47 protein-coding genes and 2 pseudogenes (2 of these 49 running past the window's edge) are annotated in these 57,671 nt (G+C 70.3%); 16 read left to right on the forward strand and 33 right to left on the reverse strand.

Going from position 1 to position 57,671, the window contains the following annotated elements; translation table 11 throughout:
* The 4 genes from GCE86_RS09480 to GCE86_RS09495 all read right to left on the reverse strand — a co-directional run.
* Window positions 1–93: the 5' portion of a hypothetical protein gene (locus GCE86_RS09480; RefSeq protein WP_154226595.1), read on the reverse strand. The gene continues 63 nt to the left of window position 1, outside the view; 93 of the gene's 156 nt are visible here — the first part of the coding sequence; it begins with the start codon at window positions 91–93; its stop codon lies beyond the left edge, outside the window.
* Window positions 94–853: 760 nt separating this feature from the next.
* Window positions 854–1,645, reverse strand: coding sequence for a carbohydrate ABC transporter permease (locus tag GCE86_RS09485; protein WP_204342163.1), 792 nt, complete (start codon window positions 1,643–1,645; stop codon window positions 854–856).
* Window positions 1,646–1,698: 53 nt separating this feature from the next.
* The gene (locus tag GCE86_RS09490) at window positions 1,699–2,676 is read right to left on the reverse strand and encodes a carbohydrate ABC transporter permease (protein ID WP_154226597.1); all 978 of its coding nucleotides are present in this window, start codon (window positions 2,674–2,676) and stop codon (window positions 1,699–1,701) included.
* Window positions 2,673–3,986 (reverse strand): extracellular solute-binding protein, encoded by a 1,314-nt coding sequence (locus GCE86_RS09495; RefSeq protein WP_204342162.1) that lies wholly within the window; start codon window positions 3,984–3,986, stop codon window positions 2,673–2,675. Before GCE86_RS09495 ends, GCE86_RS09490 begins: the two co-directional genes overlap by 4 nt.
* Before the next feature lie 118 nt (window positions 3,987–4,104).
* On the opposite strand from GCE86_RS09495, the gene GCE86_RS09500 reads away from it, so the two are divergent.
* The 3 genes from GCE86_RS09500 (at window position 4,105) to GCE86_RS09505 (ending at window position 6,055) form a co-directional block, all read left to right on the forward strand.
* On the forward strand, window positions 4,105–5,277 hold the full coding sequence (locus GCE86_RS09500; protein WP_154226598.1) for an ROK family transcriptional regulator: 1,173 nt from the start codon (window positions 4,105–4,107) through the stop codon (window positions 5,275–5,277).
* 219 nt (window positions 5,278–5,496) lie between these two features.
* Window positions 5,497–5,622, forward strand: coding sequence for a hypothetical protein (locus GCE86_RS32330; protein WP_275587140.1), 126 nt, complete (start codon window positions 5,497–5,499; stop codon window positions 5,620–5,622).
* A 109-nt stretch (window positions 5,623–5,731) separates the two neighbouring features.
* Entirely contained in the window at window positions 5,732–6,055 is a 324-nt protein-coding gene (locus GCE86_RS09505; protein WP_154226599.1) for a hypothetical protein, read from the forward strand.
* Here the strand turns inward: GCE86_RS09505 and GCE86_RS09510 are convergent.
* A complete protein-coding gene (locus GCE86_RS09510) occupies window positions 6,052–6,600 on the reverse strand; it encodes a hypothetical protein (protein WP_154226600.1) in 549 nt (182 codons plus the stop codon). The genes GCE86_RS09505 and GCE86_RS09510 overlap by 4 nt on opposite strands.
* Window positions 6,601–6,728: 128 nt before the next feature.
* Here GCE86_RS09510 and GCE86_RS09515 point away from each other — a divergent pair, with 128 nt between their 5' ends.
* Window positions 6,729–7,904, forward strand: a complete 1,176-nt coding sequence (locus tag GCE86_RS09515) for a metallophosphoesterase (RefSeq protein WP_154226601.1) — start codon at window positions 6,729–6,731, stop codon at window positions 7,902–7,904.
* Between the two features lie 122 nt (window positions 7,905–8,026).
* On the opposite strand, the gene GCE86_RS09520 is transcribed toward GCE86_RS09515, so the two are convergent.
* A complete protein-coding gene (locus GCE86_RS09520) occupies window positions 8,027–8,494 on the reverse strand; it encodes a NifU family protein (RefSeq protein ID WP_244317245.1) in 468 nt (155 codons plus the stop codon).
* Between the two features lie 72 nt (window positions 8,495–8,566).
* Window positions 8,567–8,782: pseudogene (locus tag GCE86_RS09525) on the reverse strand (ferrous iron transporter B); the annotation flags it as partial.
* Between the two features lie 67 nt (window positions 8,783–8,849).
* Here GCE86_RS09525 and GCE86_RS09530 point away from each other — a divergent pair.
* From GCE86_RS09530 to GCE86_RS09540, 3 genes are all read left to right on the forward strand, one after another.
* Window positions 8,850–9,278 (forward strand): NUDIX hydrolase, encoded by a 429-nt coding sequence (locus GCE86_RS09530; RefSeq protein WP_244317246.1) that lies wholly within the window; start codon window positions 8,850–8,852, stop codon window positions 9,276–9,278.
* Between the two features lie 866 nt (window positions 9,279–10,144).
* On the forward strand, window positions 10,145–17,791 hold the full coding sequence (locus GCE86_RS09535) for an Ig-like domain-containing protein (RefSeq protein WP_154226604.1): 7,647 nt from the start codon (window positions 10,145–10,147) through the stop codon (window positions 17,789–17,791).
* Window positions 17,788–18,213, forward strand: a complete 426-nt coding sequence (locus GCE86_RS09540; RefSeq protein WP_154226605.1) for a DUF7919 family protein — start codon at window positions 17,788–17,790, stop codon at window positions 18,211–18,213. The genes GCE86_RS09535 and GCE86_RS09540 overlap by 4 nt, the downstream gene beginning before the upstream one ends.
* A 240-nt stretch (window positions 18,214–18,453) precedes the next feature.
* Here GCE86_RS09540 and GCE86_RS09545 read toward each other — a convergent pair whose 3' ends face one another.
* A complete protein-coding gene (locus GCE86_RS09545) occupies window positions 18,454–18,828 on the reverse strand; it encodes an ArsR/SmtB family transcription factor (protein ID WP_154226606.1) in 375 nt (124 codons plus the stop codon).
* Window positions 18,829–19,479: 651 nt separating this feature from the next.
* Between GCE86_RS09545 and GCE86_RS09550 the strand changes: the two genes are divergently transcribed.
* The 4 genes from GCE86_RS09550 to GCE86_RS09565 all read left to right on the forward strand — a co-directional run bounded on the left by GCE86_RS09550 (window position 19,480) and on the right by GCE86_RS09565 (window position 25,656).
* Entirely contained in the window at window positions 19,480–21,483 is a 2,004-nt protein-coding gene (locus GCE86_RS09550; protein WP_154226607.1) for a sulfatase, read from the forward strand.
* Between the two features lie 342 nt (window positions 21,484–21,825).
* A complete protein-coding gene (locus tag GCE86_RS09555) occupies window positions 21,826–22,647 on the forward strand; it encodes a formylglycine-generating enzyme family protein (RefSeq protein WP_244317247.1) in 822 nt (273 codons plus the stop codon).
* Between the two features lie 43 nt (window positions 22,648–22,690).
* Complete coding sequence (locus tag GCE86_RS09560; RefSeq protein WP_154226609.1) at window positions 22,691–24,898, forward strand: sulfatase family protein; 2,208 nt, start codon at window positions 22,691–22,693, stop codon at window positions 24,896–24,898.
* 260 nt (window positions 24,899–25,158) lie between these two features.
* Complete coding sequence (locus GCE86_RS09565; protein ID WP_154226610.1) at window positions 25,159–25,656, forward strand: hypothetical protein; 498 nt, start codon at window positions 25,159–25,161, stop codon at window positions 25,654–25,656.
* Window positions 25,657–25,972: 316 nt separating this feature from the next.
* Here GCE86_RS09565 and GCE86_RS09570 read toward each other — a convergent pair whose 3' ends face one another.
* The 5 genes from GCE86_RS09570 to GCE86_RS09590 all read right to left on the reverse strand — a co-directional run bounded on the left by GCE86_RS09570 (window position 25,973) and on the right by GCE86_RS09590 (window position 33,140).
* Window positions 25,973–26,305, reverse strand: a complete 333-nt coding sequence (locus tag GCE86_RS09570) for a hypothetical protein (protein WP_154226611.1) — start codon at window positions 26,303–26,305, stop codon at window positions 25,973–25,975.
* A gap of 611 nt (window positions 26,306–26,916) precedes the next feature.
* A complete protein-coding gene (locus tag GCE86_RS09575; RefSeq protein WP_154226612.1) occupies window positions 26,917–27,951 on the reverse strand; it encodes an ABC transporter ATP-binding protein in 1,035 nt (344 codons plus the stop codon).
* Window positions 27,948–29,549 carry an ABC transporter permease gene (locus GCE86_RS09580; protein WP_154226613.1) on the reverse strand — a complete coding sequence of 534 codons (1,602 nt, stop codon included), beginning with the start codon at window positions 29,547–29,549 and terminating at the stop codon, window positions 27,948–27,950. Before GCE86_RS09580 ends, GCE86_RS09575 begins: the two co-directional genes overlap by 4 nt.
* Entirely contained in the window at window positions 29,533–30,558 is a 1,026-nt protein-coding gene (locus GCE86_RS09585; RefSeq protein ID WP_154226614.1) for an iron ABC transporter substrate-binding protein, read from the reverse strand. Before GCE86_RS09585 ends, GCE86_RS09580 begins: the two co-directional genes overlap by 17 nt.
* Window positions 30,537–33,140, reverse strand: coding sequence for an AMP-binding protein (locus GCE86_RS09590; RefSeq protein ID WP_163636762.1), 2,604 nt, complete (start codon window positions 33,138–33,140; stop codon window positions 30,537–30,539). The genes GCE86_RS09585 and GCE86_RS09590 overlap by 22 nt, the downstream gene beginning before the upstream one ends.
* A gap of 26 nt (window positions 33,141–33,166) precedes the next feature.
* Between GCE86_RS09590 and GCE86_RS09595 the strand changes: the two genes are divergently transcribed.
* A complete protein-coding gene (locus GCE86_RS09595; protein WP_154226616.1) occupies window positions 33,167–33,733 on the forward strand; it encodes a 4'-phosphopantetheinyl transferase family protein in 567 nt (188 codons plus the stop codon).
* Window positions 33,734–33,897: 164 nt separating this feature from the next.
* Here the strand turns inward: GCE86_RS09595 and GCE86_RS09600 are convergent, their stop codons facing one another.
* Complete coding sequence (locus tag GCE86_RS09600; RefSeq protein ID WP_154226617.1) at window positions 33,898–34,416, reverse strand: hypothetical protein; 519 nt, start codon at window positions 34,414–34,416, stop codon at window positions 33,898–33,900.
* Between the two features lie 560 nt (window positions 34,417–34,976).
* Between GCE86_RS09600 and GCE86_RS09605 the strand changes: the two genes are divergently transcribed.
* Both GCE86_RS09605 and GCE86_RS32000 read left to right on the forward strand, forming a co-directional pair.
* The gene (locus GCE86_RS09605) at window positions 34,977–35,885 is read left to right on the forward strand and encodes a septum formation family protein (RefSeq protein WP_154226618.1); all 909 of its coding nucleotides are present in this window, start codon (window positions 34,977–34,979) and stop codon (window positions 35,883–35,885) included.
* 296 nt (window positions 35,886–36,181) lie between these two features.
* Entirely contained in the window at window positions 36,182–36,316 is a 135-nt protein-coding gene (locus GCE86_RS32000; protein WP_163636760.1) for a DUF4268 domain-containing protein, read from the forward strand.
* Between the two features lie 145 nt (window positions 36,317–36,461).
* Here GCE86_RS32000 and GCE86_RS09610 read toward each other — a convergent pair whose 3' ends face one another.
* The 5 genes and pseudogenes from GCE86_RS09610 to GCE86_RS09630 form a co-directional block, all read right to left on the reverse strand.
* Entirely contained in the window at window positions 36,462–37,325 is an 864-nt protein-coding gene (locus GCE86_RS09610) for a hypothetical protein (RefSeq protein WP_154226619.1), read from the reverse strand.
* Complete coding sequence (shbA, locus tag GCE86_RS09615; protein ID WP_154226620.1) at window positions 37,322–37,900, reverse strand: RNA polymerase sigma factor ShbA; 579 nt, start codon at window positions 37,898–37,900, stop codon at window positions 37,322–37,324. Before shbA ends, GCE86_RS09610 begins: the two co-directional genes overlap by 4 nt.
* A gap of 447 nt (window positions 37,901–38,347) precedes the next feature.
* Window positions 38,348–39,559: a M23 family metallopeptidase gene (locus GCE86_RS09620; protein WP_239542659.1), complete on the reverse strand. Its 1,212-nt coding sequence runs from the start codon at window positions 39,557–39,559 to the stop codon at window positions 38,348–38,350.
* A 64-nt stretch (window positions 39,560–39,623) separates the two neighbouring features.
* The gene (locus tag GCE86_RS09625) at window positions 39,624–40,280 is read right to left on the reverse strand and encodes a hypothetical protein (RefSeq protein WP_154226621.1); all 657 of its coding nucleotides are present in this window, start codon (window positions 40,278–40,280) and stop codon (window positions 39,624–39,626) included.
* Between the two features lie 960 nt (window positions 40,281–41,240).
* Window positions 41,241–41,459, reverse strand: a pseudogene (locus tag GCE86_RS09630) (ArsR/SmtB family transcription factor); the annotation flags it as partial.
* A gap of 225 nt (window positions 41,460–41,684) precedes the next feature.
* On the opposite strand from GCE86_RS09630, the gene GCE86_RS09635 reads away from it, so the two are divergent.
* Entirely contained in the window at window positions 41,685–42,011 is a 327-nt protein-coding gene (locus GCE86_RS09635) for a TraR/DksA family transcriptional regulator (protein ID WP_154226623.1), read from the forward strand.
* Between the two features lie 433 nt (window positions 42,012–42,444).
* On the opposite strand, the gene GCE86_RS31830 is transcribed toward GCE86_RS09635, so the two are convergent.
* From GCE86_RS31830 to GCE86_RS09670, 7 genes are all read right to left on the reverse strand, one after another.
* Window positions 42,445–42,603: a hypothetical protein gene (locus GCE86_RS31830; RefSeq protein ID WP_204342161.1), complete on the reverse strand. Its 159-nt coding sequence runs from the start codon at window positions 42,601–42,603 to the stop codon at window positions 42,445–42,447.
* Window positions 42,604–42,725: 122 nt separating this feature from the next.
* Entirely contained in the window at window positions 42,726–43,922 is a 1,197-nt protein-coding gene (locus GCE86_RS09645) for a M20 metallopeptidase family protein (RefSeq protein ID WP_154226624.1), read from the reverse strand.
* A gap of 395 nt (window positions 43,923–44,317) precedes the next feature.
* Entirely contained in the window at window positions 44,318–45,799 is a 1,482-nt protein-coding gene (gene mhpA, locus GCE86_RS09650; protein WP_154226625.1) for a bifunctional 3-(3-hydroxy-phenyl)propionate/3-hydroxycinnamic acid hydroxylase MhpA, read from the reverse strand.
* The gene (locus GCE86_RS09655; protein WP_154226626.1) at window positions 45,796–46,149 is read right to left on the reverse strand and encodes a DoxX family protein; all 354 of its coding nucleotides are present in this window, start codon (window positions 46,147–46,149) and stop codon (window positions 45,796–45,798) included. Before GCE86_RS09655 ends, mhpA begins: the two co-directional genes overlap by 4 nt.
* On the reverse strand, window positions 46,146–48,026 hold the full coding sequence (locus tag GCE86_RS09660) for an acyl-CoA synthetase (RefSeq protein ID WP_154226627.1): 1,881 nt from the start codon (window positions 48,024–48,026) through the stop codon (window positions 46,146–46,148). Before GCE86_RS09660 ends, GCE86_RS09655 begins: the two co-directional genes overlap by 4 nt.
* Window positions 48,023–48,961, reverse strand: a complete 939-nt coding sequence (locus GCE86_RS09665) for a fumarylacetoacetate hydrolase family protein (RefSeq protein ID WP_154226628.1) — start codon at window positions 48,959–48,961, stop codon at window positions 48,023–48,025. The genes GCE86_RS09660 and GCE86_RS09665 overlap by 4 nt, the downstream gene beginning before the upstream one ends.
* Window positions 48,958–49,995, reverse strand: coding sequence for a VOC family protein (locus GCE86_RS09670; protein WP_244317248.1), 1,038 nt, complete (start codon window positions 49,993–49,995; stop codon window positions 48,958–48,960). Before GCE86_RS09670 ends, GCE86_RS09665 begins: the two co-directional genes overlap by 4 nt.
* 230 nt (window positions 49,996–50,225) lie before the next feature.
* Between GCE86_RS09670 and GCE86_RS09675 the strand changes: the two genes are divergently transcribed.
* The gene (locus GCE86_RS09675; RefSeq protein ID WP_154226630.1) at window positions 50,226–50,873 is read left to right on the forward strand and encodes a TetR/AcrR family transcriptional regulator; all 648 of its coding nucleotides are present in this window, start codon (window positions 50,226–50,228) and stop codon (window positions 50,871–50,873) included.
* A 36-nt stretch (window positions 50,874–50,909) separates the two neighbouring features.
* Here GCE86_RS09675 and GCE86_RS09680 read toward each other — a convergent pair whose 3' ends face one another.
* The 7 genes from GCE86_RS09680 to GCE86_RS09710 form a co-directional block, all read right to left on the reverse strand.
* Complete coding sequence (locus GCE86_RS09680) at window positions 50,910–52,067, reverse strand: FUSC family protein (protein WP_239542657.1); 1,158 nt, start codon at window positions 52,065–52,067, stop codon at window positions 50,910–50,912.
* Between the two features lie 65 nt (window positions 52,068–52,132).
* Entirely contained in the window at window positions 52,133–53,317 is a 1,185-nt protein-coding gene (locus tag GCE86_RS09685) for a low temperature requirement protein A (RefSeq protein WP_154226631.1), read from the reverse strand.
* A gap of 66 nt (window positions 53,318–53,383) precedes the next feature.
* Window positions 53,384–54,472 (reverse strand): AI-2E family transporter, encoded by a 1,089-nt coding sequence (locus GCE86_RS09690; RefSeq protein ID WP_154226632.1) that lies wholly within the window; start codon window positions 54,470–54,472, stop codon window positions 53,384–53,386.
* A 373-nt stretch (window positions 54,473–54,845) separates the two neighbouring features.
* Window positions 54,846–55,187: a hypothetical protein gene (locus GCE86_RS09695; RefSeq protein WP_154226633.1), complete on the reverse strand. Its 342-nt coding sequence runs from the start codon at window positions 55,185–55,187 to the stop codon at window positions 54,846–54,848.
* Complete coding sequence (locus tag GCE86_RS09700) at window positions 55,184–55,357, reverse strand: hypothetical protein (protein ID WP_154226634.1); 174 nt, start codon at window positions 55,355–55,357, stop codon at window positions 55,184–55,186. The genes GCE86_RS09695 and GCE86_RS09700 overlap by 4 nt, the downstream gene beginning before the upstream one ends.
* Before the next feature lie 119 nt (window positions 55,358–55,476).
* Window positions 55,477–56,085 (reverse strand): DJ-1/PfpI family protein, encoded by a 609-nt coding sequence (locus GCE86_RS09705; RefSeq protein ID WP_154226635.1) that lies wholly within the window; start codon window positions 56,083–56,085, stop codon window positions 55,477–55,479.
* 399 nt (window positions 56,086–56,484) lie between these two features.
* Window positions 56,485–57,671, reverse strand: partial view of a DUF4132 domain-containing protein gene (locus tag GCE86_RS09710; protein WP_154226636.1) — the 3' portion only. Its footprint extends 37 nt past the window's final position; only the last 1,187 of its 1,224 coding nucleotides appear in the window; the start codon falls outside the window, past its right edge; it ends in the stop codon at window positions 56,485–56,487.

Here is a 57,671-nt window from a genome sequence, read left to right on the forward strand (position 1 = left end):
GGCCAGGGCGTACGCGGCCAACTGCACCGGGAGAATGTCGAGCACACAGCCGCCGAGCCCGCCGAGCCGCGCCAGCCGCAACCAGCAGCCCATCCGACGCCGGCACGTCGAACTCGGTCACCAGAACGACCCGCGCCCCGTGCCGGGCGAGGTCAAGAGCGAGCGGAACCTCGCGGGCCGCGCCGAACAACAGCACCGCCCGCCCGGGCCCGCCGTTTCCGCCCGGCCATGCAGATATTCGCGAGTGCTGAAGCACGCCGTCTGCAGATGCCCGGCCTCCCTCAGGAGCACCGCGGCGCCACCGGCCGTCGCCACCCTTGCCCCGGCTGCCACGACGTCCACGCAAGAGACGCCGGCGAGCGCGGCGCCAGCGGCTCGACATCCCGGTGGAGCACCTGCGACGCCAGGTCCGGCAGCAGTGCCCAGTCGGTACGGGATTGGCCGCCCATCCGCCCGGCGAGCAGGCCGAGTGCCCGCAGCCTCGCGGTGTAGCTGAGCGTGGTCACCACGGTGTCCTCGGCAGCCGAGGGCGATGACGGTGTCGGCTGCCGCGCCCAACGGACTGTTCGGGTCGCTCGTCAGGGCGAGCCTTGCGGCCGGCGCGGCGGCCAGCGCCTCGACCGTCTCCCGGCTGCGACCCGACTGGCTGATGCCCAGGAACCCGGCAGCCAGCCCGTCCGGGCACACCCTCGCGCAGCTCGGCGGCACTCACCGCCGTCGCGGGCAAGCCGTGCGCGCGGAGGGTGGCCGCGAAGCCGACCGCGGCGTGGGCGCTGGTACCCAGGCCCAAGACCACCAGGGCGCCACACCGGGCCACCGAGGCCGCCCGGGCACCCACCGGGGTAAGGCCTTGTCATCCCTTCACCGCCCCTGCGGCGAGACCGCTGACCAGATAGCGCTGGAACAGCACGGCCAGCACCACCGGCGGGAGCGCGGCCAGCACGCCGCCTGCGGCGATGAGCCCGAAGTCCACGGCGTTTCGACCGGTGAACTCCGCGATCGCCACGGGCACCGTCTTGGCCTGCGCGGTGGACGTGAAGATCAGCGCATAGAGGAACTCGTCCCAGCACAGCAGGAACGCGTACAGGCCGGTGGCCAGGATGCCCGGCTTCGACAAGGGCAGCATCACCCGCACCAGGGCGCCCAGACGGCCACACCCGTCGACCCGGGCCGCCTCCTCTAGTTCCACCGGAAGCGACGCGAAGAACGTGCTCATGTTCCACAGCGTGAACGGCGTGGCGAGCGAACAATAGACGACGATCAGCCCGCTGCGAGTGTCGAGCAACCCGAGGCGTGACATGAGCAGGTACAGCGGAATGATCAACGCGATCGGCGGCAGCATGTAGGTGACCAGGAACGACAACAGCGTCACCCGGCGCAGCGGAAATCTCAGCCGAGCCAGGGCGTAGCCGCCGAGCACCCCCACGACGAGCGAGATGACCACCGTTCCGGCCGCGACCAGGAAGCTGTTGACCATCGCGGCGCGGAACGCCGCGCCGGCGCTCGCACCGCCACCGGCAAAGATCTCGCGGTAACGGTCGAGCGTCACATGTTCGGGCCGCCACCGCATCGGCCGGGCGATCAGGTCCGTCTGGCCCACCAACGACGAGTAGAGCAGCCACCCGAACGGCGCGAGGATCACCACGCAGGTGGCTACCGCGGCCAAGTGGATGAAGACCCGGTAACGCAGACTGGATCTCATGGCGACCTCAGCTCGCTCTGCCGCAACAGCCGAAGATAGACCAGGGCCAGCAGGAGGACGGCCACGACGGTCAGGTAGGCCAGCGAAGCGCCCGTGCTGAACCGCTGGGCGGAGAACGCCTGCAGGTAGGTGAAGAAGGTGACCGTCTGCGTGCCGCTGGCGGGCCCGCCACCGGTCATCACATAGATGATGTCGAACACCTTGAACGCCTCGATGGTGCGCAAGACCAGCACCAGTGCGATGTTCGGCACCAGCAGGGGCAACGTGATCCGGAAGAACGAGCGCACCGGTCCCGCCCCGTCCACCCGCGCAGCCTCGAACAGCCCCGACGGGATCGTCTGCAGCCCGGCGAGCAGGAAGAACGCCACCAGCGAGGTGTTCTTCCAGACATCGGCCACGATCACCATGTTCAACGCCAGGAACGGGTCGTTGCCCAGCCAGGACCGGTAGCCGCCCTGCAGGTGCAGGTCGGTCAGCAGGGCGTTGGCTACTCCGTACTGAGCGTTGAGGACCCACCGCCACATCGCGCCGTTGACGATGGTCGGCAGCGCCCACGGCAGGATCACGATCGCCCGGAACAGCCAACGCAGACGCAGCGGGGCGGCGAGCAAGTGCGCGAGGCCCAACCCGAGGACCAGCTCGAGCATCGTCGAGACCAGCGTGAAGTAGGCGGTGTGTCCCACCGCCGCCCACAGGCGGGGGTCAGCGAGGACCTCCGTGTAGTTGTGCAGGCCGACGAACGGATACCGGCCGGGGAACGGGCTGTCGACGTCGTAGAACGAGATGACCAGCGCACGCCCCGCCGGGTACAGCACCACGCCGAAGACGACGAGCGCCGCGGGCAACAGCAGGACCAACGCCAGCCGCAGCTGCCCGCCGCCCGCGCGGCGCGCGAGCGGCCACCGGCGCGACCGTCGGGCACCCCCGCCGGTCGATGGCTCCGGCCTCGCGCGCGCCGGGGGCGCCGCCGTCATGACAGCAAGGTACGCGCCTGCTCGGCGGCGTCGTCAAGGGCCTTCTTCGGCGGCTTCCGGTTCAGCAAGGCGTTCTGCAGCTCGGCCTGCAGGAGCTGGCTGATCTCGTTGTAGCGAGGCACCTGCGGGCGGGCGATGAGGTCGGCGAGTTGCTTCTTGGCCACCGGCACCACCTGCGGCAGGGTGGACGCCACCGCCGGATCGTCGTACGACTTCGTCCAGCACGGCAGCGAGCTCTTGGCGTACTTGTTCTGCACCTCGGCACTGGTGATGTAGCTGATGTAGGTCCACGCGGCCTTCTGGTTCTTACTGCCCGCGCTGACCGACAGGGCCATCGAGCCATTGACCCCGGGGGCGCTGGCGGACCCGGACGGCGTCGCCGCGACGCCGACCTTGCCCGCGACCTTCGACTGCTGAGGGTCGTTCGCGGCGTTGAACATGTAGGTCCAGTTGAGGGCCATGGCCGCCTGGCCGTCGGAGAAGATCTTCCGGACGTCCTCCTCCAGCGACTCCACCGAGTTCGGGTTGGTGATCTTGCGGTCCAGCGTCCGCTTCATGAACTCCAGCGCCTGCAGGCCGCCACCGGTGTTGAAGGCGATCGACTTTCCATCATCGGACAGGAACTTGCCGCCGAAGGCGCCGACCAGCTGGGTGTAGTCGCAAACCAGCGCCTCGGCCTGCTTCCAGCTCCAGATCAGCGGATGCTCGACCACCTTCTTGGCCCGGAGCGTCTCCGCGGCGGTGAGCACGCCGTCCCAGGTGGACAAACTGGCCGGCTCAACGCCCGCTCTGGTCAGCATGTCGGTGTTGTAGAAGAGATACTTTGTGTCGAGGATCCAGGGCACCCCGAAGTAGCGGTTCTGATAGGCGGCCGTGGCGAGCGCCCCGCCAAGCATGTCGCTCTTCCAGCTGGCCGGGAACTGGTCGGTCACATCGGTCACGATGCGCTTGCTTCCGAACTCCGCCGGCCAGATCACGTCGATGAGCACCACGTCGAAGGTGCCGGCCGGGGCGGCAGCCACGATCTTGTCGTGCAACGCCTCGTAGGCGACAAAGGAAGGCTCGACGGTGATCTTCGGATACTTCCGCTGGAACTCCGCGGTCATCGCGCGGATGTCGTCTTCGGAATAGCCGGCCTGCTTCATGAACAGGGCCGTGATGTGGCCTTCCCCGGTGCCAGCCGCGCCGCTGCCCGCGCCGGTGTCGCTGCCACCGCCGACGTCGCAGGCCGCGAGGAGAAGGCCCGCGCCGGCGGCGGCTGACACTTGGAGAAGTCTTCGCCTCGACAGCTCGCTCATGTGCTCGGACATGATCGCCCCCCTGGGGTTTAGGTAGGCTGCTTAACAAAAACTTGTACTCGGTTCGCGATCACCGGTCAAGACCGGCGTCGCAGCCTCCCTGACCCGTAGGCGAAGGAGTGAATCCGCCTTGGTCTCCGTCGATCCCTCCGGTCGGGCGGTGCTGGCCGCACTGCTGGACAGCGTGCCCATGACCCGACCGGAACTCGCCCGCCGCACCAGCCTGTCGCGGCCGACCATCTCCGAGGTCGTACGCCGGCTCATCGACAGCGGTCTGATCGTCGACGCCGGCGTACGCCGTGGCAGACCGGGCCGCATCCCCACCTACTACCGACTATCCCCGACAGCCGGCTACGTGGTGGCGGTCGACGTGGGGGGCGACAACCTGCGAGTCGCAGCGGCCGACGTGGGCGGAACCGTCTGCTACGAGCAGCGACAAGCCACGAAGGCCACCGGCGCTAGCCGGGTCGCCGCGCAGGCCAGCCGGATGATCATCGCGGCCTCCAAGGCCGTGGGGGAGCGCCTCGGTCCGCTTCGTCGGGTCGGCGTGTCGGCTCCGGGCGTCGTGCACGCCGACGGCCGCACCATGTCCGTTGCCCGCAACCTCGGCGAGGAAGGGCTGTTTGACCTGCTCACACCACTCGAGGAGCGGATCGACGCGCCCATCGTGCTGGAGAACAACGTCAACCTCGCAGCGCTCGGCGAGCGCTGGCGAGGACATGCCCGCGACGTCGCGACCTTCGGCTTTCTCGCCGTCGGCGCCGGCATCGGAATGGGGTTGGTGCACAACGGCCAACTCGTCCGCGGGGCGCACGGTGCGGCCGGCGAGGTCGCCTACCTGCCGCTGCCCGGATCCGTGCCGTCCGACCAACGGCGCGGGCGGGGCAGGGAGCAGTTAGCCGACGAGGCCGGAGCGTACGGCGTGCTCGCGGCGCTCGACGCCCACCCGATCTGGCCGGGCCGTCGACCGATGTCAGTGGAGGAACTGTTCGCGCAGGCCGCCACCGGGGTACCGGCGGCACGGGACCTGGTGGAGGCCGAGGCGCGGCAACTCGGCCTCACCATCGCCAGCGCGTGTGCCGTCTTCGACCCGGAACTCGTCGTCCTCGGCGGGGGAGTCGGCCACAATCCCCTGTTGCTGCCCACCGTCCGGGAGACGGTCAACACGTACGTGCCGTTTCCGCCGCGGATCGAAACCAGCGCCCTCGGTGAGGCGGCCTCGCTCACCGGAGCACTGTTCGTCGCCCTGGAGGCCGCCCGCGCCGAACTCCTCGGAACGATCGGCGGCCCCGACGGCGGCTGATTTGGGTAGACGCCGGTGGTAGGCCCAAGGGCGGGAGCACTGCCGCCCAGACCCGACGTGACCAGCCTGGACAGGCCCGTCCCGTGTTCTGATTTGCAGCCGCCGCACCGCGGCCGCGACATTGTTCGGGTCCGCAAGCGACCTCGCCAGCGCGCTCCGGAGCGCGGCGGCCGCCCAAGCGGCGGGCCGGCGCCCCAGGCATCCAAACCCGGCGAGGACGTGCCCGAACCCAACGTCGACCGCCGCTGGCTCGGGCTGTGCCTGCTCGCCGCGCTGACCGGGGGCCGTGGCTCGCAGCAGCAGTTCGGCGTCGGCGTCCGGAGAAGGCCACCCGATGGTTCGTGACGACGGCCATACCGGCGTCGACGATCCGCAGGGCGCCCGGCAGTGGACGGCCGGGTGCGCCGACGGTTGCCGCCGCGCCGGCAAGCCCGGGCGGGGGTAGTCCGGGGACGTGGCGTGCCTGCGCCTCGACCAGCTCAACGGCGGGCAGCACCCGGTAGACAACCTCGTCGTCGTCAAGGTCGACCGGCGGGCCGGTACGTGGCTGCATACATCCGAGGAACCCGGCGGCCTCGATCCGCAGTCGGATCAGCTCGTCGTGGCGTCGGTGCCAGGCCCGGGCCCGTATGGCGTATTCGTGTCGCCGCCGGTCGTTCTCGCGCTCGGCCCACCTGCTCGGCCATTCGGGGCGCTCGCCGTTGGGATCATGATGATCGCCGTAATGTCGCCGTCGCGGCGCAGCGTCGACACCGGCGACGCTGTCGCGCCGCGTTAAGTGGGGGACACAGTGGCGGTGGCAACCGTGCGCCCGGTGCCGTCGTGTGCGGTAACCGTCGGCGGCCGGCGAGAGCTCCAAACCACGATCAGGTGACCGTGGTACGGGACGGGTAGGTGGCGGCCGTTGACATGCAGTTCTGCGACCCCATGGCCGACGAGCACCGCCGATCCGCGCACCCATTGCCTGCCCCACGGCAGCGGGGGGTTGCCGTCGCGCACGACGCCAGCGCTCCCACTCATCGCCACCTGGTAAGGCGGGAGGTCGTCGCGGGCCCGCTCGAACTCTTCCGCGGTGGGGTCTTCGTCGTACGACGCTCCGCCGCCGCCGAGCGTTCGCCAGGCTCCGTGGTTGTCGACGGCCAGCAGGTGCGTCTCGTCCCAGTAACAGCCAACGCCTCGGCGTAGGAACCGTGTGGCGGCGACGTTGCCGTCCACGTCGACCGCGACCGGCGCGAAACGACGGCGCCGACTCAACCGCACGGGGCCGTCCGGCAACCCTGAAATGATCAGGCGCAGGCTCTCGGCCAAGGCGTCGTACGCCACCCGCTGACCGTACCTGAGCCGGGTCCCGGTCGCGGTCGATCACCTACGGCCGGATCCGTCCCGGTTTCCGGGCGTGGTCGATCCGGGCCGGACCGTGTCATGCTGCACGGACCGACGGGAGGACGACGATGGCTGCTGGCGATGCCGTTCAGGTGCGGCCGGCGCGAGGGGCGCTGCGGCCGTTGGTGTCCGGGGCGACGCTTGTCGCGGTCCTGGCGTTGCTGTTCGGGCTGCCGTGGTGGACGTTGACGGTGGCGGCGCGGTGGCCGGCGCCGGTGGTGGCCGCCGGCACGAGCGTGTTCGTCGTCGCGCTGGTCGCGTTTCCCGCCCTGATGTATCTCGGGCACGGCCGCCGGCGGCTGGACGCGGCGGCCCGCGCCGGGGACACACTGCTCGGCCTGGTCTGGATCCTGTTCGTCTGGGCGCTTATCGGAAACGTGGCCCGGCTCCCGCTGGCCGCGGCGGGGGTCGCCGATCCGGTGCGGTCCCGGGCGGTGGCAGTCGGTGCGGCGGTCGTCTCGGTCGTCCTGGCCGTGTGGGGGTACGCCGAGGCGATGCGGGTGCCCCGGGTGCGGCGGGTGGACGTCACCGTCGACCGGCTGGGCGCCGGTCTCGACGGGCTCCGCGTGGTGCTGCTGACCGACACCCACTACGGCCCGATCGACCGGGCCCGCTGGTCCGCCCGCACCATTGAGGTGGTCAACGGGCTGGCCGCCGACATCGTCTGCCACACCGGTGACATCGCCGACGGCACGGTCGATCAGCGCCGAGCCCAGGCGGCCCCGCTGGGTGCCGTCCAGGCCCGGCTGGCCCGGGTTTATGTGACGGGCAACCACGAGTACTACGGCGAGGCGCAGGGCTGGGTCGAGCACATGCGGGCCCTTGGCTGGGAGCCGCTGCACAACCGGCACCTGGTGGTGGAGCGGGGCGGTGCCCGGCTCGTAGTCGCCGGGGTGGACGACGTGACCGCGGCCTCGTCCGGCGTCGCCGGTCACCGGGCCGACCACGGCGCGGCGCTGGCCGGCACCGATCCGGGGCTGCCCGTGCTGTTGCTGGCGCACCAGCCGAAGCAGATCGGCGACGCGGTGGCGGCCGGCGTGGATCTGCAGCTGTCCGGGCACACCCACGGCGGTCAGATGTGGCCGTTCCATTACCTGGTCCGGCTCGACCAGCCGGTCGTGCAGGGCCTGAGCCGGCACGGCCGGACCCAGCTCTACACGAGCCGGGGGACCGGTTTCTGGGGTCCGCCGTTCCGGATCTTCGCGCCGAGCGAGATCACCCTGCTCACCCTCCGGGCGGGGTAGCCCCGACCGGGCCCATACTTACCGGCCCCGCCTGAACGTGACGGGGTACGGCGGCATAGCGCTCTCGCAGTTGGGGTAGGGCTGAAGCCTGCTCCCCGTATGGGCAAGCAGCTCCACCCGGGTCAATCGCGGCGCGGCTCAGCGGTGACGAAACGCAGCTGCGGGTGGTTACTGCGGAGCTGGTCTTCCTTTCCTTGCCGGAGGGCGGTGCGGGCGGCGGGGCAGCCGTGGCAGGTGCCGGCGAGCTTGACGGTAACGGTGCCGTCGCGGACGTCGACGAGTTCGATGTGACCGCCGTGGGAGCGAGCGAGGTCGCCGACGGGCCCGTCGAGCAGCTCGCGGGCGGCGTCACGCGGTGGCCCGTCGTCCGGCTCGCCGCAGTTGTCGGCCGGGGTCCAGTGGGTCGGGTCGGCGAGAGCGGCGTGCAGAGCCGTGCGGACCCGGGCGCCGTCGCGGGACCACTGCCGGCCGGGATGAAGGGTGGTGACGATCGCTGCGGGTTCGACGCGGACCTGGGCGAGGGTGCCGTCGTCGCGTAGGGCAGCGAGCGGGGCTGGCAGGGTGGCGGCGACGCCGGTGAAGGTCAGCACTCCGGCCGGGGTGATCCAGCGCAGTTGCTCGGGGTGGCCCGCGACGGGCTGGGGTGAATGGGGATCATGACCTCAGCCCGCCAGGAGCGCGGTGATGGTCCTGGTGGCGTAGGCCATGATCCAGGCCAGCGCGGTCAGGTAGCCGAACGCGATCAGGGGCCACTTCCAGCCGCCGGTCTCGCGGCGGATGATGCCGACGGTGGCCATGCACTGCAACGCGAAGGCGAAGTAGACCAGCAGCGCTGCGATGGTCGGGGCGGTGAGCAGCGGCTGCCGGTTGAATGGCCCCGTGCCAAGCATGAGTCGGTCCCGGTACGCCGGCGTTCTCGCACATCACGACGACAATGTCGTTCTCGTGTACGAGGCGTACCCACGGTGGGGCGGCCCCTACTGGAACATCCCGAGCGGGCGGATCGAGGACCACGAGACGCCGTTTGAGGGCGCCTGCCGAGAGTTGGCCGAGGAGACAGGTCTGGTCGTCGCAACCGCGGACCTCGTTCTTCATGGCACGGCGGCGGTGACCGGAGCAGTCACCGTCAGCCGGGTGTGGAACTTCACCGTCGACGTGGTGGATCCGACCCTGCACGTCCGCGACCCAGATGGTCTGATTCAGGAGGCCCGCTGGTTCCCCGTCGAAGAAGCAAGCCGCTTGCTTCATGAGTTGCCCTACCGGCCGCTGTCGGAGCCGTCAGTTGCGGTCCTCACCGGTCAGGCTCAGCCGGGCGCCCATTGGGCGTATTCCGATCCGGAAGCGGAGCCGGTTGTCACCTACCCCAACGGGTGAAGGACGTGTGCCACGTCCCTGTCCTGCTGATCACCAAGATGCCCCGAGACCTTGGCTGGACCGCGGCGACGAGCCCCGCGGACGGACTACAGCGTGTTCGCCTCCCGAACCGTTCTCGATCTCTGTCGTTTACCGGATCTGCCGCGGACAAGGCGCGGCGTCCGTAAGAGCGCCCGATGGACAGCGGGGCCGTGGGAGCAGGTCGGGAGCGACAGAGCCTAACTGCCGCTGGCCGGGCGTCAACGTCAACCGAGGCCGCTCGGGCCGGTCGGCACGAATCGTCAACGAACGGCCTGCAGGACAGTCCTTCTCAGCCTGGCCTCAGCAGCCCGGTCGCAAGCTCGGGGTCGGGGGAGCAGATTGGGAGCAACAGGGTGCATCGAACGGTCTTCAACTGCCTCGAACGGCACCCGACGGTGTGCACCTGCACCCGCCCCTGGCTGCTGCTTCTCGTTTCCGCAGGTCAGAGTGGGTGCGCGTCCTGCTTCACACCGAAGAGGTCACTGGTTCGATCCCAGTATCGCCCACGCAGGTCAAAGGCCACTTCCCGGCTTTCAGAGGCGAGGTTTCTGCTTGGGATTCGCTCCAGACTGGTGACGCAGCGCGTCGGCGTAACCACGAACCGTTCTTTCTATCAACCTTCTTTCATGTGGGGCAGCCCCGCCGGCGTGGCGAAACGCTGTGATCCAGATCACATGTTTTCTATTGCTCTCCCGTGTTGCCGGTCACTGTGGACAGCTTGAGACTTCGATAAGCGTCCCTGTCTTGGGGGCGTCGTCACCTCCTCGAGGCTTCGTCGCCGGGCTCTGTGCCGCCCTTCGGAGGCGTCAGCGGTCGTGACCTTCAGCGCCTACGGGGGAGGCAGCATGTTCCGTCCACCGCGCCATCGCTCGACAGCGACCCGCCACGGCTGGTTGCGACGCCCGCGACCCGCGCTGGCCGCGGCCGTCGCCCTCACCGTGCTGCTCCCGCTCCAGGCCGGAATGTCCCGGCCAGCGGCTGCGGCCGCACCCCCGGTCACCGCGCTCACGGCGGCCGCCGGCGCCGACGGCGGCGACTTGCTGCCACCGTCCACCCTGCACGCCGACGGCGCTGACCTGGCCTGGACCCGTTACACGGGGCAGTCGAGCGGCGCGCCGTTCGGCTCGTACGAGGTGCACCGCGCCCCCGGCGGCGCCGACTTCACGCCGAGCGCCGCGACGCTGCTGACGACGATCCGGGACGCGTCGACGACGCGTTACTCGGACACCACGGCGGCGGCCCAGGCGACCTTCACCTACAAGCTCGTGACGAACGGGGCGGCGTCCGCCCCGCAAACGGTCACCCTGCCCGCATCCGGCCAGGCCACGCGAACCCTGCGGCCGGACGGCGCCACCGGCAGCGTCACCCACCTGTACACCGTGCCCGGGGCGACCCTGGGCTGCTTCGGCTACGGCGCGCAGGCGTCCTTCGCCTCCGGGGGAGGCCCGGGGAGCGTGACTCGCGGGCTGGTGCGCTTCGACCTCGGTGACATCCCGCAGAACGCCGAGGTGTCCGCGGCGACGCTGTCGCTGTGGGAGACGAACGCACCGCTGTCGCCCATCACCACCCAGGTGCACCGGGTCACCCGGCCCTGGACGGAGGGCGACGACAAGTGTGGCAGCGCCAACTGGACGGAGGCGGCTGCCGGGCAGTCGTGGACGACGCCGGGTGGCGACTACGACAGCACTGTCATCGCGAAACTCGATATCCCGCGGAACACGGCGAACCTGTTCCGGGAGTTCCCCGTCACCGGCGTGGTGCAGTCCTGGGTCAACGGCACCGCCCCGAACAACGGCTTGCTGCTGCGCAGTACCGACGAGACCCCGACCTACGGCAACACGGTCTGGTTCGCCAGCGACGACGCGCCCGATGCCAGCCAGCGGCCCGCCCTGACCATCACGTACGCCGACGGCCGGAAGGCCCAGGGGCCGCGGGTTTCCCTCGCCGCGCCGAGCGCCGGCGCGGCGGTGGCCGGCGAAGCCACGCTGACCGCCGCGGCCGAGGACGACCGGCGGGTGGAGAAAGTGGAGTTCCTGGTCGACGGCACGGTCGTCGGCAGCGACACCGCGGCGCCGTTCGTGATCGCCTGGAACTCGACGGCGGCGTCGAACGGCGCCCACGCGCTGACCGTGCGGGCGACCGACGACGCGGGGAACACGTCGACCTCGGCGGCGGCGTCGGTGACGGTGGACAACTCGGCGATGCCGGCCGGCGCGCTGACCGCTCCGGCGGCCGGCGCGACGGTGAGCGGCAGCGCGGTGACGGTGTCCGCGGACGCGTCCGACGACCGGGGGGTGGCCAGCGTCGCCTTCCTGGTGGACGGGGTGCGGGTGGGGCAACCGGACACCACCGAGCCGTACTCGATCACGTGGAACACCCTGGACCCGTTGGCGCCCGGATACAACGGCGCCCACCAGGTCGCGGCGGCGGTGACCGACACGTCGGGCCAGACGACGGTGAGCGCGGCGCGGTCGGTGACGGTGGCGAACACCGGTACGACAGCGTTCAAGGCCGGGTTCACGCTGAACAGCCCCACGGATGCCACCGACGACGTGTTCCCGCAGGCGATGACGGAGAACACCGCGACCGGGGTGCCGGTGCAGGACCCGTACGCCGGCAGCGTCAACGCCGACGGCACCAGTGGCGGCAGCCTGGGCCGGTCGTTGTCCAGCGCGCCGCAGGACGACGCGGGCACCGCGCCCACGACGTGCCCGGCGACCGCCTACTGCGTCAAGGTGAATGTCACCAACACCTCCGGGGTGACCTGGACGGGCAGCACGGCGCAGGTGTGGTACCGCTGGTTCGCGGCCAACGGCGCCGTCATGTTCGAGGGCAGGTCGGCCACGGCGTTCCCGGCGACCTTCGCGGCGAACGCGGTACAGACGTTCCCGCTGACGATCTATCCGCCGGCGTTGCCGCCCGGCCTGCAGCAGGGCAGCTACCGGCTGCGCATTGACGTGTACGACCCGGCCACCGGGACGTGGTTCGCGGCCAAGGGCAACCCTCCGGTGGAGAACCCGGTGCTGGTGGCGAAGGCGCTGGCCACGAAGCTCGGGTTGGAGCGCTACTACCAGTACGACGGCACCGCCGTGGGTGCCGGCATGAGCTCCCTGACCAACATCGCCAACGGCAACATGTTGGTGCGCTGGTCACCGTTCTTCGCCCCGGGGCGGGGGCTGGCCACCATGGTGGATCTGACCTACAACTCGCTCGAGGACCACTCGCGCAGCCCGGCGGGGACGAACTTCTCCCTGTCGATCTCCGGACTGACCCGGCTCGGTGAGCCCTTGGACATCCACCCGAACAAGGCCGACCAGATCTCCGGCAAGTCGAACAAGTGGGTCGAGCTCACCGACGGCGACGGGTCCACGCACCACTTCGACGGGGTGACCGGCACCGACGGCGTGACCCGGTGGACCGAGCCGCCCGGGGTGAACCTCTACCTGCGGTCGCTGGGCGGCACCGACCCGGCGCGGCAGTGGGCGTTGACCCGGCCCGACAAGGTGACCTTCTACTTCGACGCCGACGGCTTCCCGACAAGCGTGGAGGACCGCAACGGCAACAAGCTGACCTTCACCGTGGAGGACACCCCGCCGGGTGAGGATCCCGGTGGGCCGAAGAAGCGGGTCACCCGGGTGACCGACGCCGGCGGTCGGTCCTTCGCCATCGACTACTGGACGAAGGACGAGATCAAGAAGGCCCACGTGCGCGGGCAGATCCAGACGATCACGGACCACTCCGGTTCGGCGCTGGAATTCGACTACTACGACGACGGGAACCTGCTGCGACTGACCCAGCGGGGCGGCACCAAGGCCGACGGGTCGTTCCTGGCCGACCGGTCGTTCGTGTTCACCTACACCACCTCCAACGGTGCCGGTCCGGCGATACCGGACGCCGCCGACCGGGTCAACCCGGCCGCGAAGACGCCCAACCAGTCGTCGCGGTTGTTCAGCGTGCGTGACCCCCGGGGCAAGGAGACGACGTACGCCTACTATCTGGCGCCGGACGGGGCGCAGCTGAAGTGGAAGCTCAAGTCCCGCACCGACCGCGAGGGGCAGGTCACCGGCTACGCATACGACCTGACGAACCGGGTGAGCACAGTGACCGCGCCGCTGTCGCGGGTGACCAGGTACTCGTACGACACCAGCGGCAAGGTCATCTCGATCGTCGATCCGGCGAACCGGACCACCGGCGTGCAGTGGTCGGCCGACTTCAAGGTCACGAAGGTGACCGAGCCGACCGGCAAGTTCCGGTCGTGGACGTACAACGCCAACGGCTACCCGCTCACGTCGACCAACCAGCTCAACGAGACCACGCAGCTCACCTACGCCGACTCGGCGGTGGACGTCAACGACAGCGGCAAGCACCTGAGCCTGCTCGCCACGGTGACCAACCCGAAGGGCATGGCCACCACGACGGTTGCCGGCGACTACACCACCAGCTACAGCTACGACGCGGCCGGCAACGTAGACAAGGTCACCGACCCGACCGGGGCGGTCACCGACTACGACTACAACCTCGCCGGCTCGGCCAACCCGGGAACAGTGTCGGCGGTCCGGGACGCCGTCGGCAATCCGGCCACGACGTTCCCCGCCTATGACGCGTCGGGACAGCCGACGCAGCTGCGCGATCCGCTGGGCAACGTGACTCAGTTCGGCTACGACGTGGACGGTCTGGTCCGCTGGATCCAGGATCCCATGCACTCCGGGGACACGGGCGCCGACGTGCGGTCCTACCGCACGTACCTCGACTACGACGCGTTCCACCGGCTCGGCCGGCAGTCGTCGCCGAAGTCGACCCGGCACGAGCGGGGCACCCTACTCTGGTCGGGCACCGATTTCGACGCCAACGACAACGTGACCCGGTCCATGGACCCGCACTACGGCTACGGCTCGGGGGACCCGGCCGACGGGGCGGTCACCAGGATCGATTACGACAACATGGACCGGGCGACCCTGATCACCGGTCCGGACACCAGCACCGACTCGGCCGGCGAGCGCACCCGGATCGACTACGACGCGGCGGGCCGCACCAGCAAGGTCACCATGCCGAAGGGGGTGGCCAGCGCCACGACCGACGACTACGCGGTGTCCTACGGCTACGACCCGCTGGACCGGATCGTGCGGCAGACGCAGTACGGCACGTCGACCAGCCAGGCCCGGGTCACGCAGATGTGTTACGACCTGGCCGGTGACCTGCGGTCGGTGACCTCGCCACGGCAGGGGTCGGCGGCCATCACCTGCCCGGGCAACGGCCCGGCGGTCGCGGACTACACCACCGAGACCGACTACGACGCGGCGCACCGGGTCAAGGCGCAGCGCGACGAACTCGGCCACGCCCAGCGGGTGGACTATGACGCGAACGGCAACGTCATCGCGACCGAGCAGGACATCGCCAGCGGCCGCGCGCAACGCACCGAGACCGACTACGACCAGCGGGACCTGCCGGTCACCGTGCGCGAGCGGTTCGACGGCGCCACCGCCCGCAACGTCGTGGCGCAGTTGGAGTACGACAAGAACGGCAACCGCACCAAGCTGACCTCGCCGCGCGCGTACGACGTGGCCAACGGCGCCACGCCGTCGTTCTACGTGACGGTGCAGCACTACGACGCCTTGAACCGGCCGGTGCGTACCGACCTGCCGTTCGACTCGCGTGACGGCACCGAGCGGCAGTACACGCACAACGCGTACGACCCGAACGGCCGGCTGGCCTGGACGAGCCTGCCCACCACCGTCGCGGATGCGGCGGGAGTGGGCGCCGGGGCGAAGACCGTGCTGGACTACTTCGACCCGGGCTGGATCCGCACCTCGGACGACCCGGCCAACCCGAAGGTGCACTTCGACTACACGGCGCAGGGCTGGCAGGCCCAGCGGCAGCCGGAGAAGAAGAGCAGCCCGGGCGCCCTAGACGAGAACGACCGGATGTTCTGGACGTACTACGTCGACGGGATGCTCAAGACCCGCACCGACAAGGGCGGGCAGATCAACCGCTACACCTACGACGCGCACAACAACCTGCTCACCGGCTTCGAGACCGGAGTGACCGACTCGGAGGAAAAGGAGGTCGAGACCCAGGCGAGTTACACCGGGTTCGACGAGCCGGCCAAGGTGCGTCACCGCAAGCAGAGCGCCACCGCCTGGACGTTCACCGACTACGGCTACGACCTCAACGGCAACATCACTCTGCGCCGGGAGAACGGCGAGGAGTCCGACACCGGTACGCAGTCCAAGGCGCCCCGCCGGTTCGAGCTGTCCTACGACGGCGCGGACTGGCTCACCGAGCAGCTCGACCTGGGCACCGACAGCGCCTGTAAGGGCGACAGCCGCACGGTGAACGCGTTCTGGTCGACAGGGTGGGAGAAGCAGCGCGACATCTACCGCGCCGGCGCCTCCTGCACGGCGGACCCCACCGCGTGGCCGAAGAAGCAGACCACCACGTGGACGCACTTCGACAACGGCAAGCTGCGCACCCTGCTGACCCGGAACGGCTCGGGCACCACCACCGAGTCGCACGACGTCGGCTACTTCGACCCCAACGGCGACTACGTCAACGGCAACCGCACCACCGACCGGTACGTGCTCACCCGGGCCGAGGGCAACACCGACGCCACCTGCCTGGCCGCCGCACCGTGCGACGCCAAGTACACCTACGACGCCCGGGACCGGCTCATCAGCCACCAGCTGCGCGCCGGTAAGACCGACAGCTACACCCTCGACGAGCCGGGCAAGCTGATCGGCGACACCACGGTGCGCGCTGGCAACATCACCACCGAGGTAAAGAACGGCACCACCACCAGCAAGCGGTACACCGGCAACCAGCTCACGGACATCACCGTCGGCGGGGCCATCGGCAAGTACTGGTACGACGACTGGGGCAACCTCGACTGCCTGACCCTGGCCGCGGGCAGCCAGGCCGACTGCTCCCCGTCGGAGCTCGCCACCCCGTCGAGCAACCTGATCACGGACTACGGCTACGACTACCTCAACCGGCTCACCGGTCTGCGGCAGTACAGCGGCGGCACCCGTACCGACAAGACGAAGTACGTCTACGACGCGCTGGACCGCACCACCCTCGAAGACGAGGACCACAGCGGCACCGGCAACGACCGCAAGACCACCTTCGCCTACCAGGGACTGACCTCGCTCGCCACGGAGGAGCGGCAGAGCGGCGGCACCAACCCGCGGACCAGGACGTTCTCCTACGACTCCTACGGACACCGCACCGCGATGACTGACCAGGCCACCGGGTCGACCGCGGAGCCAAACCAGTACACCTATGGCACCGACGTGCACTCCTCGGTCTCGCAGCTCATCGACGACGCAGGCAAGGTCAAGGCCTCCTACGGCTACGACGCCTACGGCGGCGCCGACCCGCAGCTGACCACCGGTGACACCGACAACCTGAACCCGATCAATCCCTACCGGTTCAGCAACAAGCGCATCGACACGGGTACGGCCGGCACCGGCACCACGCCGAGCGCGGTGCCCAACGGCTCCGGCGGCTACGACATGGGCGCCCGCCGCTACGGACCCGACACCAGCCGGTTCCTGCAACAGGACATGTTCGCCGGCTCCCTGGGTGATCTGGGTCTCGGCCTGGATCCGCTCACCCAGAACCGGTACGCGCTCGCCGGCGGCAACCCGATCAGCTACATCGAGACCGACGGCCACATGGTCGCCGCCGACGGTGGCGGTGGCGGTTCCACCAGCCCCAACCCGACCACCACCAGCACGAGTTCGGGCGGGTCGAACGACAGCGCCGGTGACCAGATCAAGCGGACCGCCAAGACCGCCTGGAACGACATCTGGGGTGGCCTGAAGGGCACTGGAAACCTGGTCAAGGAGTCGTTCCGGTGCGAGTACACCGACAACCAGACCGGTTGCAAGGAACTCAACGACCAGCTCAAGCACCAGTACACCACCGCCGAGGGCTGGAAGCAGACCTGGAACGACACCATCGAGCCGATCAAGAAGGACTGCACCTCCACCGAGCGGGCACCGGAGTGCGGAGGCCACGTCCTGGCCGCCGTCGGCGAGGCACTGCTCGGCAAGGGCCTCGGCAAGGCGGTCTCGGCGGGCAAGCACGCCCCCGGCGGAGCGACACGGAGCAGTCCGACCTCCGGTGGCGGCCCCGGCTCTTCCGGTCCGCCTGCCGGCCGTCCGGACGGGGAAGAGGTCTTGAGCGGACACGGCGGACAGGAAGCGGGTGCCGGCAAGACACGAGTTCCTAAGGGAACCTGTGTTGCCATGTACTGTGATCATGGCGACACCATCCTCGACAGTCTCGGCAACGACATCGAGACCGGCGCTCCGGTGAAGCCCGTGCAGGTCTACAAGCCCGGCCAGTTCATACAGGACTACACGCTCTATCCGCCTACCGGTCTCAATATCATGGGCAATCCGACTACAGTGACCAGCCCGACGCGCCTGTCCCAGCTTTTGCAGCCGAACATGGGCATGTGCCACTGGGCCGCGTGCCGGGAGGCGCCGTGACATACTTCGCTGATCTCGACATCTACACCTATTCGCCGCTGCCCGAGGACGGGAAGCAGACCCTCTGTGTGGGTTGGCTGGACGCCGCACATGGGTTTCCCCAGGGAAAGACTCCGGAGCGTTTCCGCGACGTCCTGGCGCGACTGTGCGCGACCGAGCGCGTTGCTGCCACCCGGGGGCTCCACCAGTGCAACCTGTCACCGCGGTGCGCCGAGCGGCCGCCCTGGCCGCCGATCGCGGTCACCGTCGAAGGGCGGGAGACCTTCCTCGGCTCCGCTGAGATCAGGGCCTCCGCCGACGGGGTCGTCTACGCCGCGCCGGACCTGATCGTGCATTACGTGAACGAGCACGACTACCGGCCACCGGACGAGTTCGTGAGAGCGGTCCTGCGATCTGCGGAACATCCACGATTGGCGACGTGAGGAAGGATGCGGTGACAGCTGGCCGCTCCTGCGCAGGTCGATACTCCGCCGCCGCACCGCACGGTGCGACGGCGGAGTTGCGCCCACTAGTCGCTTCCGGTAGCGGTGGCGTACGCGTTGGCGGCAGCCGCTTCCTGACCGCTGGCCTGCCCGGCGACCCTGCCGGGCAGGCCGGCACCGGTGAAATCGACGCGGCGCCGGCAGGCGAGCCGTAACACCGTGCAGTCTTGACATTGGTGCTTAGCGAGTCTTCCTGGTCGCCCGCTTGCGGGGTGGCGTCAGCAGTTCGGCGATCGCCGCGATCGCGGACGGCACCAGGCGGTAGTACGCCCAGACGCCCCGCTTCTCGCGCTCGAGCAGGCCGGCCTCGGTGAGGATCCGCAGGTGATGACTCACGGTCGGCTGGGAGAGGCCGAGCGGCGCGGTGAGGTCACTGACGGAGGCCTCGCCCTCGGGAGCGGACTGGATCAGGCTGAGCAGTCGCAGCCGGGCCGGGTCGGCGACGGCCTTCAGCACGCCCGCGAGCCGTTCGGCGTCGGCGCGCTTGATCGGCTCGCCAGCAAGCGGCGAGACAACAGCGGGTGCAGCGGTTTTCGGGGTTCCCACGTCATGCATCGTCGCACCAACACCATCCAAATGCTGGCGTAACCAGGACCGGGCCACTCACGGCATTTGCCGGGCGGCTGGCGCCGAGCAGTCCTGCGGCGCCGCGTTACGGGTTTCCAGCCCAACCCCACCCACCTCGCGCCGCTGCTGCCCGGCGGCGGCAGGGCGAGGTGGCCAGCGACGGCACGTAGCCGACGTGCCACCGTGTACGTCCAGGCATCCCAGGTTTCAAGACAGAGCTTGACCCTATAATTCCTATCGACATTATAGGCAATGTGCCGAACGCAAATTCCACCACCCGGTGCGCGGTCGATGTCATGCGCGTGGACAGCAGCCTCTGTGAGTTCACGCTGTGGATCTGACGCCTGACCGCGCTGCGGGCCGGTCCGCGGGTCCTTCGACGAGGCTTGAGCCTGCTCCCCGCGCTGCCGGCGTGGGCAGCGGCCGGGGCAGGGAAGCTCTGCGGCACCGGGTGCCGACAGCGGCACCTCGGCCGCCGCTCGCAGAGGCAGCCAACGCGACTCTCGCTCCCCGGGTTCCTTGCACGGCACCCGGTCGCAGCACCGGCGACCGCTGCGCCTGACAAGGCCGCATGCCCGGCTTTTCTCCTGCCCGCGCCCATGAGGGACGGCGGCCTTCCCTGCGCAATCGGAGGCGCTCATGAACGTTCTCGACCCGACCACCGTCTCGCGCCGAGGTTTCCTCGGCGGCGTCGCCGGTGCGGCCCTGACCGGGCTGGCCCCGGGTCCGGCGATCGCGGCCGGCCCACCGGAGCCGGCGCCGCGCCACCGGCCGCCGAACGTCGTGTTCATCTCCATCGACGACCTCGGCTGGGACGAGCTCGGCAGCTACGGCAACACGTTCAACGAGACGCCGCGGATTGACCGGCTGGCCCGGGAGGGCATGCGTTTCACCAGCGCCTACGCCGCCGCGCCGGTGTGCTCGCCGACCCGCGCCGCGCTGGTGACCGGTCTCTATCCGGTGCATACGGGGATCACGGACTTCCTCCGGGCCGAGCCCGCGGCGAGCAACAAGTACCTGTCGCCGGACATCCCGACCCTGCCCGACGTCCTGCGGCCCTTCGGCTACGCCTCGGGGCTGGTCGGCAAATGGCACCTCACCGAGACCTACAGCGGGCCGTACGACGAGCGGCCGGGCAATCCCTACGCCCACGGGTTCGACGAGGTGATCGCCTCCGAACAGAAGTACATCGCCGACGGCGACTACTTCCACCCGTACTTCTTCATGCCGGACCTGCCCGCGCGGGAACCGGGCGAACACCTCACCGATCGGCTGGCGGCCGAGGCCGTCGACTTCATCACCCGCCACCGCCACGAGCCGTTCTTCCTCCACGTGTCCAACTACGCGGTACACACGGCCTTGGACGGGAAACCTGACCTGGTCGCCAAGTACAGAGCCAAGCCGGGTGCCGGCCAGGCCCCGAACCGGCCGGTGCTGGCCGCCATGCTGGAGAGCGTCGACCAGCAGGTGGGCCGGATCGCCGACACGCTCGCTGACCTGGGCCTGGCCCGCGACACGCTGCTGCTGGTCACCTCCGACAACGGCGGCCCCTACGACGACGCGAACCAGCCGCTGCGCGGTGGCAAGGGTGACCTCTACGAGGGCGGCATCCGGGTCCCGTTGATCGCGTACTGGCCGGGCACGGTGGGCCCGGGACAGAAGAACCCCACGCCCACCAGCACCATCGACGTGCTCCCGACCGTCCTGGACCTCGCCGGCGGGGACCCGGACGGAAGGTTCGACGGCACGAGCATCGCCCCCGTGCTCACCGGGACCGGAGCGGTGGAACGTGACGCGCTGTTCTGGGTCTACCCCCACTTCATCGGCCGCACCCACCCGCACGCCGCCGTACGGTCCGGCCAGTTCAAGCTGGTGCAGTACCTGCGCGACGGGCGCAGCGAGCTCTACCACCTGGTCCGTGACCCGGAGGAGACCACGGACCTATCCGACCGCTACCCCCAGAGGGCCCACCAGCTGCGGGCGCTGCTGGAGACGCACATCGCCGAGAGCGGCCTGTTCCCCGCGCTGCCGACCCCCGAGCACTACCCGACGGTGGAGCTGGAGGAGTCGTTCGACAGCGGCCTCGAACGCTGGAGCGTCCTGCCGGTCACCGCGTACGCCGCCCCGCCGATCGTCAGCGGCGGCAGGGTCGCGGTGACGACGAACAGGATGACCCACCTGGTCCTGCGCTCCGACGTCGCACCGGGCTCCGACCGCGTGGCGGTCGTGCTCGACACGGGTACCTTCGCCGAGGCCGGCACCCAGGACACCGTCTTCGTGGGCCTCGCCAAGGACGCCGGCAACTACCTGCTGTTCCGCTACCACAACGGACTACACCGGGCGGGCTGGGACCTACGCGTCAACGGCGCACTGATCACCGCAGGCGTCGAGCCGCTCGACAGCCTGGACGGCACCGTGGACCTGACCGGCCCGGCCGCCCGATACGCGTTCGTACTCCGCGGCCACGTGGCGACGGCGTACGTCGACCAGGGCAGCGGATGGGAGTTCCTGTTCACCGCCGACACGGGCGGCGCGATCGACTTCAGCGACCCCGCCGTCCTCGCCCAGTACCGCTACGCCGCGAGCGTCCGCCTCGACAGCGGCACCATCACCCTCGACGGCCTGACCGCCCACAGAGCCTGACCCCCGCCCACCCACCTGACGACAGGACGTCCCGATGCCACCGATGCCCCTCACGCCGGGCGTGGCCGTCTCCACCGCCGCCCTGGGCCGCACAGCTCTCGCCGCCACCGGCACCGCCGCCGCTCCGCTCGGCGCCGCGGCGATCACCGACTGATGACCTCCGAGCATCACCACTCCACCGCGCCGAGTTGTTGCACCCCCGGTGGCCTGCGCGAGGCCGCGACGACCGGGGGGCTTCTCCAGATCGGCCACCGGCCCCAGCAGCCGGACCCAGTCGCCCGGGAGGCTGGCCGGTCGCGCTCCACGCGCGGCCAGGTCAGCCTCCCCGGCGGAAGCTTCGCCATGGGTGACGCGTTCAGCGAGGGCTACCCGGCTGACGGGGAAGGGCCGGTGCACGAGGTCACCCTCGGCGCCTTCACGATCGACGCCACGACGGTCACCAACGCCGCCTTCGCGACCTTCGTCAAGGCCACCGGCTACGTCACCGAAGCCGAGACGCTCGGCGTGTCCGCGGTGTTCCACCTGCAGACGAAGGCCGAACGCCACGACATCCTCGGGGCCGCCGGCGGCACCCCCTGGTGGCACGTGGTCCGCGGCGCCGACTGGCGCCATCCCTACGGGCCAGCCTCCTCGATCGCCGACCTGCAGAACCACCCGGTCGTCCAGGTGACCTGGAACGACGCCCGCGCGTACGCCGCCTGGGCCGGCAAGCGCCTGCCCACCGAAGCCGAGTGGGAGTACGCCGCCCGGGGTGGCCTCGACGGGGCACGGTTCCCCTGGGGCGACGAACTGCTCCCGCGCGGTCGATGGAACTGCAACATCTGGCAGGGAGACTTCCCCCGCCGCAACACCGCCGAAGACGGCTTCATCGGCACCGCACCCGTCAAGCAGTACGCCCCCAACGGCTACGGCCTCTTCAACATGGTCGGAAACGTGTGGGAGTGGTGCGAGGACTGGTTCGCCCCCGACACCTACCCCCTGCGCGCCGGCACCCCCGTCGTCGACCCCCTCGGGCCGCAGAATCCGGACGCCGCCGGACGGCGCGTGATGCGCGGCGGGTCGTTCCTGTGCCACGACTCCTACTGCTACCGCTACCGCGTCGCGGCCCGCTCCGGGAACACCCCTGACTCCGCAGCCTCCAACGTCGGCTTCCGCTGCGCGTGACGACCCCTTCTCCCTGCCTGTTCCTGCCATCGGAGGCAATTTCATGATCACTCGCCGCCAATTCCTCGCCGGCACCGCCGCCGGCCTCGGAGCCGCCGCGCTCCCGTCCGTCGCGACAGCCGATCCGACGACCACCGGCAGACCCCGGCCGAACATCGTCCTCGTGCTCGCCGACGACCTGGGATACGGCGAGCTCGGCGCCTACGGGCAGCGCACCATCGCGACGCCGCGCCTGGACCGGCTCGCGGCCGAAGGGCTGCGCTTCACCGACGCCTACTCCGCCGCGGCCGTCTGCGCGCCCTCCCGCTCCGCACTGCTGACCGGCCTGCACGCCGGTCACGGGCCGGTGCGCAACAACCCCGCGGGCGACCCCGACGCGATCGCCTTCACCGACGGTGACACCACGTTCGCCGAGGTGCTGCGCGCCCGGGGCTACCGCACGGGCCTGTTCGGCAAGTGGGGCTTCGGGCCCGAGCGCGGTGACCAGCCGAGCCACCCCAACGCCCGAGGGTTCGACGAGTTCCTGGGCTACATCACCCACGGACACGCGCACGACTACTACCCGTCGTACCTGTGGGAGAACGGGGAGCGGCTCGAGCTGCCGGAGAACGCCGGGTCCGACAAGACCGCCTTCGCCCCCGACCTCTTCCAGGACCGGGCGCTCGATTTCATCCGGGCCCACCGCGACGAGCCGTTCCTGCTCGTGGTCACCCCGAACCTTCCCCACGCCCCGAGCGACGTCCCCAGCCAGGAGCCGTACGCCGACGAGGACTGGCCCTCGGCGGACCGCGGCCACGCCGCCCAGGTCACCCGGGTCGACACGTACGTCGGTGAGTTGGTCGACGAGCTCGCGGCGCAGAAACTGCTCGAGTCCACGGTGGTCCTGGTCACCAGCGACAACGGTCCCCACGAGGAGGGTGGCGTCGATCCGGACCGGTTCGACGCGAACGGCCCCCTCACCGGCTACAAGCGCAACCTGTACGAGGGTGGCGTCCGCATCCCCTTGATCGCGTGGGCCCCGGGCCGGATCCAGCCTGGCGTGACCGACCGGGTCACGCAGCAGACCGACCTGCTCCCCACCCTGGCCGACCTGGCCGGCGTTCCCGGCCCGCGCGACATCGACGGCAGGTCGTTCAGCTCGCTGCTCCAGCCGCGTCCGACCGCGGCCGCCGCCCAGCCGTACCTCTACTTCTGGCGGCTCGACAACGGCAACACCAAGCGTGCCCGCGCCGTCGACGGCGGCCGGTTGCAGCGAGCGGCCGAGGCGGTACGCGAGGGCAACTGGAAGGCGATCCGGTGGGCGCCGGGGGAGGACCGGACCGTACCGGACGACCGGTGGCAGGTCGAGCTCTACGACCTGGACCGTGACCTCGGCGAGACGACCAACCTGGCCGCCGCCCACCCCGAGGTCGTGAACCGGCTGGTCGGCCTCCTGCGGCAGTCCTGGGTCGACGAGGTCACGCGGGAAGGCTACGGCGTCGAGCTCGACACCCCGGACCTGCTGCTTCCCGGCGTCACCTACGAGCTCACCGCCACGCTCGCGAACGGTTCCGCGGTGCCCTGGACCGGCGCTCGGCTGGTGCTCTCCGCGCCCGCACATTGGACGGTCGAGCCGGCGACCAGCCAGGGGCTCGGACGCCTCGCGCCCGGCGCCCGGGTGAGCACCACCTGGCGGGTCCGGGTTCCAGAGGAGTCCACGACGGAACAGTGGCGGCTGACAGTGTCGGGTTACACCGTCGCCCGCGACGCGCCGCTCACCTTCCGCGCCGAGCGCCGCTTCACTCCGCCGCCGCCTCCGCCGACCGTCGACTCGTACCTGAGCGATCTGCCCTGGATCACCGCTGTCAACGGCTGGGGCCCAGTGGAGCTGGACACCAGCAACGGCAAGCAGGCCGCCGGCGACGGCACCCCGATCTCCTTCGCCGGCATCGTCCACGCCAAGGGCCTCGGTGTCCACTCCTACTCCGAAGTCACCTACCACCTCGGGGGCCGGGTGGCCCGGTTCACCTCGCTCGTGGGCATCGACGACTTCAGCGCCCGGCAGAGCTCGCGGGGCAACACGATCGCCGAGGTCTGGGCCGACGACCGACTCGTCCACACGACCGGCGTGCTCCGGGCGGCCACCGGACCCGAACCCGTGGACGTCGACGTCCGCGGGGCCCGGCTGCTGCGCCTGATCGTGCGCGCCGCCGGCTCCGGCAATAGCTTCAACCACACGTCGTGGGCCGACGCGTTCGTCCGGCTCGGCTGACGGGCCGTCCCTCGCTCGCGACGGTGAGGGCCTGGATCTGCAGCCGCCTCCAGGCCCTCATCACGCACGCACGCCACGTTGGCATTGCGAACAAGATCCGGCTCCGTGTCGAAGGGCACGAGCGCCGGCCGCCCGCCCCAACTGCGTGATCATGGAGCCTCACCTGCGTGAACACACGTGGACGGGCCATCCTCCGCCCAGCGACATGATCCCGCGCCGGCCGCGGTGTCGGTCCAGCATGGACCGGGTATCGGATTCGCATGACGGACCACGGGGAACCAGGCGGGGCGAAGGTGCTGCTTGCGTCGCAGGCGTGGCCGGCGGCGCTCGTCCCGGCGGGCGTCCTCGCGATGCTGGTCGGGACAAGCGTGTGGCGACTGCACGGGGTCCCGTCGTTCCCGATGGGCATCCTGCTCGGCGTCGTGGTACTCGCCTGGTTCCAGCGCGGTGACGCACTGCTGGCCGACGAGACGGGCCTGCTGCTCCGGCACCGTGGCCGGGTGACCCGGCCCTTCCGCTGGCATGAGATCCACCAGGCTGGGCTCGCCCGGCCCTGGTTCGCCCAGGTTGCCTTGGCGGTCTACCCGCACGGCGGACCGTGGGACGTGCCCGGGCCGAACAGCGCCGTGCTGGTTGGCCGGATCTGGATGCTGAGGCGCCCGAACCGGGAGACTCGCGAGCGGGTGTACGCGATCCTGCGCTCCCGGGGTGTGGCAATCGACGAGAAGCCCATTGGTCGCTTCGGCCGTTTAGGCTGATGACCGTCCTTGTGCCCCTCGCGCTTTCGCCCGAGCTGGCAGTGTCTGACCCCAGTCTGACCCCAGCAGTCCCTCCGCGGGGTCAGTCGACGCTGTCCGACCAGCACAACCCGTCCACCTGGGGTCAGCACCCGGTGTGCCTCCGCTAGCGCCGCAGCGGGATCCGGCAGCACGTTCAGAACCTTGTCCGCCCGGTAGCCCGATCCCCCCGGCCGTCTGGTCGGGGCCCATTAAGCCCGCTGCCGTGGCGTCCCGCACGAGGTGCCGCGATGTGCTGGCATGGGTATCTACAAAATGAACCCATAGCGGCACCGCGCTAGCGGGCGGTCTTGTCACGGATGGGTCGCGCGTGCTGGAAGGCGACCAGCAGGGCGGCGGCGAGGCCGGCCGACAGCAGGATCCTTACCACGTTGAACAGCACCGCATCCCCCGTGGAGTGGGGCGGAAAGATGTCCTTGACGAGCCAGCCGACGCCCATCCCCAACCCCAGGCAGACGTGCATCGCGGCCCGCAGGCGCGGGAAGGGCTGCGGGCGACCGAAGATCCGGGGCATTTGCGTGCCGCCACCGCTCCTGGCGAGCAGAACGGCGGCGACGGCCACGTTGGCCGCGGCGACCACGACGGCCAAGGCCAGGTCCACAGATCCCATGGGGCCACACGCTATCGCCCGGACGCCCGCGGCCGGGATCAGCTGAAGGTGAACCCCTCGTGGTGGATCGACGCGGCCGGCACGCCCATCCGGCGGACGGCGCGGGACAGCGTCCGCGTCATGCGCGACGGGCCAGCCGCTACCGCCGTCACGGAACAGCTAGTCCATCAACCGCCGCCGCAAGCGGGGAACGTAACATCCCCGTGCGGTCCCGGACCGCGCAGGCGCCCACCGCGGCTTCGGCCTGCACCGGCCGTAGCACCTCACCGGGGCAGCCAGCATCGGTTGACGTGGCCACGCGCTGGCTGACGATGAGCGGGGACGAGTAGCCAGCGAGTAGCCCAGGCCGTGCACCCCGACGGACCGGCCACAACGTTGGTGGACTCGGTAAGCAAGGCGGACGAGGTCAACCAAGCTTCCCCGCGCGTGACCCGTCTGCGCCCTGACCTTTGTCGCTGTCACGAACGGCGGCAGCCGCCGAGCGCGTTGTCGGGTTCGGTCGGCCACCCTTGCGCTGCGGCGTGGACCTCGTGACGCCCGGCTCGATCACCTGACCAACGTGACTGACGCGCCTTCACTGGTTGAGAACAGGAGCGGTCATCATCGTCGGATCAGCGTTGGGGGAATGAGCGGACCGGTGCGGGTACGGCGATACCTACCTTGTCGCCTGGGTGAGGTACGCGATCGCCGGGGACGCGAGCCACAAGACGGGTGGTCTGGCCGACCAGTTCCAGGCGGACCAGGGCGTCCGCGCCCTGGTAGGTCACCGACGAGACCGAGGCGGTGGTGTCGAACGGCTCGCCCAGGACGAGTTGCTCGGGTCGGACCATCACGAGTACGTCGCCGGTGGCCGGTTCGGCCAGGTCGAGCCTGCCCAGACAGCAGGAGACGGTCCGGCCGGCGGCCTGTCCGCCGAGGAGCATCGCGTCGCCCAGGAACCGGCCGACCTCGGGCGTGGCCGGTGCGCCGTAAACGCCGGCCGGGCTGTCGATCTGGGCGAACCGACCGTCGAACATGACGGCCACCTGGTCGGCGAACGACAGCGCCTCGGCCTGGTCGTGTGTCACGAGGACGGTGGTCGCGCCCTGCGCGGCGAGAGCGGCACGGGTGGCCTCGCGGGTTGCGGCGCGCAGCGCGGTGTCGAGCGATGAGAACGGCTCGTCGAGCAGCACCACGGATGGTTCGCGGGCCAGGGCCCGGGCGAGTGCGACCCGCTGCTGTTGCCCGCCGGACAGCTCGTCCGGTCGGCGGCGGGCCAGGCTCGGTGACAGGCCGACCAGCTCGAGTAACGGCTCGACCTGGGCCGCCCGGCGCCGTTCGGCGCGTGGCAGCCCGAAGGTGATGTTGCCGGCGACGTCGAGGTGCGGGAAGAGTGCGCCGTCCTGTCGGACGTAACCGATGCCGCGGCGCTCCGGAGCCACCAACGTCGGTCCGTCGGTGAGCACCTCGCCGCGTACCTCGATCCGCCCGTGGTCAGGCCGGATGAACCCGGCGATCGCCCGCAGCAGCGTGGTCTTGCCGCTGCCGGAAGGACCGAGCACTGCGGTGGTGCTGCCGGCACGCACCTCGAGATCGACCTGGTCCAGCACCGGCGGGCCGCCGTACCCGACGGTGAGCCCGGTGATGGAGATCCCGGCGCCGCTCATCGCTGGTCCATGATCTGCCGGCGCAGCAGGACGGTGAGCGGGGCGGACAGGGCGATCATCGCCGCAGCGTACGGGGCACTCGCCACGTAATCCAACTCGTCGCTCGCCGACCAGAACGCGGTGGCCAGCGTCTCGGTGCCGGTCGGCGCGAGGAGCAGGGTCGCGGTGAGTTCGGTCGACGTCGCGAGGAACACCAGCACGAAGCCGGTCAGCGCCGACGGCAGGACCAGCGGCAGGACCACCCGGATGAGGGTACGGAAACCGGACAGCCCCAGCGAACGCGACGCCTCGACGAGCTCGGGCGGAGCCGCGGCCAGGCCGGACCGCCAGGCGACCATGGCGCGGGGCATGAAGAGCACCGTGTAGGCCAGCACCGCGAGTGCGGCGGTCTGGTAGACCGGACGGGCCCACTGCACCGCCAGCGTCACCAGCGCCAGCCCGATCACGACCCCGGGAAGCGCGCTCGCAAGATACGTCACCCGCTCCAGCGCGGTCGACAGCCGGGACGGATACCGGTGCAGCAGCCACGCGGCGGGCAGCGCGGCAACCGACGCCGCCAGGCCCGCCAGCACCGCAAGGCCGACGGTCGAACCCGTCGCCGCGAGCAGTGGGCCGACGGCCACCGCGCCGGACGTGATCGCCCGCACCAGCCAGCGCCCCACCAGCGCCAGCGGAACCAGCAGCGCCAGGCCGACCAGCGCGGCGAGTGCGGCGGACGCGGGGAGGGTCCACGCGCCCAGGCGGTACGCAACCGGACGCTGCCGGGCGCCGGCGCCCACCCGGGCGATCCGTGTGCGGCCGCGCAGTGGCACCTCGAGGGCCAGCAGGCCGACGCAGAGCACCACCAGGACCGCGGCCAGCAGACTGCCGGCGGCGTTGCTGAACCCGACCGCGAACTGCTGGAGGATCGCAGTGGTGAAGGTGGGAAACCGCATCATCTGCAGCACGCCGAACTCGGCCAGCAGGTGCAGGGCCACCAGCAACGCGCCACCGGTGATGGCCGGCCGCAACTGCGGCATCGCCACCCGCAGTACCGCTCCCGGACCGGATGAGCCGAGCGACCGTGCGGCGTCCAGGTGCCCCTGGTCGAGCGCCCGCAGCAGAGCCGCCGCCGGCAGGAAGACGAACGGATAGTAGGCCAGGGCGGTGATGAACACCGCGCCGGCGAGCCCCTGGACCTGCGGCAGCACCGATGTCCAGGCGTAGCTGCTGACGAACGCCGGGATGGCGAGCGGTGCCAGGAGCAGCGTGCGCCACGTGCCGGCGCCCGGCAGTGTCGTCCGTTCCACCAGCCAGGCCGCGCCACAGCCCAGCAGCACGGTGATCGGAACGGTGAGCACGACGAGGAGCATGGTGTTGCCGAGCAGTTCGGCAGTCCTCGGACGCAGCAGTAGCCTCGACGCCTCGTCGCCACTGGCCGAAGCCTCACCGAGCGCGACCAGGACCGGCAGGACCATGACGGCCGCGACAAGCACTGCGGCCGTCACGACGAGCCACGGCATCCGGGTGGACCGGCGGGCGCGTACGACCGGCCGGGGCGCCACCCGTTCCGGGTACCCGGCGGCGGGGGAGTCGCGGAGGTCAGATGATGCCGACATCGGTCATCAGCTCGGTCACCTTCTCGGAGTTCAGCGTGAAGGGATCGACCGGGGGCGCCTGCAGGCTGTTCAACGGCGGCAGCGCGGGCGCCGAGGCGACATCGCTGCCCACGGCGTACTCCATCGACTGGGAGTCGACCAGCACCTGCTGCCCGGCCTTGCTGGTGATGAACGTCAGGAACCTTTGGGCCTCGGTCGGCTTCTTCGTCCGGGCCAGCACGGCTCCTCCGGACAGCGACACGAACGCGCCCGGGTCCTGGTTGCGGAAGTAGTGCAGGGCGGTGTTGGCGCTGCCTTCCTTGGTGCCGGCCTGGTCCCGGTACCAGTAGTAGTGGTAGATCACGCCGCACTCGATCTCGCCGGCGTTGACCGACTTCATCGTGGCGATGTTGTTCTGCAGCACCCGGGCGTTGGACTTCAGGCCGTTCAGCCAGTCGGTGGTCTTCTGCTCGCCCTGACCGGCGAGCATGCCTGCGACGATCGCCTGGAAGTCGGCACCACCCGGGGCGCACCCCCAACGGTCCTTCCACTGCGGCGCGGCGAGATCCATCAGCGACTTCGGCAGGTCGGCCTTGTCGAGTTTGGCGGTGTTGTAGACCAGCACCGTGGACCGGGCGGCGATCGAGGTCCACGACTTCGACGACGGGGTCAGGTGGGCCGGCACCTGCCGCCGGGTCGCCTCGTCCAGCGGGGCGAGCAACTTGTTCCGCTCGACCAGCGTCATCGCCGGACTGTTCTCGGTGAGGAACACGTCGGCGGGCGACGCCGAGCCCTCGGCCACGATCTGATGACCCATCGATGCGTCGGAGCCCTTGCGGACCTGCACCTTGATGCCGGTCGCCGAGGTGAATGCCTCGGCCCACGCCTTGGTGAGGTTCTCGTGCTGCGCGGAGTAGACCTGCAGCGAATCGGGGTCGGCCTTGTACCCGCCCTCGGATTTCGACCCGCACCCCACCAGGCCCACTGCCCCGAGGGCCCCCAGGCCGGTCAGGAACGTGCGTCGACGCATGTCATGTCCTCTCTCACGAGTTGCTTCGCCGTTACCCGACGACGGATGACTGCGACCGCGGGCAGAGGCGACAGCCGCCGGCGCAGGACGTGGTTGCCGACCGCACAGAACCCCAGACCGGCGGCGATCGCGGCCGTGAACTGGACGATCGGAGAATCAAAGAACGCGAACACCTGGAACTGCACGAGGTAGATGTGCAGCGAGGCGGCCGCCAGAGCGCCGAGCGGACGGACGAGCAGCCGCGGCACCGGCAGCGCGGGCACCAGCGCCAGCAGCGTGAGCCCGCCCATGATCGTCAGGTTGCGCGCGGGTTCTCCGGCGAAGAAGCCAAAGGCGGCGCCGGCGGCGACCGCTGTCGTGACCAGTCTGCGTCTCTGACTGTCGGCTGCCGCCATCGCGACTCCCGCCACGAACAGCCACGCCACCGTGCCGGGCAGGCCCCGCAGCGGACCGTCGTACAACGCGAGCACCAGGTAGCGAGGCACTAGCAGCAGCCCCAAGGCGACCATCGCGGTGCGCCAGGCGTCGGCGGCGTATGCGGCCCGCAGCCGCGGAACAGCCAGCGCCGCGACTGCCGCAACCATGATCACCAGGTAGGCCTCGACGAACCAGAAGATGTTGCCGACCTGCGGCCGGGCGAGCCAATGCACCAGCGCGACGTTCGACCAGTGCACCGTTCCGAACCCGAACAGCATCACCGCCGCGACGGTCACCGCCGGGACGACGACCCCGACCGCGATCCGGGCGCTCCGCCGCACGCGCTCCGCCGTCGTCGGCGCGGCGAGTACGTACCTTGCGAACAGGAATCCGGCGACCGCGAGCAGGATGTGCGCTCCGCCGGCCAGCCGGAATAATCCGACATGACTGCCACAGATCGTCACTACGGCCACGCCGCGCAGGACGACGGTCGTCTCGACCCGCCGCAGCAGCGGACGCCGCCAGCGGGAACGTGGCAGCCGGTCGGCGAGCGCGATCAGGTCGCGCACTGGGCGGTGGTGCCAGTCGGACGGGAGATCACCGAGCAGACGCGTCAGGCCGACGGACGCCACGACGTGGCTGAAGGAGTCGCCGCCGAGCTCGACGAACGACCGATCGGGGTCGACGCCACCGCGGCCGACAAGCGGCTCCAGCACGGCGACCACCGCGGCGGCGATCTCTGCCTGCTGGCCGGGGGCCGCCGTGACGTGCAGCTCGGCGCTGCGCCGGCGGTCGAGTTTGCCGTTGGGCAGCAGCGGGAGGTCGTCCACCGCGTGGACCGAGATGACCGACCGGCTGAGACCGGAGACCTGGGCGGCCTGGTCACGAACCTCGTCGGGAGATTGCTCGCAGTGCCGGTAGGTGACCTGGAGCTGGTCGTCGCGGCCGGTGACGCAGGACTGCAGGCCCTGGCCGCGCAGGGAGCGTTCGACCTGGCCGAGGTCGATCCGGATTCCCATGATCTTCACGAAGTCGGACCGCCGTCCGACAATCCGGACCAGTCCGTCGGCATCGATCCGCGCCAGGTCGCCGGTCCGAAGCTCAGTGTGCATACGACCCAGGGCCAGGTCGTCGGGCTGCTCGGCGTACCCGAGCATGACGCCTGGACCCGTGAACACGAGCTCGCCAACCGGGCCGTCGGGTGAACCCACCGCTTCGTCGATTCCGGCCGTGTCGAGCCGGAACGCCGACCCCGCGATCGGCCATCCCACCGCATCGGGGTACCGGTCCGACAGTTCGGGTGGCAGCACGGCCATCCGCGCGGTGGCCTCGGTCTGGCCGTACATCACCGCCAGACTCCAGCCGGCCGAGCGGCCCCGAGCGGCGAGCTCTCGCACCCGCACGGGCGGCAACGCGCCGCCAGCTTGGGCGAGCAACCGGAGCGAAGGCAGACGATCTAGCACACCTTGGACGTCGAGCAGATCCACCACGTGCGGAGTGGCGGCGACCACGGTCACCCGGTCGCGGCGCAGGTCATCGGCGAAGCCGGGGTCGGTCACCGACCCGGGCCGCAGCACCGTGGTGGCACCGGCTCGGAGTTGGGCGTGCAGCACCGACAGCCCGAAGCAGTAATGCAGCGGTAGCGAGGTGACCGCACGGTCGGCCGGCGTGATGGACAACGCCGCCGCGATCGCCTCGGCGTTGCTGACCACGTTGCGGTGGCTGAGTCGAACCAGCTTGGGTGAGCCTGTGCTGCCCGACGTACTGAGCAGAATCGCCAGATCCGGATGCAGGAGGTGCCGCGGTTCATCGGTGTCACCGTTCGGCGTCGCAGCCTCGAACGTGCCATCCGCGCGGAGCCACAGGTCGGGCTGGTAAACCGCAGTGATCGACTGATGCTCCGCCGGGGTGATCAGTGCCACGTGCCCGGCCGACAGCACCGCCAGATAGCCGAGCACCAGCTCGCGATGCGGAGCCAGCGGCACGTGCACGAGACGCCGACCAGACTGTGCTGACGGCAGGCTGGCAGCGAGCGCAGCCACCCGCTCGGCCAGCTCCCCGTAACTGAGACGGCCGGTCGAGTCGATCAGGGCAGGGCGATGCGCGTCAGCCGTCTCAGACACCGGGACGGCGACGCGCACCCACCGGGGTTCAAGCAGCGACACGGTAGGTGAGGCTAACCTAAGCAATCGTGGCTGTCCAACCCCCAACTACGAGCAAGATCACGGTGTTCACGGTCGGCCTGACGGTGGCGCACGTCGGGCTACTCGAAGTGCTCGACCAACGCGAGCGGCAGCGCGTCGATCGCGCCGTAGCTGAGGCTGACCGCGCTCGATTCCTGCTCGGAGCGGCACTGCTGCGCATCGTCGCCGGCTCAATGCTCGACCTCCCGGCCGAGGCGGTGACGGTGGACCGCACGTGCTCTCACTGCGGCCGCTGGCACGGCCGGCCGACGCTACCCGGCACCGCATTGGAGATGTCTGTGTCGCACAGCGGCGCGGTGGTGACCGTTGCCGCCCTGCCCGGCGGCGGGCGGGTCGGAATCGACGTCGAGCGGACCGGCGATCGACCGACACTGGAGGTAGTCGCCTGGACAATCGCAGAGGCGAAGTTCAAAGCCGGTGGCGGACCAGGCCTGACACTCCACCGACTGCCGCCCCCTGCGCCCCGGCACGTCCTGACCTTGGCCACCAATCAGCCCGCGGCCACGGTCGAGGTGGTCGAGGTGGCGACCCTGCTGCCGTCATCCACATCATGACCACCGGAACACGGATGGCGGCGCAAGTGGGCGATCGGGGCGCCCTGGGGGCCGACGCGGGCGTGGTGAGGCAGTCTGGGTGACCGCGACCCGCGGCCTGCGTTGCACCCAGAGAATCTCGCGATTGAGAGAGTCGGGCCCGTCGGGCTACTCGCGTGCCTCGCCTACTTCTGGCACCGCCCGCTGGCCTGCCCCTCGGCGATGACCTTGTCGACGCCCTTGGCGTAGTCCGCCATCGACTCGGCGTCCGGCTGGTACCGCCACTGCCCGTCCTCGTACCGGATCTCGGACATCCCGGCGGCGATCGACCGCTTGAAGTTCACGACCGCCTTGTCCTCGCCCTCAAGACGGGCCCCGGTGATCTCGAAGGTCAGGCCGGTGATGGTCTTGCACTCGGTGTGCAGGCGGGCGTACTCGTCGCGGGTGATCGCCGCCTTGCCCTCCTTGGTCCAGAGGTCCCATGCACCCTTCCAGTCGCCGGCCGCGTAGGTGTCGTACTCCTTCTGAGCTAGCGCCTTGGCCGCCTCTACCGTCTTCGGCTCCTGCGGCTTGTCGGCCTTGGCCTCGGCGGAGGCGGCACCCGGGGCGGCGGAGGTGGTCGGCTTGGTGGTGTCCTCGTTCCCGCAGCCAGCGGTGAGCAGGGCCAGTCCGAGGGCTCCAACGGCGATGATGGTCTTGCGCATTCGTGTGTCTCCTGGTCGTGGTGCAGTGCAGGCCAGTCGGCCAGCGTGGCCGCGATCGGTGGTGAACGGTCGCCGCCCTCGGCGGGTCGCGGGTGATCATGGCAGGTCGGTGCGACAGATCAGCGGTGGGGCGTACGGTCGCTGGTCAGCTCATGCTGGTGCCGGCTCAGCGAGCGGCAACTGTGCAGACTCGGCCGTGATCGCCGAGCCCTTCCCGGATCGCTTCGGCCGTACCTCTTGACCCTCGCCAGGCTCAGCCGGGCAAGTTCGGCGATGCGCAGGTAAGTCGCCTCGGGGCCGCCGACGTGAGTAAGCCGGGGATGGTTGCGGTCGGCCTGACCGGCTCAGCCAGGTAAGTGGCCGCAGCGTCTTGCGCGGGGCGGGAATGGTCAGCATGTGACGAAAGATCGGGACCGCCCCGAGCCGTTCGTCGGCGGGGTCGTCACGGGCCGTCCGCGCCCTCTCAGCGCCTGGCCTGCGCCGGATGTCGCACGCCGGATGGGGACCCTGGCGATGCCTCCGGGTGGCATATGCTGCGCCGGCACGACGGGGAGGGTGGCATGCGACGGTGGCGGGTACGGGTGGCGGTGGCCGCCCTGGCCGGGGCGGTGACGGCGATGGCGGGGTGCGGGGCGCCGGCCGGGCTGGACGGCGACCTGACCGACGACTGGCGGCCCGCCGCGGCGGCCGTGCAGTTCACCCCGAAGGTGGGCGACTGCCATGTGATCGCCGGTCCGTCGAGTTACCTGACCAGCTACCAGCCGGTCGACTGCACGCGGCAGCACCTGCTGGAGACCTTTTACCTGGGCACGTTCACCGGCGCGGTAGCCGAACGGGAAACCCCGCCGCCGGTGGGTTCGGCGGTGCTGCGACCGGCGTTTACCGAATGCGACGCGAAGGCGACCGCGTTCGTCGGTGGCGACTGGCGGGGCGCTCGCCTGACGGTGCAGGTCGCGCCCCCGTCTCCGGGCGGGTGGCAGGGTGGCAGTCGCTGGTTCCGGTGCGACATCTTTGAGCTGGACACGGCCGACGGCGGCTCCGCGCAACGGCATCCGGACGACCACCCGGTGCAGCACACCGGCAGCCTGCGGGACGCGCTGAAGGGCCCGTCACCGCTGGCCTTCGGGTGCCTGAACGAGGACCGGTACGGCGCCTTCGAGCAGACCGGCTGCGCCCGGCCGCACACGTTCGAGTACGTCGGCTCGTGGACGGCGCCCGACACCCCGTACGCGGACGCGGGCCGCGACGAGGACGGCGTGCACGCGAAGTGCCGGGCCCTCGTGGCCCGGTACGCGAAGGTCCCCGTCGACGGCGTGCTGCGCTACCGCACGGGCACCTCGTACCTGGTACCGGCCGCGGAGGCGTGGGCGCGCGGTGACCGGGGGATCCGCTGCTTCTACTGGTCGGGGGGTCCGAAGGTGACCCACTCGATCAAGGGCGGTGGCACAAAGGCGCTACCGGTCCGTTGAGCGCGAAGTGCTCACCGACGCGGGACAGGAAGGAGGGCTTTGACCTGCGGTGATGCCGGCGAGCGGCCTGGCGTGACCTCCCAGAGAACACCGAACTGGTCAGCGTTGGCTGCTCCCCGCCTGCCTACTACCGGCTTGTCGACCTGGTCCCGCCGACGCCAGTCACCGGGACCATCCTGCATCGACGTGCGGCTCTAGATCCGCGTCGCGGAGATGGTAGGGACTCCGGCAACTGAGACTGTCAACGACGGCTGAAAACGGACCCCTGGCGACGGCCGAAAACGGCCCGGTGGCAGGTGCTCAGCGACCGCAAAGCCGAAGCCATGGCGGCTTTCGGCGGTGAGCTGATCTTCGATGACCTGCCGAACAACAAGGCGTGCCGCATCGAAGCCCGACTGATCGGCCCAAAGATCACTGATCAACAGCACTGACCTGAGGTCATCGATTGTGATCGCCAGCCAAGAGCGTCTTCGGCACGCGGTGGCTGCCATCGGCTGGGTCCCGGGCACGGTCGCTCCTACGGCCAACGCAGCGGACTCGGATGCGACCGCCGTGACCGCATGAGACGCGCGGATCTCAGGACTCCACCAGATCTCCGGTGGGAAGCGGCAGCAGTACAGATGGGGCCGGTGCCGGCGGCAGGGGAAGCTCGGGGGCCGACGGCAAGGGTTTGGAGCGGGAGTTGGATGAGGGGGCGGATGCGGCCGGACGCGGCGCCGAGGTGGTCGTTCTCGGCGCCCGGCTGCGGGTCGCGTGGGGGCTGGCGGTCGACGTGACCGGCGACGGCGTTGGGATGGTTGCGCACCGGGGCAAGGTGGGGCAACCGGCCTGAACGGTCAGGTCGTGCAGCACGGCGTCGATGTCGGCGCGCAGGCGGGCGGCCGCGGCCACGTCAGTGATCCGGGTCAGATCCTGCTGGGCCTGATCGATCAACTGCCGGGCTTCCTCGAACCGTCGCGCCTCGACGGCGGCGCGGGCGCGGGCAATGGTGCGCTCGGTATCGCGTACGTCCGCTCGCTCGGGATGCAGGACCTTGGTCAGCGGCCAGAGGGGACTGTTCGGCCCGGCGTTGCGACTGCCGACCCCCAGCGCAGTCAGCAGCACGAGGGCCGCGGCCACAGCGGCGGCCAGCCGCAGGGCCCGCCGCGTGAACGGTCGCGACGGGGCCGAGGCGGGGAAGTGCCCGGAGGTGGTATCGGCCCCAACCTGGTCGACCGGATGGTGGACGGCCGTCCGGCTGTGTAGGCCGTGGGCGCCGGTCACGTCGGTGTTCTCCTCGTCGGCGGTGAGGTCGGCGCGCCAGGCGGCCAGCATCGCGGTCAGGCCGTCGGCGTCGGCCTCCCATCCGCCGCCTCCTCCGAGCACGTCGAGCAACAGGTCGTCGTGGGCGATGGTGGTGAGGTCCGGCTCCTCGCCACCGTCGGGCCAGTGTTCACTCATGCCGCCACCTCGCCGAGTCCGTCGCTGGCAAGGGCACGGAGTCGGGCGAGGGCTCGGGACTGGGCCACGCGTACGGCCGGTGCCGACATGCCGAGGATCGTGCCGACCTCCTCAGCGGTGAGACCGACCGCCACCCGCAGCGTGATGATCTCCCGTTGCACGTTGGGCAGGCGGTGCAGCAGTACAAAGAGTCGACGGGCCAGATCCGTCGCGACTGCCTGTTCCTCCGGCCCTGGTGCGGCGTCTGGTGGCTCCAGCGGGGTGTCGGTGACGGCGACGGCGGAGTACCGCACCGCCGCCCGTTGGGCGTCGGCGACCTTGTGCGCGGCGACAGCGAAGACGAACGCCGAGAACGGCCTTCCCTGCTCCCGGTAGCGGGGAAGGGCCTTAAGCACCGCCAGGCACACCTCCTGCGCGACGTCGTCGGCCGTGGTGTGCGCCCCGCCGATGCGGCCCAGCCGGGCCCGGCAGTAGCGGACGAGCCGTGGCCGCAGGTCGGCGAGCAGGGCAGCCGCCGCGGCCCGGTCGCCCGCGGCGGCCCGGCGGACGAGCTCTGGCTCGATCGCTGTGGTCATCGGATGTGTGCCACCTTTGTTACCGGCCGGTTAACCGCACGCTATCGAGACGCGTGCCACCTTGCCTAGCCCACGTCGCGTCGCCAAATGGGAAACCCAAAGAAGACCGTTGCGTGATGCCGCCGCGACGTGAGGTAGCAGTCAGGTGAGTGAGGGCCGGTGGCCGTCCAAGTCGCTGCAGAAGCTGCCTGAGTCCCTTCGGTGGCCAACCGATCCGGTCGACGACAGCCTGCCCTGCCGCCTGATGAGATCCCCGTGCTGCTGTGTCCGTCGGCACCAGCAAGTCGGTGTTCCCGAATACGCGTGGCCTTTGCGCTCGTCGGGACGGCCGAGCGCGTCAGGACGGCGCATTGGCTCGGCAGGCACCGCGGCCAGATCCGCGACGGTCTCTTCGATGGCCCTGGCCACGGCCGACAACCTCGCGTCCTGCCCGAAGAGTGGTGCGGCCTAGATCCAAGGTAGAGGGTCGACTGGACGGCCGCCGAGACGTACCTCGAAGTGCAGGTGGGGACCTGTTGAGGCGCCGGTCGATCCGACCAACCCGATGACCTGCCCGGCGCGGACGCGCTGACCAGGCGACACCATCAGTCTGGACTGATGGCCGTAGCACGTGGACAGCCGCTGCCCGTCAGCCCTGCCGTGATCAATACAGGTGTAGTTGCCATAGCCGCCGTACCAGCCGGCGCGCGACACACGACCGTCCGCGGCCGCGAGGATCGGGGTACCAATCGGGGCGGCGAGATCCACGCCCGCGTGCAACTGCCACACGTGGTAGTACGGGTCGAAACGGGTGCCGTACCTGCTGGTGAGCCGACCCGACAGTGGACGCCCGAGCCGGCCCTCACCGACCGTAGCGACGGCGCGGGCCGGTGCCGCCACGACGGGAACCGTGCGGACGCGACGGCTGATCTCCTGCCGAAGGCGCGCCTCCTCCGTCCGGCGGCGGACGAGTTCGGTCTGGCCGGAGTTGATCGCGCCGGACAGCGCGACAGCGCGACCGGTGGGGGTGTCCACCACATCCGCGGAGTCCACCACGCCGAAGGGCGCCGCATCCGAGTCCCCGCCAGCGGTCAGGGACGTCAGCAGTTGCAGCACCGGGTCCGGCCCGCGCTGCACTCTGGCGAGGTCATCGCGGGTCCGAGCGAGAACGTTCTCCAAGTACTGGATCCGGTGCTCGACTTCGCTGAGCGCGGCGACCTGGCGGGCCTGTGGGGTGACGGCCGCGTCCACCGGCGGCTGCGGATACAGATCGGCGCCAGGGTCGCCAGCGATGAGCGCAGGAGCCGATCCCGGGCTCACGATCGGCCCGTCGTTGCTGGGCGGGGCCGAGACATCCACCCGCGGCAGCTTGCCTGAGGTCGGCGGAACAGTCGCGGGTGGCGCACTCGGTCGGGTCGACGCAGTGGCCGACGGGACGGGCGGCGGCTTCACCGCCGGCGGCTTGGTGGACGGCAGCGGCACCTTCGGCGGCTTGACCGGTGGCAGCGACACCGTCAGCGACGGGCTCGGCAGGGCCGGCAAGGTCGGCAAGGGCCCCTGCGCTGATGAACCTCGCGCCCCGGCGGTCGCCGCCCCGGCGTCCAGGCAGAAGGACATCACCATCAGCGTCGCTGCGGCGACGGTAGCCAGCGTGGCCTGCCTCCACCACCGTTCGCCCATGGCGTCCTCCCGCCGTCGACCTCGTTTCCGTCCCTCTGCTACATCGGATTCCAGCGCCGAGTCGTTACAGGCGGCCGGGCGGCAGGCCGCGACGCCTCCGCAGCCGTCGACGCGCTAGCAGGATGCCCGCCGCGACGGCGCTGACCACCACCGCCGCCACGACCGGCGTCCGCAGCGACCCTTCCGGCGGCCGGACCTCATTTGCCACAGCCGGCGTCTCCAACGCTGGATCTGTGGCCGCGGTGGTGGCCGTGGCCGTCGAGCCGGGAAGCAGATAGGCGTTGCTGGCGATGTGGGAATCCGTCACGGTGGACTCCGCCGAAGTGACACTGACCCGGTTGCGGACCAGCGTGCCCGGCGGCACACCCGGGCGAATCCGCCCCGTAATCGTGATGCGCGGCACCGCTGCGGCGGCACCCAGGAGCAGGTCACCGAGATCGCAGACGACGATACGAGGGGACGCCGCACACCGACCCGGCTCAGCTCGGGCGATGATTCCGTCGAGATCCGCCGTGGTGGTGAAGGTGACCCGCGTGGCCGTAAGGGTGCCCCTGCCGGAGATCGTGACAGTGTGGGTCACGCCCTGCGCGGGCAGCGCGCCGAACGGTGTCGACGTCAGCACCGGCGTGGCGTCCACCGCAGGTGCCGGTGGCGACGCCGGAGCAGTCCCGGCCACGGCGACCACCACGCCCGCCACCGACGCGGCGACAGACTCCCACATTCCCACACTGTAAGCCGACTGACCCACGATCGCCTCCGGCCAGGTGCACCTTCTTGCTCAACCCACCCGGAGATCGTGCCCACGCATGGTCGGCCGAGTCGTCCCAGCTACCACCGGCGGGACGCAGGAAGTCGGCGGCCGACATGTTGCACTTAGGTCAGCATCGAGGTGGTGGCGACACAGCGCAGCGTGGTTGGCACGGTCGCCTCGCCTCCTGCTCGCCGAATCCTGACAGACGTGCAGCAGTTGACAACCGTGGTTGTCCGGCGGACTCTGAAGGTGAGGTCGATGGCGAGGGGGTGGGATCGTCCGGGGCCTGACGGCTGACGAGCGGCAGGAACTACGGCGGCAACTGGGTGCTGTCGCCGTGGACTGGGCACAGCGGCTGAACAGCTCCGATATGGATCCGCAGGGCGGAGCTGACCACAGGCCCAGCTACGCGGAGAGGATGCGGACCCACCTGGCGCGCATGGCAGCAGGTGAACAGATGCGTATTCTTCTCGCCGACGTGGTCTCCGCCAATGCCGAGGAAGCGGTGCGATGCGGAGCCGGCTATCCCGAGCTCGGTGCAGCGATTGGTGCCAGCCGGCAAGCGGCGCGTAAGCGATGGCCTAACCTTCCTATCTCCAGAAGGCGCGCCAGCGAGTGGAAGCAGCCGCCCGGGGGCATCGGGTGGGCGGGTGAGAGCCATCTGGGATACCCAGGGGCGGCCTGACCGTTTCGTCAGCGAAATCGGGGCGGCTACCCGACCGGGCCCCGGCGGCACGCAGCTGCGTGAGCGCCATCAACCGGCGGCAACGGCAATGACAGGAGCGGAGCCAGTCACTTGCCAGTCCCCAGGCCAAGCGGACAGCGGCTGTCTGTCGACCAGGTCCGCCGAGGCTGGGGTGGACGCGCCGCCGGGTCCCAGGACGACGAGTGCTGCTCCCCAAGCCGCACTAGCTGCTGGCCGTCTGTGTTCTAGCGGGCCTTCTTGGTCGCCCGTCTGCGGGGCGGCGGCAGCGAGTCGGCGATCGCTGCGATCGAGGAAGGCATTGGGCGGCAGTACGCCCAGACGCCGCGTTGCTCGCGCTCGAGCAGGCCGGCCTCGGTGAGGATCCGGAGGTGATGACTGACGGTCGGCTGGGCGAGGCCGAGCGGCGTAGTGAGGTCACTGACGGACGCCTCGAACTGCCGGGCCATCCGACGAGGCGATCCTCACTTGGGCCCACACCGGTCTGACCCTCGAAGCCGAACCGGTAACCCCGACCTTTCAACCTCTGTATCCCAATCGGGTACGCCGGGCCCAGGAAACCATCGCGACCCCCGTCATCTCGCGGCGCCCTTATGCCGCCACCGGTGCGCGTCCCCTCCATGGCCTGTCTGTGCCGGCTGGAGGCCGTTAGGCCCCGTTAGGCTACACATATGGTCCGGGATGAACTGCTGCGGCTGCGAGCAAGGGCGGAGGCTGAGGCGGCGACGCTGGCCCAGGATCTGGAGGCGCTGTTCCTGGCATCGCGGGATTCGAATGCCGACGACGAGCACGACCCGGAGGGCGCCACCATCGGCTTCGAACGCGCCCAGTTGACCGCGCTGCTGGCCGGGGCGCGAAAGCGGATCGCCGACGTTGACGACGCGCTGCGTCGGGTGGACGCGGCGACCTACGGCGTCTGCGAACGATGCGGGCAGCCGATCGGCGATGAACGGCTCGCCGCGCGGCCGTTCGCCCGCTTCTGCATGGCATGCGCATAGGGCATCAAGGAGAGGGAACACTGGGGGCTCGCTCACCAATTCCAGCGAAGCGTTTACGCGGGCCACGACCAGATGCGCTCAACTGCCGCCGAGCGTGCGCACGACGCAACGTCATGGCCGCCGGGCTGGTGTCTGCTCCAAGGTCCTGGCCGAGACGATTGCGCGAGCCGTCGGTGATCCGATCAGTCGGGCTGGTCATCTGCCTCGCTGTAACCGTGAGCCGACAGAACGGCCAGGAGCCGCTCATCCCACGCGCCCTCGTCGGCGTCATTCCATCGATGCCGCTGCGGGCATTGCCAGTTCGGTGGCTGGTCCGGAAGCAAGCAACCGCCGAGTGCCAAGTCCCCACTCTCGGCGGCGTCGACAGCTTCAGGAACGGGAAGACCGAACAGCAGAGGCACGCCTGCTGCACCGCATTCAGGGCAAGCCGGGATCACACTCGCACGGTACTCGTCGAGCATCCTCCTGCCGCCAACCGCGCGTCATTGAGCGCGGCGAGGGTGATGTTGTGCAGGTTGGCGATACCTGAAGCAGCATCGGCCAATGTGTGGGTGGCGCCGCGGTAGTCGCGCAGGATCTTTCCGTTCTCCATCCTGGCGCGGCGTTGCTCGACCCTGGCGCGGTCGGTGCGGTGTTCGCGGTTGAGGCCGTCCTTCCCAGCCGGCAGTGCGGTGCCGTCGGCGGGCTTGCGGTACGGAATGACCCCCGCGGCGGTCAGCGCGGGGTGAGGGCGAGCGCGGCGAGCGCGGCGACCCCAGCGGTCAGCGCCGACTCGTCGAGGCGCATCTGCGGTGAGTGCACCGGCGCGACCGGCCCGGCCCCGGGCCGGGTGCCCAGGATCAGCATCGCGCCGGGCGTGCGGTGCAGCAGGTACGCGAAGTCCTCGCTGGCCGGGAACGGGGTGGGCAGCTCGCTCACCCGGTCGGGGCCGAGCGCCCCGGCGACCGTGGCCAGCGCCCAGCGCGCCTCGAACGCGTCGTTGACGGTCGGCGGGTAGCCGGGGTGCATGCTCACCTCGGCGGTGCAGCCGTGTGCGGCGGCAACGCCCGCGGCGACCTGGGCGAGCGCCTCGGCCACCCGGGACCGGGCGGCGTCGCTGAATGTTCGCACGGTGCCCTCGGCCGTCGCGGTGTCGGGGATGACGCCCGCGCCGGAGACGCCGGCGTCCAGCCGGTTGATCGTGACCACCACCGGGTCGAAGACGTCGAACCGGCGGGTCACCATCTGCTGCACGGCCAGCACGATCGCGCAGAGCACCGGCACCGGATCGGCGCCGAGGTGCGGCAGGGCCACGTGGCCGCCCGCGCCGTGCACGGTGAGGGTCAGCGCGTCCGCGCCGGCCAGCAGCGCGCCGGGCCGGGTGCTCACCGTCCCCGCGGGCAGCCCCGGGAACTGGTGCAGGGCGTACGCGCGGGCAGGCGCGAAGTCGCCGTCGAGCAGCCCGTCGGCGAGCACGGTGCGGCAGCCGTCGTGGCCCTCCTCGCCGGGCTGGAACATGAGGATCACGTCACCGGGCGGGCCGGGATCGGCCTCCGCGATCAGGTGGGTGGCCTCCACCAGCATGGCGACGTGCGCGTCGTGCCCGCAGGCGTGCATGGCGCCGGCCACCGTCGAGGCGTACGGCAGGCCGGTCCGCTCGGTCAGCGGCAGCGCGTCCATGTCGGCGCGCAGCAGCACCGGCGGGGCGTCGCCCCGGCCGGCCAGCCGGGCGACCACGGCGCTGGAGGTGGTGCCGGTGCGCACCTGCAGCGGCAGGGGACGCAGGGCGTCGAGCACGGCCGCCTGGGTACGCGGCAACCACAACCCCAGCTCCGGATGGCCGTGCAGCCGCCGGTACAGCTCGGTCAGCGACGCGCGCCGCCGTTCCGCGTGCGCCAACAGCTCCGGCCGGTCGGTGGTGGGCGACGCCATGGGTCGAGAATTCCGGCGCCGGACCTACCGGTCAAGGACCCGCGCGGCGAGGTCGGGCTTCCGACAGCGGGCGCGATCTCCCGTGTTCGGACGCCGACGACGCCGTCGACGGCCTCGCGGAGGAAGTCGGCGTGGCCGTTGCGCCGGGGGTGCTCGCATTCCAAGACTTCCACTCCGGCAAGTTCGGCTCCGTCCCGCAGCAGGCCCGCCTCGCCTACCGCTGATCACGCAGCCAGCCGCACGACTACGACCGAGGCCCGGGCGGCTTGCTGTCCGGGCCGACCAGAAACCGTCCGGCGCCGACTCCTCCTCCACGGTCCGTTTCGGGCGGCGGGGGAGGGGCCTCCGGCTGGGCCGTCCGGTGTCAATGCAAGCGGCGGACAGGGCGATGTGAGTCAGTCACAGGTGGGCAGTTGCCGACCGGCGCTGAGGACAGTGCCGTCGGGGCGGACGACGGCCACCCGGGCCCCACCTGTCCTCAGCCATTGGTGTAGCTGACTGCCGGGCTCCGCGGTGATGAGCGCTGCTCCACGCCGTTCGATGTCGGCTCGTTCGGTGGCGGACGGTTCGTGGGACGTGACGATCGCGAATCGGCCGCTGGCCACGTCGTCGAATCGGCGGTCGCCGTCGAGGATCGCGTTCGGGCACAGCCGCCCGGCGAGGGTGCGGCGCAGGCGTGGCCGGATCACCAGGTCGGACCGTTGCAGCGGGGGCGTCTGGCTGTCAGTGGCCAGGTCCGTTAGGCCGGGTACGAGGTGCAGCCGCGGCGCCACCGCCCGACGGATGATGTTCCCCACCTCGCCACCGGCTGTCATCGCGGTGCCAATGAACTTCGCCAGCTTGATCATCGCGCGGGCGTGATGTCTGCGTTCGATTTCGTAGGTGTCGAGCAGGGCTTCGGGCAGGGTCCCGTCGAGCACGCCGGCGAGTTTCCAGGCGAGGTTCATCGCGTCGCGCAGTCCGGCACACATGCCCTGGCCGATGAACGGTGGAGTGAGGTGGGCGGCGTCGCCGAGCAGGAATACCCGGCGGTCGCGCCAGCGGTCGGCGAGCTGTGCGCGGAAGGTGTACTCGGCGGCGCGGATGACTTCCAGCTCCGCGAGGGGGATGTTCCCGGTCCACCGCGAAATCAACGGATGCAGCCGGGCCATGTCGCGGTAGTCGTCGGCGGTCTCGCCGTGCAACAGCTGGAACTCCCAGCGGTAGCGGGTCTTCCCGACTCGCATGTACGTGCCGGCGCGGGCCGGGTCGGAGAACTGGTGCACGCCCTCCCACTGGTCGAGGTCGGCCTCGGTGACCACGTCGATGACGAGCCAGCGTTGGGTGAACCCCAGATCCTGCATGGTCGCGCAGATGGAGGCCCTGGTCAGACTGTTGGCGCCGTCGCAACCCAGGACGTACGCCGCGCGGACGGACTCGTGCTCGCCGCTGGCGTTGTCGGTGAACTCGACCCGCACCCCGTCCGCGTCCTGAGCCAGCGCCGTGACCTCGGCGTTGCCGCGGAGGGTGGCGGTGGGGTACCGGGCCAGATTCCGGCGGAGGATCGCCTCGAGTTCCGGCTGGTCGAACAGGCTCCCCTGCGGGTAGCCGTGCCGGCCCTCCGCGACGTCGCGCCGGAACTCGGCCAACACCCGCATGTCTCGGTCCAGGAGGCGCAGTCCCAGGTGCGGCCGGGAGATCGCCGCGAACTCGTCCCGCAGCCCGAGCCGCGCCAGGATGCGGTGCACCTCGTCGTCGAGGGCGACGGCGCGGGGCTGGGGATAGATCGACTCCCAGCGCTCGAGGATCAGGCACTCGACGCCGTACTGGGCGAGCAACGTCGCGGCCGTGAGCCCGGCGGGGCCCGCGCCGACGATCACCACCGGAACCGCTCTCATCGCGTCAGCAACTGAAGAACGAGGTAGGCGGCGGCGAGGAGCCCGCAGACGAGGGCCGGTGCGTACTTCTGCGGGCCGTCTCCCTTGCGCAAGTGCACCACGAGGGCCCCGGTGAGCAGAAGCAGCAGCCCGGCACCGGCGGCAGCACCGAGAAGCGGCGCGAGCAGGCCGATGAGCAGGCCGACCGCCGCAGCGACCTCGAGGAGGCCGATGCGCCGGTAGGCCGCCACGGAGAAACCCGCCTCCGCGGCCAGCTCCCGCATCGGTTGCACGGCCCGGATCTTGGCCGTGCCCAGGGCGAGGAAGGCCAACGCGAGCAGTACCGCGAGGATGGAAGCAGCGAGGGTCATGACATAACCACCAATCGCCATTCGACGGCATAACGGCCCAAAATCGCCTTGACGGCATCCTCGGCGGAGGGAGAAATCTTGACGGTGGCCACGATGGAGCTGCCCTCGATCGTGGCCTCGATGTCGTGCACGCCGGCGGCCCCTTCGAGTGCCGCGCGGAGTTCCCTGTGGGCGGCGTCCGCCCGCAGCCCGAGCTTGTAGAGCTTGCCGACGGCGGTGACGGGCAGCTCGTCGAGGACCGTGACGGTCCTGGGCGCGGCGGCGCGGTCAGGCACCCGCTCGCGCGCCCAGGCGCACAGTTCCTCCTCCGTGACCGTGGCGCCGGACCCGAGGGTGACGTAGGCGACGGGTACCTCGCCAGCGTGGACGTCAGGGCGTCCGACCGCGCTGGCCGCGGTCACCTGCGGGTGGGCCAGCAGCGCGTCCTCGACGGTGGCGGGGTCGATGTTGTGCCCGCCGCGGATGATCAGGTCCTTGGCCCGGCCGGAAAGGTAGACGAACCCGTCCTCGTCGACGCGTGCGAGGTCGCCGGTGTCCAGCCAGCCGTCGACCAGCTTGCCCAGGCCGTCCAGGACCGGGCCGTTCTCGTCGCGGTCGGTGACGTAGCCGGGGAAGACGGTCGGGCCGCTGATCGCCAGAATGCCCGTCTCGCCGGCGGGTAGCTCGTCCCACGTCCCGTCCGCGGCGACCACCCGCACCGACTGGTAGGGCAGGCGCTGGCCGACCGAGCCGGGCCGTGACACGTCGGGGAAGGTGCGCGCGCTCGCGCACGTCGCCTCGGTCAGCCCGTAGCCCTCGGTCAGGGTGATCCCGGTGCGGGCGTGAAAGCTGTCCCGGACCGCGGCGGGCAGCGGTGAGGCCCCCACCAACGGAACCTGCAGGCTGCTGATGTCAGCGTCGACCGGGATCTGCGCCAGCGCTGCGTACACCGTGGGCACGGCGCTCATGGCGACGATTCGATAGTGCTCCACGATCTTCCAGAATGAGCCGTACAGCGCGGGATCGCGATAGCCGAGCGGACCGGCCCACACCGCGCTCTGCCCCTTGAACAGGGGCGTGAGCAGGGTGACCACGAGTGCGTTCACGTGGAAGAGCGGAAGGGCGGCGAAGACCACGCTCTCCTGATCGAACAGGGAGCTGGCGGCCAGCATCCACGCGTCGGCGACCTCGTTGCCGTGCGTGTGCGCGGCCAGCTTCGGGGCGCCGGTGGTCCCGCCGGTGTGGAACATCGCGGCCAGGTCGGCGGACCGAGGCAGGTCACCGCCGAAGGCGGCGGGATCCTGGGCCGCGGCAAGCTCGCCGAGGTAGCCGATGCGCACCCCGTGGATGGCGGGAAGCGGCTCGCGCGCGCCGGCGGCGCCGGTGGGCCGCAGCACGAGGATCGCGTCGAGCAGACCGTCCCGGGCGAGCGCCTGCGCGGTGTCCCAGGTGGCCGGCGCCAGCTCCGGCCCGGCCGTGACCAGCACGCGGGCGCCGGAGCGCCGGAGGAGTTCGGCGAGGTGCTGCCGCGACAGGCCGCTGCCCATCGGCGCCGCGATCCCGGCGAGCTGCGCGGCCAGCGTCGCGGTGATCAGATCGGCGCAGTTGGGCGACATCAGGGCGACCGCGTCACCCCGCCGCACGCCGAGGTCGTGGAACAGGTTCGCGACCCGGTGAACCTCCGCCAAGAGCTCGGCGAAGGTACGGCGCAGCGGCCCCCGCCAGCGGGTGGCGTCGGGCAGGACGGTGAGCGCCGTACGGTCCGGCCAGCACGTCGCCGCCCGCGAGAGCAGCGCGTACGTCGACTCGGGCAGGCCCCGCGCCTCGAGCGGCACAGCCTCGATCGCGGCCAGGCCGTCGGGCGTGGCGTAGTCCGGCCACAGCAGGTCCTCGGTCATCCGGCGTACCTCACGACCGTGCGCTGCCGGCCCAGGTCGATCGCGGCGTCGTCGGTCGCGACGGCGGCCTCGACGACGTCGCCGTCCTGGAGGTACCTGGGGTTCCGAACCTGGCCCTTGAAGAACATCTTCCACTTCACCGCGGGGGGCAGCAGCGAGACGAGGAACATGACCGGCTTCGGCGGCGCGCTCAGGGCGGTCCCGACCGGCGTGCCGGTCAGCAGCAGATCGCCAGCGTCGATCCGCTGGAAGCGGGTCAGCGCCTGCACCGCCTGCACCGGCGTGTAGATCATGTCCGTGGCGGGCATGTCCTGCCGCAGTTCGCCGTTGACCCACAGCTTCAGCCGGAGGTCGGTGAACCGCTTGAGTTCGTCGGCGTCGAGCAGCACCAGCGCGGGGCCGACCGGGGTGAAGGTCGGGTAGGACTTGGCCTCGTAGAACTGGGTCTGGGGAAGCTGGACGTCGCGTGCCGAGACGTCGTTGGTGACGACCAGGCCTGCGACGTAGTCGGCGAGGTTGTCCTCGGTGACCGAAGTGCCGACCGGCATCTCCCGACCGAAGACCAGCCCGATCTCCACCTCGTAGTCCAGCAGCCGCACGTGGGCGGGCCGGACGACGTCGGCGAACGGCCCGCTGATCGAGCCCGAGGTCTTGCGGAAGAACGTCAGGGGGACGGATTCGGGGTTGCCGTTGGTGTCCTTGACGTGCGAGGCGAAGTTCGTCATCTGGGCGACGACGCGGCAGGGTGCGGTCACCGGGGAGACCAGCGCGAGGTCGTCCACCGGAACGGTGTCGCTGCTCGTCGCGGCCGCGGCGATCGCCGGCCGGTCCGCCAGCAGTTCGGCAGTGGTGGTGGCGCTGGTCTGCACCTTGGCGGCGCCGGTGGGGGTGAGCACCCACCAGGCGTCGGCGGTGCGCAGGACGGAGGTGCTCATGAGGTGAACGCTTTCATCAGGCCGCGCAGGCGGTGGAGGTCGAATTCGTTGTCCTCGCGCAGCGCGCCGATGACCGCGCGCAGCTCGCGAAGCGATTCCCGGCCGGGTCGCATGCCGAGAAAATCCTTGGTGGCGGGCGGACCCCACTGGGCGAGCCCGGAGGCGGCCATTGGCGCCCAACCCGGTTCCAGCGTGCAGTCGAACAGGTCGCCGTCGGTGAAGTGCTCGACAAGGAAGCCGTCCGGGTCGCGCCAGTAGTCGAAGATCTGGCTGCCCTGGATGTGCCGCCCGATTCCCCAGGACCGCTGGTAGCCCCATTCGCGCAGGTACTCCCCGCCGGCGGCCAGCGCGTCCAGGTCGGGGACCTGGAAGGCGGAGTGCACGTACCGGTTGGCCGGGCCGAGGGTCATCGCGAGCGTGTGATGGTCGGTGGGCGTGCTGCCGCGGTCACAGCGGATGAAGCTCATGACCGGACCGCGCTCACGCTGGCCCTGGTGATACAGGAAGTCGCTGACGATCAGACCCAGGTGCTCCAGGTACCAGTTGAGCGTCTCGAGGTACTTGGTCGTCTGCAGCACGACGTGACCGAGTCGCTGTACCGTGGCCGGCTCCCGCGGCGGCCGCTGGGTGACGTTCACCCGCGCCACGTCGTGCCCGACGTTGAAGGGCAACGGCGACTGCGCGGACAGCGCAGGCAGCTCGTGCGTGTCCGCGACCACGCGGACGCGGGCCCCGCTCGGGTCGACCAGATCCACCGTGACCCCGCCCAGGCTCTCGGGGAGGGGGGTCATCGGTCGCCCGGTCGCCTCCGCGAGGCGCAGCACGTCCTGCGAGTCGGCGGCCCTGAAGGCGGGGCCGATGAACCGCGACCGCGGGCCCCGGCGGATGAGCACGCAGGGCGAACCCGGGTCCGTGCCGCGCAGATGCAGCTCGTCTGGGGTGCGCAGCGACGTCGTGAAGCCGAAGGCCCGGGCGAAGATCTCGGCGCGCTCCAGATCAGGCTTCTGGAACTCCAGCCAGGCCAGGTCGTGCACCTTGACGATCGGGTTCCGGGCCCGACCCGGGTGCTCGCCCCGCAACGCGCCCTGCTCGCTGTGCAGACCCGTATGGGGATCGTGCCGATTGATCATGTCGCCCTCCTTTCGCAGTGTTGACGAAATCGTCACTTACGAGTTCAGCGTCAGTCAAGGGCGGGTGACGATTCCGTCACCTCTGAGGGCCGCCGGGTAAGCTGAGCGCGGATCGAACCTCGGAGAGGACAGCGATGGCGCAGCAGACCAGGCACGCTCCGAACCGCCTGGAACGGCGCAAAGCACGTACCCGTTGCGCGCTCGTGCGCGCGGCCCAGGCCTTCATCGCCGCCGGCAAGCTCAACGTCCCGATCCTGGAACTCACCCAGGCCGCTGATGTGGGGATGGGCTCGTTCTACAACCACTTCGACAGCAGGGAGCAGCTCTTCCAGGCCGCGGTGGAAGATGCACTCGACCGCTATGGCACCCTGCTCGACGAACTGACCGTCGGCTTGGACGACCCGGCTCACGTCTTCGCGCAGAGCTTCCGGCTGACCGGACGTCTCCATCGGCGGAGTCCCGAACTGAGCAAGGTCCTGCTCAACAACGGCCTGGCGCTGGCCACCTCAGGCAAGGGGCTCGCGCCGCGCGCCCGACGCGACATCGAGGACGGAGTGCGCGCCGGCCGGTTCCGCATCCGCGACCCGGAACTGGCGATGGTGATCGTGGCCGGAGCCGCGCTGTGCCTCGGCCAACTGCTGCACGACCACCCGGAACGCGACGACGCCGCAGCCAGCGACCAGGTGACCGAGGACGTGCTGCGGATGCTCGGCCTCGCGGCCGACGAGGCCCACGACATCTGCCAACGCCCGCTCCCGGACCTGAATGGCCGTCGCCCGTAGGCCGACGCTCAACCCCCTGCCCCGGGCGGGCCGCTCCTAGGCAGTGGCCGCCTCGCGCACCATCTGGTTGGCCGTCGCCGGCTCATACCCGGTCGCCCGAAGCAGGTCACTCGCCAACGTGCGAAGCTGGATCACCATGGCATCCGCGAACGGCTTGGCGCCCCGGTGATACGCCTGGCCTGCCAGGCGGGCGCCGTCCAGCACCGCGGCCCGCGTCTGGTCGAACGGCCCAGCGTGTCGCGCCTCTCGCGCCAGCAGCTGGACCGCCTCGGCGAGCCGCTCCACGGCGGCGGGAAGCTCCTCCGGCACCGGCTCGTCGTATTGCAGCGTGGTCGCGGCCCAGCGGGTCAGCGCCCGGCACGCGAGGGTCATTCGATCGAGTTGCTGAATCCCGTGCCGGTAGTGCTCGACATCGGTCCGGCGCCTCCAACGGGCCGGCGCGATGATCGTTACCTCCTCGGCGCCGGCAAGGGCCTCGTGCAGCCGGCCGAGGTCGGGTTCCAGCCCACCGAGCTGGTCCAAGGCTCGCATTGCCCGTTCCTGATCACGCTCGGCGAGTGCTTGTGCAACCTCTTGCAGTTGCGCGTGGAGGGTAGCGACGACCGGTGCGACAGCCTGCTCAAGAACGCGTATCGGGTTGACCGGTAGCAGCAACGCCACCACGATCAGCCCGACGGCACCGCCCACTCCGGCGTCAACGACGCGCTTCCATTCGAGGCCCTGCTCGATGTGGGCGAACGTGGCGATCAGCACGGCGGTACTGCCCGCCTGAGCGACCAGCGCACCGCTGCGACCGGTCATCAACAGGGCCACCGCGATGGACAGCATCACCACCACGCCGATCTGCCAGGGCCCGAACCCGATGGAACGGATGAGAAGATCACTGACGAGCAGGCCCAGCCCGACGCCCAGCATCATCTCGGCGGTGCGGAGGGCGCGCTGCCCGAGCGACGCGACGATGGTGCCGACGGCAGCGCTGGGCGCGAAGATTGGCGCGGGGCGACCCAGGACATCGTGCGCCAGCCCCCAGGACAACGTCGCGGCCAGCCCACACTGCGCTGCGACGACGAGAATGATCGTCAACAGTCGCAGCCGCAGCCGACCTGCTTCGCCACCGCGACGCCGAGCCTTCGCGACCAACGCCTTGGCATGCGCGGCGTCGGGGCGAGCCGGACCGCGCCGTTCAGCCGCCATGTCGCGGGTTACCCGATCCGCCCTGGACAAATCTCCATGTCCTGCCGTCGCCTGCCTGCGATCGTTCAGCGGGGTGGTGACGGCGGCTCGGATGGGCGCCCTCGAGTACGGACCTCGTCTGCTACGCCGACGCAGGCCAGGATGAGGGCGGCGACGGTGGCTACCGCGAGCGGCGGCACCGGCCGCACCACTGGGGTGAGGGCCACGAGGGCGAGTGCGCCGATCACGCGGGCGAGCGACACGCGCCCGAACACCGCGTACTCGAAGAGGGCCCGTCCGGCGAGGAACAGGGCGGGTCCGCCAAGGATGACGGCGATCCAGGCCGGCTCGGAGTCACCGAGCGGGTGCGTGATGACGAGTTCGTCGCCGACGGCGACGGCGACGATGGCGGCAACCATGATCACATGGGCGTAGAACGTCAGGACAGCAACGCGGAGAGGGTCGCGGCTCGCGGAGATGGCGCCCGCCAGGAGCGCTCCGGCGCGGTGAATGTAGATGCGCCACAGAAGCGCCGTGGTGGCGAAAGCCAGGAGCGTGGCAGTGCTGCGATCGAGCCCGAACTCGCCGGTTGCGAAGGTCAGTCCGGTCACCAGGATCGGCTCGCCGAGCGCGACGATGAAGAACTGCTGGTAACGCTCGCCGATGTGCTCTTCGGATGCCACGATCTCGAGTCGACGCGGACCGTGGCGGCCCAACGTCGGCGTGGGAAAGCCGAGTGCGAGCGCTGCGAACTCCACGGTGGCCGCCGTCATCCACAGCGCCGCACGCACCGCTTCGGGTAGGAGCGCACCCGCGATCCATGCCGGCGCGGACAGGCCGACCCAGAAGAACAGCCGCACCGCGCTGGCCTGTGCCTCGTGGCCATGCAGAAAGTAGATGGCGATGGCGAGGCCACCAAGCCGGATGGTGAGGTACGCACCGGCGAAGACCAGGCCCCGCTGGCCGAACGCCTCCGGCGCCGCAGCCGCCAGCACGAGGGCGCCGAACATGATCGGCATGGTGAGCAGTTGCACCAGCGGATGTCGCGGGTCGAACGCGTCCAGCAACCTCGTCGTAGCGCCCCACAGATGCAACACGGCGAACAGCAACACCAGCGTCTGGAACGCGCCAGCCCAACTCAGCTGCTCGAGCAGCTGGCGGGAGAGTTGAAAGAACACGAGGACGAACACCAGGTCGAAGAACAGCTCCAGGAACGCCGTCCGCGCCTGCTCCGGTCGTCGCAGAAGCTTGCTCGCCCTGCCCGTCGTCATCGTTTGCCCGTTCCTCCTTGCCGTTTCTGCCGGTCTCCGCCGTAGCACCGCCCTTGGCGTAACAGCTCAGCGCGGCTGGTCGCCGTGCCCGGGGTCGTGAGGTGGTTGATCCGGGCCGGCGTGCGTCGCCGGAACGAACTCCCGCAGCAGGATCTTGACGATTCCGGCGGCGGGTATGGCCAGCAGCGCTCCCACCAGGCCGCCGAGCTGAGCGGCGGCGAGCACGCTGACCAGCACGGTCAACGGGTTCAGCTGCACCGCGTGGGACATGATGGCCGGTTGCAGCACGTGGTTCTCGAACTGCTGGTAGACCACGAAGAAGACCAGCACGATCACCCCGGCGGTCGGGGAGTGCAGGAAGCCCGCACCGCCCGCGACAATCGCCCCGAGGGTCGCACCCACCATCGGGATCAGATCGGCGACGGCGACCAACAGCGCGACCACGGCGGCGTACGGCACGCCGGTGAGCACGAGCACCACGAAGGTCAGCACGCCGCAAATAAGGCTGATCAAGAGGTTTCCGCTCACGTAGCCGGTGATGGTGCGAGCCGACTCTCGACCGACGCGGTGCAGCCGTTCCGCCCGGGCGCCACCGCCGGCCAGGGCCAGCGTCCGGGCGGTGATCTGCGGGGTCTGCACCACGATCAGATACGCCAGCACCACCACGGACAGCATCCCCGCGACGCCCTGTGCCGCCCCGCGGGCCAGCCCGAGCGTCGAGCGGCCGAGTTGACCGCCGAAGCGCCGGAACTCGTCGGCGTGCGCCTCGGCGTACCGGCGAACGTGGAACCGCTCCAGCAGTTCGCCGACGGGGCCCCGCCCTGCCCGTACCTCGCGCAACAGGTCGGGCGCCTGGTGGGCGAACCGGGCCAGTTCGTTCACCAGGGGCACGACGAGGACCACGGTGAGCGCAGCGAGCACCACCAAGGCAGCCAGGAACACCAGCAGCGCGGCCGCCGCCCGCCGCCGGACCAGTCGTTGCTGCACCCGGTTCACCAGTGGATTCAGGGCCACCGCGAGAAACGCTGCCGCCACCAGCCAGCCCAGCACCAGCCGGGTCTGCCAGACCAAGGCCAACCCGACCAGAGTGGCGAGGACCAGACCGATGACGATCAGCGCCCGGCGGGCCGTGAACCGGTCGTCGGCAGTGCTCATTGGGCACGACTACCCTCTGCAAGGAGAAGGAAAGCCAGCGGAGCAGTCTCGATCCCTCAGGGCGTCAGGCGAACGGGTTCGACGCGAGGGCATCGAGCGGTGCCTGCTTGCCGAAGTCATCATGTCGGTCGCGGTGGAACTCGTGCATCCGAACGGCGTCGGCCTCCAAAGACAGGCTCATTTAGGTCGGCTACGCGCAGGTCGGCGTGAAGTTGTCCACGTTTGAGTGTCTTTTGCGGGCCATGATCCCTCTCCGAGCCCGTTGTGCGCGTGGCCCCGATTGTCCGACTGGCCCACAGAGGCCAGTACCTAATCGGCAGACTTGTATGCCAGCCACTCGAGTGGGCGAATGGGCCGCTGGTGGGTCCGCCTCTCAGGAACAGGGCGGCCGCCGCACCAAAACCATGTTCCTTCGCCTGAAGGCTTCCGCGACGGGACAGTTGGTCGGTGCCCTGCCGGTCCGGAATGAGGTAGCTGACGGCGCCGGTGCTGGTGCGGGTGTGCGTAGTGCCTGGGCGATCCGGTGTGGGTGGACGCGGCGGGTCATTCGCCAGCGGATCGCGTGGTCGGCGAGCAGGTAGGTGATCACGCCGACGAAGAGGGCCAGGTGCGGGAGGGTGTTGAGCGGGGCGCCCGGTGCGATCAGGCCCCAGCTGCCCAGCACGGACATCGTTTTGCCGAGCCCGAGCGAGACGAGGACGATGCCGGCGATCATCGGCAGGTGCGCAGCAGCGCGTAGGCGTCCTGAGCCAGCGCCGCCCGCCGGTCTGTGCCGCTCGCCGCCAGCACCCGCGCACCGTAGCTGGCGGTCGTGCTGAAGTAGATCCACCAGAGTGCGGCGAGCAGGGCCGTGCCCAGTGCGGCGGCGACGCCCCACTCTGCCAACAAGCCGTCCCCGCGACCGTGGATCGCCTCAGTCGGCGTGCGGTGTCGACAGAATGGCGGCTCACCCGGGTCGGGCAGCGCGCGGCTCGCCACGAAGGGCGGCCAGGGCACGCGGGGCTCTAGCGCAGGGCAACCTCGCCCGCGCGGACGGCGCGCATTGCGCGCTCGACAGTCTCCTGATTTTCGCCGACCGGAGCCACGTAGTCGACGACGTCGCGCGCAGCGTCGTACCCGAGCATTCGGGTGATCACCCAGGTGGCGAGATACTGGGACGCCAGGCATCCGCCCGCCGTGGCGATGTTCCCCTCGGCGTGGAACGGCGCGTCCAGCACGGTGACATTGCAGGCTTCGACGAACGGCCGGCTCTTCCTGTCCGTGCACGCCGGCATGCCGTCGAGCAGCCCGAGCCGCGCGAGCACCAGCGCGCCCGAGCACTGCGCGCCGATCAGCTGTCGCGAAGGATCGAGTGCCAGCCTGGAGATCAGCCGGTCGTCGGCGACCACCTCGCGCGCCTTCACCCCACTACCGATCAGCACGACGTCGGCCTCGGTCACGAACTCGATCGGGCGCTGCCCGGTCACCTCGACGCCGTTCATCGACGTGACCACAGGCGTCGGCGTCGTGATGAAAGCCTCCAAGCCGTTCTGACGGCACCGGTTGATCAGCGCGGAAGCGATAAAGCTGTCGAGCTCGTTGAACCCGTCGAAGGTGACCACGGCTACCTGCATCACAACTCCCTGAGTACGGCGTCAGGTCCCCACTCTCCCTGGCGCGCCCGCGCCGGGCCGAGGGCCAATCAGCGGCTCGCGGCATGTCCACGGTCGATGGCGACGCGAATTTGAGAGGTACGCAGCGTTATGAGTGCTTCGACCGTTACAAGGCTAGTCCGGTGATGCAGACGATCTGGGGAGCTGTGCGTGGATTCGTACCCTGCTGTCGAGGCTCACGGCCTGATCGGTGATCTGCAGACGGCGGCGCTGGTGGCTATGGACGGGACGCTGGACTGGTTCTCCGGGCCCGTAACGGCACCTTCTCGACGACACCTGGGTGAGCAGGAGCTCGCCGTTCGTGCCTGGCGATCTGTGCCCCCGGGCTTCCCCACCTAGGATGCCCTCGCGTATGCATGGTCATGAGGCGAGCTGCCGCAGCACCGTGGGATCGGTGATCGTGTCGTCGGCGGCGAGCATGATCGCCTTCGACAGGATCGTCGACAGCATCGGGTCGTCCTCGAACGGCAGGTGCAGCCGCCCCGTGCCCCCACGTGCGGGAACGATGCAAAGGTAGGCATCGTTGGGCTCCATCATGATGTTGCCCGAGCCGAGGTGGATCCGGTAGCCGCGCAGGTTCCCGCGTACGTGCAGGTATCGGTCCGCGAGGGTGACCCGCCCGGCGATGGCCATGCGGGGGAGCAGGCGGGCCAGGGCGTCCCGGCGCACCTCCGCCGACGGGGTCAGCGCCCCGACCACGGTGCTGTGCCAGTAGTCCCGGAACCGGTCCTCGCCGCGGTCTGCCCACTGCGGGTCGGTGGCGATCGAGGTGACGCCGACGAACAGGTCCACGTCCCGCATCGCCTCGGTGAACACCAGCAGCGGTACGTCCGCGAGCGGTGCGGGCTGCCACGTCGCGCCGTCCTGTCGGGCGAAGCGCACCTGGTCGGTGGAGCAGTAGTGGACGTCGTAGTCGCGTGGATCGTCGGTGTCGACCAGTTGGTGGTGGAAGGACGCCCGCCACGCACCACCGCCGAAGAGCTTCGTGGCTTCGCTGTCGTACCCACCGTCCCACGTGCCGAGGTAGCCGGCCTGCCAGCCGCGGGCGCGCATGAGCGCGTTCGCCTGGCGGTAGCGCAGGATGTGCGCGGCGAACCGGTTGGAGTAGGAACTGGTCCGCTCCTCGGCCGGCGTGAGCAGGTAGACCTCGCGAAAGGCCTGCTTGAACGGCTGCGTCAGGCCGGTGGCGAGCACCCGTTCACGCCAGGCGAGGGTCTCATCCACACCGGCGCGGATGGGGTGCCACAGCCGGACCCGGTCACCGCGCGCCGGCCGCCCGTCGAGACCGGCGATCGTCCACTCGTCGCCGTCTTCCCAAGGCAGGCCGGCCGACCAGTCGCGCCCGTCGGTGCTGGTCTCCCAGATCAGCCGCCGCCCGTACGTCCCGGTGATCGGGTGGTCCAGGAAGCGGGACACCCAGTCCGGGTACGCCCAAGTGCGCGCCTCGGACAGCAGCGCCTCCACCCGCTGGCGCTCGGCGGTCAGGGTCGCGTTGATGCCCTTCACCCCGTCGCGCAGTTGCTTCAGCTCGTCGGCGTGCGTCTCCT

Origin of the sequence: Micromonospora terminaliae (assembly GCF_009671205.1) — a bacterium.
GTDB lineage: Bacteria > Actinomycetota > Actinomycetes > Mycobacteriales > Micromonosporaceae > Micromonospora > Micromonospora terminaliae.

Excerpts from the sequence above, each read along its gene's own strand:
- GCE86_RS09490 (WP_154226597.1), bottom strand. The coding sequence starts at position 2,676 with ATGACGGCGGCGCCCCCGGCGCGCGCGAGGCCGGAGCCATCGACCGGC.
- GCE86_RS09495 (WP_204342162.1), bottom strand. The coding sequence starts at position 3,986 with ATGTCCGAGCACATGAGCGAGCTGTCGAGGCGAAGACTTCTCCAAGTG.
- GCE86_RS09515 (WP_154226601.1), top strand. The coding sequence starts at position 6,729 with ATGGCTGCTGGCGATGCCGTTCAGGTGCGGCCGGCGCGAGGGGCGCTG.
- GCE86_RS09535 (WP_154226604.1), top strand. The coding sequence starts at position 10,145 with ATGTTCCGTCCACCGCGCCATCGCTCGACAGCGACCCGCCACGGCTGG.
- GCE86_RS09545 (WP_154226606.1), bottom strand. The coding sequence starts at position 18,828 with ATGCATGACGTGGGAACCCCGAAAACCGCTGCACCCGCTGTTGTCTCG.
- GCE86_RS09550 (WP_154226607.1), top strand. The coding sequence starts at position 19,480 with ATGAACGTTCTCGACCCGACCACCGTCTCGCGCCGAGGTTTCCTCGGC.
- GCE86_RS09555 (WP_244317247.1), top strand. The coding sequence starts at position 21,826 with ATGGGTGACGCGTTCAGCGAGGGCTACCCGGCTGACGGGGAAGGGCCG.
- GCE86_RS09560 (WP_154226609.1), top strand. The coding sequence starts at position 22,691 with ATGATCACTCGCCGCCAATTCCTCGCCGGCACCGCCGCCGGCCTCGGA.
- GCE86_RS09565 (WP_154226610.1), top strand. The coding sequence starts at position 25,159 with ATGACGGACCACGGGGAACCAGGCGGGGCGAAGGTGCTGCTTGCGTCG.
- GCE86_RS09570 (WP_154226611.1), bottom strand. The coding sequence starts at position 26,305 with ATGGGATCTGTGGACCTGGCCTTGGCCGTCGTGGTCGCCGCGGCCAAC.
- GCE86_RS09575 (WP_154226612.1), bottom strand. The coding sequence starts at position 27,951 with ATGAGCGGCGCCGGGATCTCCATCACCGGGCTCACCGTCGGGTACGGC.
- GCE86_RS09580 (WP_154226613.1), bottom strand. The coding sequence starts at position 29,549 with ATGTCGGCATCATCTGACCTCCGCGACTCCCCCGCCGCCGGGTACCCG.
- GCE86_RS09585 (WP_154226614.1), bottom strand. The coding sequence starts at position 30,558 with ATGCGTCGACGCACGTTCCTGACCGGCCTGGGGGCCCTCGGGGCAGTG.
- GCE86_RS09600 (WP_154226617.1), bottom strand. The coding sequence starts at position 34,416 with ATGCGCAAGACCATCATCGCCGTTGGAGCCCTCGGACTGGCCCTGCTC.
- GCE86_RS09605 (WP_154226618.1), top strand. The coding sequence starts at position 34,977 with ATGCGACGGTGGCGGGTACGGGTGGCGGTGGCCGCCCTGGCCGGGGCG.
- GCE86_RS09610 (WP_154226619.1), bottom strand. The coding sequence starts at position 37,325 with ATGAGTGAACACTGGCCCGACGGTGGCGAGGAGCCGGACCTCACCACC.
- shbA (WP_154226620.1), bottom strand. The coding sequence starts at position 37,900 with ATGACCACAGCGATCGAGCCAGAGCTCGTCCGCCGGGCCGCCGCGGGC.
- GCE86_RS09620 (WP_239542659.1), bottom strand. The coding sequence starts at position 39,559 with ATGGGCGAACGGTGGTGGAGGCAGGCCACGCTGGCTACCGTCGCCGCA.
- GCE86_RS09625 (WP_154226621.1), bottom strand. The coding sequence starts at position 40,280 with ATGTGGGAGTCTGTCGCCGCGTCGGTGGCGGGCGTGGTGGTCGCCGTG.
- GCE86_RS09635 (WP_154226623.1), top strand. The coding sequence starts at position 41,685 with ATGGTCCGGGATGAACTGCTGCGGCTGCGAGCAAGGGCGGAGGCTGAG.
- GCE86_RS31830 (WP_204342161.1), bottom strand. The coding sequence starts at position 42,603 with ATGGAGAACGGAAAGATCCTGCGCGACTACCGCGGCGCCACCCACACA.
- GCE86_RS09645 (WP_154226624.1), bottom strand. The coding sequence starts at position 43,922 with ATGGCGTCGCCCACCACCGACCGGCCGGAGCTGTTGGCGCACGCGGAA.
- mhpA (WP_154226625.1), bottom strand. The coding sequence starts at position 45,799 with ATGAGAGCGGTTCCGGTGGTGATCGTCGGCGCGGGCCCCGCCGGGCTC.
- GCE86_RS09655 (WP_154226626.1), bottom strand. The coding sequence starts at position 46,149 with ATGACCCTCGCTGCTTCCATCCTCGCGGTACTGCTCGCGTTGGCCTTC.
- GCE86_RS09660 (WP_154226627.1), bottom strand. The coding sequence starts at position 48,026 with ATGACCGAGGACCTGCTGTGGCCGGACTACGCCACGCCCGACGGCCTG.
- GCE86_RS09665 (WP_154226628.1), bottom strand. The coding sequence starts at position 48,961 with ATGAGCACCTCCGTCCTGCGCACCGCCGACGCCTGGTGGGTGCTCACC.
- GCE86_RS09675 (WP_154226630.1), top strand. The coding sequence starts at position 50,226 with ATGGCGCAGCAGACCAGGCACGCTCCGAACCGCCTGGAACGGCGCAAA.
- GCE86_RS09680 (WP_239542657.1), bottom strand. The coding sequence starts at position 52,067 with ATGGCGGCTGAACGGCGCGGTCCGGCTCGCCCCGACGCCGCGCATGCC.
- GCE86_RS09685 (WP_154226631.1), bottom strand. The coding sequence starts at position 53,317 with ATGACGACGGGCAGGGCGAGCAAGCTTCTGCGACGACCGGAGCAGGCG.
- GCE86_RS09690 (WP_154226632.1), bottom strand. The coding sequence starts at position 54,472 with ATGAGCACTGCCGACGACCGGTTCACGGCCCGCCGGGCGCTGATCGTC.
- GCE86_RS09695 (WP_154226633.1), bottom strand. The coding sequence starts at position 55,187 with ATGATCGCCGGCATCGTCCTCGTCTCGCTCGGGCTCGGCAAAACGATG.
- GCE86_RS09705 (WP_154226635.1), bottom strand. The coding sequence starts at position 56,085 with ATGCAGGTAGCCGTGGTCACCTTCGACGGGTTCAACGAGCTCGACAGC.